This is a genomic window from Aeromonas sp. QDB11 (assembly GCF_027705265.1).
In the GTDB taxonomy this organism is placed as follows: Bacteria; Pseudomonadota; Gammaproteobacteria; order Enterobacterales; family Aeromonadaceae; genus Aeromonas; species Aeromonas allosaccharophila.
The window spans coordinates 1-57671 of record NZ_JAPDBM010000011.1 but is presented as its reverse complement, the minus strand read 5'-3'; the positions used below and the strand labels follow the sequence as shown (position 1 = coordinate 57671).

Here is a 57671-nt window from a genome sequence, read left to right as displayed (position 1 = left end):
GGTACGCCCAGCCGCTCGGCCCCCAGCAGATAGGGTTCGGGATCGGGTTTGCCATTGATCACGGCTTCGGCCCCCACCAGCAGGTTGGGCAGCGGCAAACCGGCACAATTCAGGCGATGGCAAGCAACCCGCTCACTGGCGGAGGTCACGATGGCCCAGCTCTGGGGCGGCAAGCGGCGCAACAACTCGCCAGCTCCGGCGATGGCATCGCCGCCGGTATGTTCCATCTCCAGCTCGTCAAGGCGCACCGCCTCCCGCTCCACATCCAGTTGCGGGGCCAGCGCACGGATCACCTCCCGCGAGCGCATGCCGTGGCACATCGCCAGCACCGGCTCGGGGGCCAGCTGATGATGCTGGCACCAGAGCCGCCACACCTTCTCCACATCACCGGTCGAGCAGACCAGGGTACCGTCCATATCGAGCAGCAGGGCGGCGACCACCACGGTTTTTGTGCCGCTCATACAAACGCTCGGTTTGCTACTCATGCCGGTAATCATGCCGATACTCCCGTCAGCTCGGGCGCAGCACCAGAGAGCGCATCGGCAAAGGCCTGCTGCTGGGCGGCACGCTCATAACAGGACAGCGCCTGCTCGGCACTGCCAGCCCACACTTGCATGGGGCCGACCACAAACCCCTGTTGCAACAGGCTGGCGAGCAGCTCCCCCGTCTCCGGGGCCGCCAATGGCTGGGCCAGCACCAGCGTGCCCTTGATCAAAAAGAGATAGCGTTGGGTAGACATGATATGGCTCCTTGTTCCGGTTCTGAGGAGGGAGGCGCCCCCCTTGCCAAGCCATTAGAACAAGGCGATTAGATAATTTATAATCAATAAATCGCCACTTTGGATAACCAATTGGAATGAAATTCGACTTGAGGCAACTGCAGGCGTTTGTGACGCTGGCCGACACCGCCAACTACCGGGAAGCGGCCAGCCGCCTCTTTATCACCCAACCGGCCCTCACCAAGCAGATCCAGGGACTGGAGCAGACGCTGGGCTGCACCCTGTTCAAGCGGGGCCGCCACGGTGCCGAGCTGACGGCGCTCGGCGCCCAGCTGCTCACCCAGGCAAGCGCACTGGTCAAACACGGCAGGGAATTTGAACGTCACGCACTGGCGGTGGCGAGCGGCGTGGCCGGTCGGCTCAAGATCGGCTTCGGGCTGTCCAGCTTTGCGCTGGCTCCTTCGCTGGTCGCCCGCTTCAAGCAGCAGGTACCCGATGTGATGGTACACATGCAGGACATGACCTCAGCCACCCAGCATGAGCGTCTACTGTCGGGTCAGTTGCAACTGGGCTTCATGCGCAGACCACAGGCCCCTCAATTGCAAGAGTACAGATTGCTGACCGACCGGCTGGTGCTGGCCGTTCCCAGCCAGATGACGGGGCCGGATCCGGCCACCTTCGACGTTGAGTGGGCCCTCGCCAACCAGCCCCTGCTGCAAATGGTCGGCCATCGTTGTCCTGGGCTGAGCCAGCAGATCGCCAGCTTCCTTGGCGCCAACCGGCTGACCGCCATAGTCCAGGAAGCAGAGGATATACAGACACTGGTCGCGTTGGTGGCCGCCGGGATCGGCAACGCCATACTGCCACGCAGCGTCAGCTTTATCGCGGGCCAGGGCGTCACCCTCTACCCCTTGTCCGGGCCAAAGTCAGAGTGGGAAATCAGTCTGGTCTGGAATTCCGAGTTTGCCGATCCCATTCGCGATCGATTCCTGCAGCTGGTCATGGCGGCACATCCCGCACCTCAGCAGGCTGAGTCAGAAGGGATAAAGCCTCGCCACGGTCCCATTATCGAATGTGGCCTTCACTCAAGGGTTGGGTAATGAGGGACAAGCCACGCTGTGGCAACGGTTCTTCCCCTCCTTCTTGGCCGTGTAGAGAGCCATGTCGGCTGCGGCCAGCAGCTCATCTTCCGAGATCAGCACCCGCTCCGGGAGCTGGGTAGCAATGCCGATACTGGCGCTGAGCCGGGCATCGCCCAGCTCATTCATACTCAACTCCTTGATCCCGAGGCGAATCGCCTCCCCCATCCTCAAGGCTGCCTCCTTGCCGGTATTGCCGAGGACCACCGCAAATTCATCGCCCCCGAACCGGCTTGGCAGATCCGCAGGCCGCTGGCAAAAGGCGTTGAGCAGGTGACCCACCTGCCGCAAGAGATCATCTCCAACCTGATGGCCGAAGTGATCGTTGCACGCCTTGAAGTTATCGAGATCCAGCATGATGAGGGAGAGCGGGGTATGTTCACGCATGCTGCGGCGCCACTCGTTATGCAGAAAACTGTTGAACAGCCGCCGATTGGCCAGTCCGGTCAGGGGATCATGTTGGGAGAGGCTGGCCACCTCCAGCTCCAGCAGCTTGCGCTCGGTGATATTGGTATGAGCGATGGCATAAAACTCGGTGTCAATGCCGACCACAGGGGCCACCCGCATCATAAACCAGCGCTGGGTATCCGGGCTGTGGCAGGGGTACTCCAGACAGAACTTCTCCTGAATACGGCGCAACACCCGGCGGATCCCCTCCACGGCACTCTGGGCTAACGGCTCATCGGTGCGGTCACAGACCTCCGTATAGTTGACCCCGATCCAGTCATACCCTTTGGGCATGCCGTTTTGCTCGGCAAACAGATCCCAGGCGAGATTGGTGTAATGGATCACCCCATCCCGATCGATCACCGAGATCTGATCCTCCAGCGAATCCAGCAGCGCGGCCAGATAATGGGATCGCTCGGCAAACTGGCTCCGAGGCTTCTCTCTTTCATCCACCATAGTGGCCATCCTGTGGCAAACGTGGCGCATCGCCATCTATTAACAGTTGCATCAGCAGTTAGAGTAAAGCACCCAATAACCACTTGGCCAACTGAGACCATTCATCGATAGGCCCCATCCGGCAAGGTTTCAGGCCAGCGCCCCCGCACCGGATAACAAGAACAGGTTATGAATGTATTTGACTGATAAGTAACATTTAATGCCCACACCACTGATTTTCACAGGGGATGCCATCTCCCTCTCCGTCCATTTTGGTATTCGGGCAGTTTTGCAAAAACCAGGTTGCCTCCTCGCAGGAGGTCATCTGGGAACAATGCTGCCGGCCATCACACTGGTAGCGTTGAGCCGGTTGCGATGAGACTTCACTGAAACTGCTGCCACCGCTGCTAACAGAGGGGGTCGGCAAGGGCGCCATCGACTCGGCCGAGAAGCGGGAATAGATGGAAAAGAGACCGGCGAGCACCAGCAGGGGGATCAGTTTGCCGCGCCAGCTGCTCTTGCGGCGCCGATAGGGGTTACTTCGCTCTCTGGTCGCGGTGGATCGTGGCGGCTGACTTGCCGCCCGCCATGATGGAGTTGCCGATGGTGTTGCTGATGGTGTTGCTGATCTTGCTGCTGATGATGATGCAGAAAATGACGCGGCCGATGGCCCTGCATCCGCCAACGTGAGCGGCCGCTCGGGGAAAAACACCTGTAGCGCCCTCGGCTTGCCATCCTGACCACTGCCGATCAGATAGGTGACGCGCTCCCCCGGCTCGGGCACGCGGCCATCTGATTGCAGCGCCGTGACATGCACAAACAGCCCTGCACTGCGTGATCCATTGGTTGTCTGCTCGGTGCCCTCTTGCTCCGGAGTGATAAATCCAAAGCCGCGCGCCTCGTTCCAGCTCGCGATCCGTCCCTGATAACGCATCTGTCCATCCTTGTTGCTATCCATGTGAGCACTATCTTGCCTGACAATCATGTTGCCCAAAAGCGCTGCGGCCCGACAGGGGGCCGCAGGGTCAATCTCAAAACGGTGATCGAGCGCAGCCTGCGTTAAGGATCAAGCCAGCTGGGACACCTTGATGATCTCGGCGATGCGACCCAGCATCCGCAGCGAGGTGTGATGCTCGATGGCATCTGCGGCGGCGCAAGCATCCTCCAGAATGGTGATGGCGTAGTCGCGATCGTGGCCATCCCGCGTCGCAGCCTGAATGGCCCAGCTGGTGCTCACCCCGCACAAATAGAGGTGGTCGATGTGATTGGCCCGCAGAGCAGGCTCCAGCGCCGTGCCATAGAAGGGGCTGACCCTGGGCTTGGCCAGCACCAGATCACCGGGTTGCACATCCAGATCCGGATGAAAGTCGGTGCCGCTGTCAGCCAAAGAGAGCGCCCCCAACTGGTGAGCGCGACCAAACATGGGAGACCCCTTGGGTTGCAGCAGATAGCCGCCGTCAAAGCCCACCTTGATCAGCACGACCAGCCAGCCGTTGGCGCGGGCATGGGCCAGCGCCTGATTGGCATGCGCAACAGTATCCTGCTCCAGCACATGGGCTGCAGAGGCGGCAATGCGCCCGTCGGGATGGGCAATATCGTTGATAAAATCGATCACCAGCAGTGCCTTGTTCATCACCTTTGCTCCTTCGCGCATTCAGCCCGTGCTATCTGGTTTCTACCTGTCAAACCAGCCCCAGTGCATAGCGCAGTGCCATCTCCTTTAAGGGGCCAGCTTTATCCGCCAGATTGAGAGCCAGATTGCGGGCCAGCTTAAGGGGGCCAATCTCGTTGCTGAACACCCCATAGAAGAGATCCATCCCCGACTGCATCAGCAGGTTGTCGGGACGACGGTGCCGCTCGTAACGGTCGGCCAACGCCAGTTGATGCCAGTCGGCGCCAGCTCCTTGCAGCAGATCGGTCCAGCAGGCCACATCCTTGAAGCCAAGGTTGACCCCCTGCCCCGCCAGCGGGTTGATGGTGTGGGCAGCATCGCCAAGCAGCACCACCCGACCGGCGTGATAGTCGTTGGCGTGGCGGCGCACCAGCGGGAAACTCCCCTTGCCGGTGACGGTGAACCCGCCGAGCCGGCTTGGGAAGTGGCGGCGCACCTCGGCGGCAAGCCCTTCGTTGCTCATGGCTGCCAGCGCCCGGATCCGGGCCGGGCTGTCATACCACACCAGGGAGCCGTGCTGGCCAGGCAGCGGCAGGAAGGCGCGCGGGCCGCTCGGGGTGAACTGCTGCCAGGTGATATCTTCCTGCGCAAAGTCGGTGTCGATATTGATCAGCATGCAGTGCTGGCGGTACTCGAAGCGCGATACGCCAATACCGGCCAACTTGCGGGTGTGGGATTCGGCGCCGTCGCAAGCCAGCACCCAGCGGGCGGCCAGCTCGCTGCCGTCATCCAGAGTCAGCACAGCTTCATCCGAGCTCTGGCGCAGGCTGGTCACCGCCGCCGGGGTGTGGGTCTGGATGGTGGGGAAATCCTCCATCCGCTTGAGCAGGGCGAGCTGTACCAGCCGGTTCTCGATGATGTAGCCGAGCTGGGGCAGGCCGAGATCGGCGGCGTTGAAGCGGGTAGCAAAGCCATCCAGCTCCCAGGTTTCCAGCCGACGGTAGGGGCACAGCCGCATCTGCTGCAGATGGTGCCAGGCACCGGCCTGCTCCAGCAGCGCCACCGAGGCCTGACTGATGGCGGAGACCCGCAGATCCAGCGGCTGCTCCGGCGCGTAATGCTCCGGCAGTTGCGTCTCGATGACCCGTACCGAGAGGCCCTGAGCCGCCAACAGGCAGGCGGTGGCGGCGCCCACCATGCCGGCGCCGACGATGGCGATATCACACTGTTCCATACATGTATTCCTGAAAGGGTGCGTCCGGCGACAGCGCCCGGACGTGAACCGGATGGCTGCATGATAGCGCAAGGTCGCCTGATAAACAGTGAGGCAAATGGGGAATTGCTGCGTCAAATCAAGGAGAAAGCTTATTGAGCTTGCTGGCAACAGGTATCGGGTGAGCACCATTGCCAGCTGGATATTAGCTAGGCAGTATCCAGATTGCGGAGTAAAATGCGCGGTCCTTTGACCATGCCGATTTCAAAACAAGTCAAGAGAAGCAATGAGCAAGAAACTTCACATTAAAACCTGGGGTTGCCAGATGAACGAGTATGACTCGTCCAAAATGGCCGACCTGTTGGATGCCAGCAATGGCTACACGCTTACCGAAGAGCCCGAAGAGGCAGATGTCTTGCTGCTCAATACCTGCTCCATCCGCGAAAAAGCGCAGGAGAAGGTGTTCCACCAGCTGGGACGCTGGAAAAAGCTCAAGGCCAAAAAGCCCGGTCTGGTGATCGGCGTGGGTGGCTGCGTTGCCTCTCAGGAGGGCGATGCGATTCGCCAGCGCGCTCCCTATGTGGATATCGTGTTCGGCCCGCAGACCCTGCATCGCCTGCCCGCCATGATCAAGGAAGTGCAAGAGGGCCGTGGTGCCCAGGTTGATATCGCCTTCCCCGAGATCGAAAAATTCGACAGCCTGCCCGAACCGCGCGCCGAAGGGGCTACAGCGTTCGTCTCCATCATGGAAGGCTGCTCCAAATACTGTACTTACTGCGTGGTGCCCTACACCCGCGGTGAAGAGGTGAGCCGTCCGCTGGACGACGTGCTCTATGAAATCGCCCAGCTCGCCCAGCAGGGCGTGCGCGAAGTGAATCTGCTCGGCCAGAACGTCAACGCCTACCGCGGTCCGACCTTTGATGGCGGCATCTGCACCTTCGCCGAGTTGCTGCGTCTGGTGGCCGCCATCGACGGTATCGATCGCATTCGCTACACCACCAGCCACCCGATCGAATTCACCGACGACATCATCGAAGTCTACAAAGATACCCCGGAAGTGGTCAGCTTCCTGCACCTGCCGGTGCAGAGCGGCTCCGACCGCATCCTGACCATGATGAAGCGCCCGCACACCATCCTGGAGTACAAATCCAAGATCCGTCGCCTGCGTGCCGCCCGTCCCGACATCACCATCAGCTCCGACTTCATCGTTGGCTTCCCGAATGAGACGGACGAAGACTTTGAAGCGACCATGAAGCTGATCGAGGATGTGGGTTTCGACATGAGCTTCAGCTTCATCTTCAGCCCGCGCCCGGGCACCCCGGCCGCCGACATGCCTGACGATGTCGACATGGAAGTGAAGAAAGCCCGTCTGGCTCGCCTGCAGCACGTCATCAACAACCAGGCGATGCAGATTGGCCGCGCCATGCTGGGCACCACCCAGCGCATCCTGGTGGAAGGGCCCTCCAAGCTCGACCCGATGCAGCTGTGTGGTCGCACCGAGAACAACCGGGTGGTCAACTTAGAAGGCCAGCACACCCTGATCGGCGGCTTTGCCGACGTGGAGATCACCGAGGTGCGTCCCAACTCCCTGCGCGGCAAGTTCATCCGCGGCGAGAGCGAGATGAACCTGCGGATCGCCACCGCCCCGAGCGAAATCCTGGCCCGTCGCCCGGATAACGTACCGGACGAACTCGGAGTAGCCGCGTTTACCCCCGCCCAGAGCGAAATCCCGGTTAAATCCAACCGCCCGGATAACGTACCGGACGAGCTGGGCGTGGCCGCCTTCACACCCCATTAATCCCCTCCTCCCCATTCGCCCGGCGGATGGGGAGCGCCTTGAGACGAGGATATTTTGAGCCGACACATCTCGACCCTGAATCTGCATCTGGAGCCCGCCGACAACCAGCGCCTTGCCAGCCTGTGCGGCCCCTTCGATGACAACATCAAGCAGCTGGAGCGCCGCCTCGGCGTCGAGATCAGCTACCGTGACAGCCACTTCCAGCTGGTGGGCAAACCGGCCCAGCTGGATGCCGCCGCCGTCATCCTCAAGCACCTCTATGTGGAAACCCAGCCCCTCAAGGGTGGCAAGGTGACCGACATCACTCCCGACATGGTCCATCTGGCCATTCAGGAGTCGCGGGTGCTGGAGCAGGATGACGAACCGGCGCCGAGCATCCCCTATGGCAAGGAGGTGACGGTCAAGACCAAGCGCGGTCTCATCAAGCCACGCAGCCCAAATCAGGCCCAGTACATTGCCAATATCGTGCGCCACGATATCTGCTTCGGCATCGGCCCGGCCGGTACCGGCAAGACCTATCTGGCGGTCGCGGCAGCAGTGGATGCGCTGGAGCGTCAGGAAATTCGCCGCATTCTGCTGACTCGTCCGGCGGTGGAAGCGGGCGAGAAGCTGGGCTTCCTGCCTGGCGATCTCTCCCAGAAGGTGGATCCTTACCTGCGCCCGCTCTACGACGCCCTGTTCGAGATGCTGGGCTTTGAGCGGGTCGAGAAGCTGATGGAGCGCAACATCATCGAGGTGGCGCCGCTCGCCTATATGCGCGGAAGAACCCTCAATGACGCCTTTATCATTCTCGATGAGGCCCAGAACACCACCACCGAGCAGATGAAAATGTTCCTGACCCGGATCGGCTTCAACTCCAAGGCCGTGGTCACCGGCGACATCACCCAGGTAGACCTGCCGCGCAACGCCAAATCCGGCCTGCGCCACGCGCTGGAAGTGCTGCCAGGGGTCGATGGTCTGTCGTTCAACTTCTTCGAGTCCAAAGACGTGGTGCGCCACCCGGTGGTGGCCCGCATCGTGCAGGCTTACGAGGCATTCGATGCCAAACAGGCAGCGGAAAAAGCAGCCCCCATTTTTGGGAAAGAGAGCATCGGCAAAGAGAGTGAACAATGAGCGTAACCCTGGATCTGCAGCTGGCCAGCGCCAGCACTGACGGCCTGCCCACCGAAGCCCAGTTGCAGGGCTGGCTCGACGGCACCATTCTCGGCTTCCAGCAGGAGGCAGAAGTGACGGTGCGCATCGTCGACGAGGCGGAGAGCAACGAGCTCAACCTTACATATCGCGGCAAGGACAAGCCCACCAACGTGCTCTCCTTCCCGTTCGAGGCGCCACCCGGTCTGGAGCTGCCCCTGCTGGGCGATCTGGTGATCTGCCGTCAGGTGGTAGAGCGCGAGGCCGAGGAGCAGGGCAAGCCCCTGATGGCCCACTGGGCCCACATGGTTGTGCACGGCAGTCTGCATCTGCTAGGTTATGACCATATCGAGGATGAGGAAGCCGAAGAGATGGAAGCGCTTGAGCGCGACATCATGCAAGAGCTAGGTTTTGCCGACCCTTATCTGAACGACGAAGAGTAAAGAACCGGATGGTCATCGTCTTGAAACAGCAGATGGCCATCCTTATATAACCCGAACTATTTCAAGTGTGTTCATACGAGTAACCAAGAGAGAAAATGACCGACGATCACCCTAGTACCGGCTCGCCGAAGAAAACCTGGCTCGACAAACTCAGCCAACTCTTCCAGGGCGAGCCAAAAGACCGCAATGATTTGGTAGACGTGATAGCCGATGCCGAAGAGCGCGACCTCATCGATCAGGACACCAAGGACATGATCGAGGGGGTGCTGGAGATCGCCGATCTTCGCGTGCGCGATATCATGATCCCCCGCTCCCAGATGGTGACCATCGAGAAGTCCCAACCGGTGGATGCAATCCTGCCGGTGATCATCGAGTCCGGCCACTCCCGCTTCCCGGTGATCAACGAGGACAAGGATCATGTGGAGGGCATTCTGCTCGCCAAGGATCTGCTCCCCTTCGGGTTTGGCGGCCATCACGCCAGCGAGCCGCTGCAGCTCGAGAAAATCTTGCGCCCCACGGTGATCGTGCCGGAAAGCAAACGGGTTGACCGTCTGCTCAAGGAGTTCCGTGAAGAGCGCTACCACATGGCCATTGTGGTCGACGAATTTGGTGGCGTCTCCGGTCTGGTGACCATCGAAGACATACTGGAACTGATCGTTGGCGAGATCGACGACGAGTTTGACGACATCGAGGATGAGCCGGACGAAATCCGCCGCCTCAGCAAGCGGGTCTTCTCCATCAGCGCCCTGACCGAGATCGAGGATTTCAACGACTTCTTCGGCACCAAATTCAGCGATGAAGAGGTGGATACGGTGGGTGGTCTGGTAATGCACGCCTTCAGCCACCTGCCCAAGAAGGGCGAGGAGATCGAGCTGGACGGCTACCTGTTCAAGGTGATGCATGCCGACCGGCGCCGTCTGCAGCAACTGCAGGTGAAGATCCCCGAGCACCACGCGGCGGCGCAATCCGAGCCGCAATAAGCAGATCCGCTCGATGTGTGAAACAACGCCCCGACCTCGGGGCGTTGTGCTCTCTGCCACCGGCATCGAGGCTCGCCGTTGCCCCGCTTACAGGTTAAGATACCGGCCATTCGACCCCAGTTGCACACCAAGACGAGCACCATCGCCCGTGAGATTATCCCCTATTACTTCCAAAATTCTGTTAAGCCTCAGTGCATTGGCCTCTGGTGCCATCGCCGTGCTGGCCTTCTCCCCCTTCGGCTACTGGCCGCTGGTGATCCCCTCCCTGCTTGGCCTCTACGCCCTGATGGACAAAGCCACGCCGAAACAGGCTGCCTGGCGCGGTTTTGGCTACGCCATGGGACTCTTTTTGCCGGGGCTGTGGTGGATCCATGTCAGCATGACCGAGTTTGGCGGCATCCCGCTGCCGGTCGCCTTCGTCCTGCTGGCCGGGCTCTCCGCCTATCTGGCACTCTACCCGACGCTCGCCTGCTGGGTCTTTGCCCGCTTCTTTGGCGGCCGTCACTGGAGCCGCTGGCTGCTCGCCTTCCCGGCCCTCTGGTTGGTCGCTGACTGGCTGCGCGGCTGGGTGATGACCGGCTTCCCCTGGCTCTGGTTTGGTTACAGCCAGATCGACGGCCCCCTCAAGGGCTTTGCCCCCATTCTCGGGGTGCAGGGCATCACCCTCGCCCTGTTGCTGTCCGCCTCCGCTATCTGGCTGGTGTGGAAGTCCCGCTCCCCGCTCTGGCTGGCGGTGCCTGCCCTGCTGGTGGCCGGTGCCCACGGTCTGATGCAGCTCAACTGGGTGACCCGTGGCGAGCCGGTCAAGGTGGCACTGGTGCAGGGCAATATCGCCCAATCCCTCAAATGGGATCCGGAGGCGCTGGCCCCCACGGTGCGCACCTATCAGGACTTGAGCCGCGAGAATCAGGATGCTGACATCATCATCTGGCCGGAGTCGGCGATCCCGGCCATCGAGAAGGCGATGGGCCCCTATCTGGAGAATCTGGACAAGGCGATGAAGGTGAACGATACCGGCCTGCTGGCCGGGATCATTCACTACGACGAGCAGCAACAGCGCTTCTACAATACCGTGCTCGGCATGGGGGTGCAGGATGCGGATGGCAAGGAGTCCTACTTCTACAACCACTCCAACCGCTACAACAAGTACCACCTGCTGCCCATCGGCGAGTTCGTGCCGTTTGAAGATCTGTTGCGCCCCATCGCCCCCTTCTTCAACCTGCCGATGTCCTCTTTCAGCCGGGGTGACGAAGTACAGACAAACCTGATCGCCAAGGGGCTCAAGTTTGCCGCCGCCATCTGCTACGAGATCATCTTCCCGGAAGAGGTGCGCCGCAACGTCAATACCGATACCGACTTCCTGCTGACCGTCTCCAACGACGCCTGGTTCGGCACCAGCATCGGCCCTTGGCAACATATGGAGATCGCCCGGATGCGCGCGCTGGAGCTAGCTCGTCCGCTGCTACGGGATACCAATACCGGCATCACCATCGTTACCGACATCGACGGCAGCATCATCGGCCAGATCCCGCAGTTTGAAGCGGGCGTGCTGCGCAGCGAGGTGCGTCCCGCCCACGGCGAGACCCCCTACATGCGCTTTGGCAGCTGGCCCCTCTACGGTCTGACCGTGCTGCTGCTGGGTCTGGCGCTGGCGCTGCGCCCCAAGGCTCACCCCTGGGCCCGCGAGCTGTAACGCCAATCCGCAATCCCCGATAAACAACGAGGCGCCCGCAGGCGCCTCGTTTTTTATCATGTACAGGGACGTGGCTTAACCACCAGCGGCTTCCAGATGCTCCACCAGCAGTTGCACGCTGCGGTTGCCGCGCCACTCGTTGACATCGAGCCGATAGACCAGCCGCACCCGCTTGACCGAGGCATCGGGCCAGCGCTTGAGATCGACCCCGAAGGCGATGGCATCCACCGCATAGCCGGAATCGGTAGTCAGCATCATCTTGAGGTGCTTCTCCCCCACCAGCCGCTGCTGCACCAGCACGAATTCGCCGTCAAATAGCGGCTCGGGGAAGGCCTGACCCCAAGGGCCGGAGGCGCGAATCAACTCCGCCAGCTCGAGATTTAGCTCGTCCGGCAGCAGCTCGCCGTCGGTGAGCAGCACCCCGGTCAAGAGCTCAGGGGTCACCAGCTCGCTGATGACCGCCTCAAACGCCCGACCAAAGGCCTCGATATTGGCCTTGGGCAGGGTCAGCCCCGCCGCCATGGCGTGGCCGCCAAACTTGCCCATCAAACCGGGGTGGCGGGTATCGAGCAGTTCCAGCGCATCGCGCAGGTGCACCCCGGGGATGGAGCGGCCGGAGCCCTTGAGCTCGGTCTCGCTGCTCTCGGCAAAGGCGATGACCGGGCGGTAGTACTTCTCCTTCACCTTGGAGGCCACCAGCCCCACCACCCCCTGATGCCATTCGTTGCGGTGCAGCACTATGCCCGACGGCACCTCGCCATCGCGAAAACGGATCTGCTCCAGAGTGGCGAGCGCCTCCTGCTGCATCCCCTGCTCGATCTCCTTGCGCTCCTGATTGAGGCTGTCCATCTCGGAGGCGAGCTGGCGCGCCAGATTGAGATCATCGCTCAGCAAACAGGCGACCCCGAGCGACATGTCATCGAGGCGGCCCACCGCGTTGAGGCGCGGCCCCAGCGCAAAACCGAGGTCAGCGGCGGTGAGGCGGCGACCATCGCGGCCCGACACATCCACCAGCGCCTGAATGCCCGGGCGACAGCGACCGGCCCGGATCCGCTGCAAGCCCTGATGGACCAGAATGCGGTTGTTGCCATCGAGCGCCACCACGTCAGCCACCGAGCCAAGCGCCACCAGATCGAGATAATCCGCCACATTGGGGGCGCGCAGCCCTTGCCGCTCATACCAACCGAGCTGGCGCAGGTGGGTGTTGAGAGCCGCCATCAGATAGAAGGCCACCCCCACCCCGGCCAGCGACTTGGAGGGGAAATCGCAGCCATGCTGGTTCGGGTTGACGATGGCATCGGCGTCAGGCAGCTCCTGACCCGGCAAATGGTGATCGGTAACCAGTACCTGCATGCCCGCCGCCTTGGCCGCCGCCACCCCGGCGATGCTGGAGATACCGTTATCCACCGTGATCAGGAACTCGGCGCCACGGGCCACCGCCAGCTCGACAATTTCGGGGGTGAGGCCGTAGCCGAACTCGAAGCGGTTGGGCACCAGAAAATCGATGTGGCGACCGCCCATGGCGCGCAGCGCCAGCACGCACAGGGCCGAGCTGGTGGCGCCGTCGCAATCGAAGTCACCGACGATGAGGATCCGTTTCTGGGCAGTCAGGGCATCCGCCAGCAGCGGCACCGCCTGCTCCATGCCATAGAGGCGCTGGGGCGGCAACAGCTGGCTGGCGCTGCGCTCCAGCAGGGCGGGATCATCTACGCCACGGCTGGCGAAGATTTGGCGAAGCAGGGGATGCAGGGTGGCAGGCAGATGGGAATCATCAACTCGCGGACGACGACGGATTTGCAGGGACATCAATATGATCCAGTATCTTGAGCAGCTGTTCGGGGCTCTGATACCCGCGCACCAGATCCCCGTCAGAGGAGACCCAGGCCGGCAGTACCTTGACCCCCAACCATTGGCTCAGGCCAATATTTTGGATAAGGGTCTCACTACATGCCGTTTGAGGCAAATAGGCTTTTAACGGATCATTTTGCAGCAGGGGGTCGCTGCACCAGTCCGCCGCCCGTTCGGCATGATCAATGACGGGATAGAGCTCGACGCTCACACCGGATGCCTGCAACTGTTGCAGTGTGGCGGAGAGCTGACGGCGTGCCGCATCCTGTTCGCCGAGAAACAGCGCCACCCGGTGACGCTCATCCCGGGCCTTGAGCACAATGGGTGTATGGGCCACCTGAGCCAGGCCCAGTCGGCGCTGCTCACGCATGCCAGAGATGGTCAGGTTCTTCATGTCACGGGTCATATCCAGCATGATCCCCTGCACCACATAGTCCCCTTTGGCATCGCTGTAGAGCACCCCCTGGGAGGTGCCCAGCATATACAACCCCGCAATCGGGGTCGGTTCAACCAGATAGACGGGCACCCCCAGTCGGGCCGTGATGGTCTGTTTCAAGGCTTGGGTATCCATCCCCGCTCTGGCAGCAAATGTGCACAAAAGCATCATTCCCAGTAGTAAATACTTCACTTGTTTACTCACGTGGTATGAATGAATCGACCAAGCAAACTACAGCAGCACAGCTCATTATTCAACCTGCTACTTACCAAAAAATTAATATCACTTTGTACCAAAAAAATGATTCCCTCCGATTGCCAAGGACTCATAACGCCCGCAAGCTAGTCAGGACGACAGGAATAACGCGGCTTCGCCTCTGTTTTCCTGACAAGAGTTCGCCCTTTGGCAAGGGGCATCAACGCGCTATCTTGTTTAATTTCGGAGGAAATAATGAGTCTGATTCAAGAGTTCAAAGCCTTTGCCGCCCGCGGCAACGTCATCGACATGGCGGTCGGTATCATCATCGGTGCTGCCTTCGGCAAAATTGTCTCCTCCTTTGTCGGTGACGTGATCATGCCGCCCATCGGCCTGATCCTCGGTGGCGTGGACTTCAGCGACCTGGCGGTCACCCTGAAGGCTGCAGAGGGCAGCACCCCGGCCGTGGTCATCGCTTATGGCAAATTCATCCAGACCATCATCGACTTTCTGATCATCTCCTTCGCCATCTTCATGGGGCTCAAAGCCATCAACACCCTCAAGAAGAAGCAGGAAGAGGAAGCCGCCGCACCGGCAGGCCCGACCAAGGATCAGGAGCTGCTGACCGAGATCCGCGATCTGCTCAAATCCCAACAGGGGAAATAAACGCCACCTCCTGTCGTGTAATGCCAAAAAAACCGCCTGCTGGCGGTTTTTTGTTTTTGGGAGGCCAAGCACTCAGGCTCTGGGGTGGTGCTCACCGTGCAGTACCTTGAGTCGCTCGTTGGCCACATGGGTGTAGATCTGGGTGGTGGAGAGATCCGCATGGCCCAGCAGCATCTGCACCACTCGCAAGTCGGCGCCGTGGTTAAGCAGATGGGTGGCAAAGGCGTGGCGCAAGGTATGGGGGGATAGCTCGCCGTTGATCCCGGCCCGCTGCGCGTAGAGCTTGATGCGGTGCCAGAAGGTCTGGCGGGTCATCATACGGGCCTGTTTGGAGGGAAACACCACGTCCGAACTGGTGCCCCCCAGCAGCAGGGTGCGAGCCTCCCGGTAGTAACGCTCCAGCCAGTGCATCGCCTCCTCGCCCATCGGCACCAGCCGCTCCTTGTTCCCCTTGCCTACCACCCGCACCAGCCCCTGACGCAGGCTGACATGCTCGGCGGTGAGCCCCACCAGCTCGGAAACCCGCAGCCCGGTGGCATAGAGCAACTCCAGCATCGCCTTGTCCCGCAGCTCCAGCGGGTCATCCACCAGCGGCGCACTCAGCAGGGCATCCACTTCCGCTTCGCTTAAATCGGAGGGGAGTTTTTTCGGCAGCTTGGGCCCCTCCAGCAGCACGGTCGGATCATCGCTGCGCAGCTTCTCGCGGTTGAGATACTGGTAAAAACGGCGCAGCGCCGACAGGAAACGGGCGGTGCTGCTCGCCGCAAACTGGTGATCGACCCGCCAGGCAAGGTAGTGCTGGATCTCGTCCATCCCCGCCAGCAGCAGCGAGCTACCCTGCTCATCGAGCCAGAGGGAGAACTTCTCCAGATCGCTGCGATAGGAGCTGACCGTGTTGTCAGACAATCCCCGCTCCAGCCAGAGGGCGTCGAGGAAGGGTTCAATCAGGGGATGGGGGTCGGGCTTGCTCATGGTGCGCTGCAATCAGTGGATCGATGGCCCATTGTAACGCGCCAACTCCTTGGAAAGACAAGGCACTTTCATTGGAAAGATAAGCCACTTTTGCCAGGCCCCTTGTCGGGCGGTGAAGGTCGAATGGCAATCTGCTAGACTGGCCCCCTCCCCTTACGTTACCCATCGTGTTGCCCACATGGCGTCGTCCACACGAGCAAGCGAGAAGGCGCCAAAAGCAAGCGAGAAAGCGCCAACAGAGAGAAGAGCGATGAAGATTGGTCTGTTTTACGGTTCCACCACCTGTTACACCGAGATGGCTGCCGAGAAGATCCGCGCCCTCATCGGCCCCGAGCTGGTGGATATTCACAATATCAAGGATGTCTCCCTGCGCCGGATGGAGGATTACGAGATCCTGATCCTCGGCATCTCTACCTGGGATTTCGGCGAGCTGCAGGAGGACTGGGAGTCCCGCTGGGAAGATATCGGCGATCTCCATCTGGAGGGACGTATCGTGGCCCTGTTTGGCCTCGGCGATCAGCTCGGTTATGGCGAATGGTTCCAGGATGCCCTCGGCATGCTGCACGATCAGCTGGTGCCCAAAGGGGTCAAGCTGGTGGGCTACTGGCCCAACGAAGGGTACGAATTCGATGCCTCCAAGGCACTGATCGACGATGGCCGTCACTTCGTCGGGCTGGCGCTGGACGATGCAAATCAATATGACCAGACCGATCCGCGCATCGAGCAGTGGGTCGAGCAGATCCTGAGCGAAATCCACGCCCTGCTCTGATCTTTACCCCTTCTCCCAAGGTGGCCACTCACCCGCTGATGTGGCCGCCCGGGCGCAGTTATCGCACCGATTTTCTCAATCGGTATCATCGCGTGACGCTATAGCGACTTTTTTGTGCTGGTCTGCAACAATGGACTCGACATCCCATAACAATCAGAGCCGGATGTCGGAAGCAAACGGACAGACCAGAAAAGGATATTCTATGACTCCATTCTCCCTGTTGGCCCCCGCCATTGCCCGTGACGTGCTCGATCACGCGCTGGCGCTGGGTGCCGATTTCGCCGAGCTGTTTGTCGAGCGCAAGCGCCGCAGCCAGCTCAGCCTGCTCTCCAGCCAGATAGAGAACATCAGCGGCGGCCTCGATTTCGGCATCGGCGTGCGCCTCTGTTACGGCCACAAAGTGCTCTACGGCTACACCAATCTGGCCAGCCGCGACGAGCTGCTGCGTATCGTCACCTTGCTGGCGGCCAAAGACCGCCGTGACCCGGTAGTGACCGCCACCGCCTTCGATTTCACCCGTCTGAGCGATCGCAACCCGGTGGCGCTGCCGCTGTCGGCAGACAAGCAGCTGGAGCAGAAGATCGCCTATCTGCACGCCATGGATGCGGCCGCCCGCGCCGAGAGCGGCAAGGTGAGCCAGTTCTCCGGCAACGTGCTGGGCTGGGAGCAGGAGGTGGAGATCTTCAACAGCGAAGGAGTGCAAGTGGCCGATCGCCGCCACTACAACCGCATCATGGCCCAGACCATCGCAATGGAAGGAAGCGAGCAGAGCGTCGGTTACGAGGCCCCCGGCGCCCTGATGGGCTGGGAACATGCCGAGCGCATCGATCCGCGCGAGCTGGCCCTCACCGCCACTCGTCAGGCACTGGTGAAGCTGGGCGCGGCTCCCTGCCCGAGCGGCACCCTGCCGGTCATCATGGAGAACGGCTTTGGCGGCGTCATCTTCCACGAGGCGTGCGGCCACCTGCTGGAGACCACCTCGGTAGCCAAAAAGGCCTCGGTGTTCCACGACAAGATGGGCCAGCTGATCGCCAATCCGGTGGTCAATGCGGTGGACGAGGGACTGCAAGGCAATGCCTGGGGCTCCATCAACGTCGATGACGAAGGGATGGCGACCCAGCACACCCAACTCATCAAGGACGGCGTGCTAGCCGGTTTTCTGGTGGACAGAATGGGCGCTCTCAAGACGGGCTACGCCCGCACCGGCTCGGGTCGGCGCGAATCCTACAAGTACGCCCCCACCTCGCGCATGCGCAACACCTATATCGAACCGGGCAACCACAGCCTCGACGATATGCTGGCCACGGTAGAGCACGGCATCTACGCCAAAAAGATGGGGGGCGGCTCGGTACAGCCCGGCACCGGTGAATTCAACTTCAACGTGCAGGAGGCCTACCTCATCGAGCACGGCAAAATAACCAAACCGCTCAAGTCGGCCACCCTGATCGGCACCGGCCCGCAGGTGCTGAAAGAGATCTCCATGGTGGGCAGCAATCTGGCGCTGGCCGCCGGTATGTGCGGCTCGGTCTCGGGCTCGGTCCCCACCTCGGTGGGCCAGCCGGCTCTCAAAGTGGACAATATCCTGGTGGGAGGGAACGCCTGATGAGCCAACTCGATATGAACCAACTGCTCACCCGCCTGCTGGATAAGGTGGCCGACCTCGGTGCCGAGGCAGACATCATCGCCAACCAGGATAAAGCCTTCTCCCTCAAGGCTGACAAGGGCGAGCTGGGTGAATACAAGGTCACCAGCAGCCAGCAGCTCGGTATTCGCCTGATCAAAGAGGGTCGAGTCGGCATCGCCTACTCGGAATCTCTCGATGAGCTGGCGCTGGATGCCATGCTGCAGGATGCGCTCGATGCCAGCCGCTTTGCCAAGGTGGATCCGGATCAGCGCATCTCGGTGGCCAATAGCCGGATCACCACAGATTGTGCCGAGATCAACCAGCCCGATACCACGCTGGTAGAGGAGAAGATCGCCCTGGCCCTGCGTCTGGAGTCTGACATGCTGGCCATGCCCGATGTGAGCGGCGCCCCCTACAACAGCGTCTTCGAAGGTGAGAGCCAGCTCTGGCTCGCCAACAGTCAGGGCACCCTCTGCCACCACGGCGAGTTCAGCGTCGGTTGCTACACCTCGGCGCTGGTGGAGCGGGATGGCCGCCAGTCGATGCACTCGCAGGGGCAGTATGGCCGTCGCTTCGACGAGCTGGATAGCCAGCGGCTCATCGAGCAGATCTACGCCATCGCCGATGGCCTGCTGCCCGGTGAAGCGGTGCCGAGCGGTCGCTACAGCGTTATCTTCAGCACCAACTGCTTCGCCAGCCTGTTTGGCAGCTTTCAGGGTGTGCTGTCGGGCAAGTGGGCCCAGCAAGGGGTCAACCCCTGGCGCAGCAAGGTCGGCCAGAGCGTGGCGTCACGCTGGCTCACTCTGGAGAGCCGGGTCTATATGCCGGGTGGCATGAACATCAAGGCGTTTGATGGCGAGGGGGCAGCCAGCTCGGATCTGCTGCTGATTGGCGAAGGGGAGCTGAAGACCCTGCTCCATAACAGTGCCACCGCCCGCCACTTTGGCGTCGCCAGCAACGGCTCGGCCGCTCGCGGTGCCCGCAGCGCCCTCGATGTGACCGCTCGCCATCTGGTGTTTGGCGCAGGTCCCCATAGCGAAGCGGAAGTGCAGAGCGGCGACTATCTGGAACTGGTCAAGCTCGATGGCCTGCATTCCGGTGCCGATGCGGTGAGCGGCGACTTCTCCTTTGGTGCGTCAGGGTTCCTCTGTCGCGATGGCGTGCGACTCCAGCCGGTGCGCGGCATCACGGTGGCGGGCAACTTCTACCGCCTGCTCGGCGAGCTGGAAGCGGTCGGTGACACCCTGCATCACAACGATGGCAAGGGCTTCTACGCCCCGCTGATCCGTTTTGGCGGCCTCTCCGTTGCGGGCAAGTAATCCCGCCCATCCATAGAGAGAGGCGCCTGATGGCGCCTCTCTCTTATTGGCAAGCAAATTCGCAAGCAGGGTGTCGATACCTCTGGCTAAATGGACGATTACGCTTCGCTAATCGTCCCTACAGGTCTCGTTATCTCATCCGCATTGATGGCATGGTTCAGGGCGCGAGCGGCTCGCGGTGATACTCGGCGCAGCCGCATTCTGGGCAAGTATCGAGCTGCTGGGGATGCAGCACGGTATGACGCCAGCCGCACTGGTCGCACACCATGACCCCGAGCCCTACCCAGTCACCCGCTTCGTAAGCCCCCTTGTGCTCCAGCTCGTCGGCCAGCTCCCGCCACTCCACCTGGGCGCGGTCGGTCACATCCGCCAACCAGGACCAGGCGGTGTCTTTCAGGGCCAGCATAAAGGCAGACTCTTCCACCTGCGCACTATCGTCATGGCGCCCCTCGTCATAGTTGCCCAGATCCCGCTTCACGTACTCGGCGATGAGCGCCAGCTCGTCCTGGGTCAGGTCACTGGCGGCCTCCAGATAGGCCTGCACCTTGGCGATCATCCGGTTGAGGCGCTCCCCCTGGAACTCTTCAGTCTCTTGCCACTGTTTTTGCAGCTCGGCAATGAAGGCTTCGTACCCTTTTTGACGTTTGTCCATGGCTCTAACTCCTCTACTAAACCCTGATCTGGCCCGGCTTAAGGCCCAAGGGACGCTGGCGGTTGTTGCCGCCGCAGGATATGGGTATTCTATTGCGATTTCCCAGCTGATTTATCTATTCATTTCACAGATCCGGATGTCACCAATGCAAGAGCAATACGTTCCCCAATCAATCGAACCAGCAGTGCAAAAGCACTGGGATGCCAAGAAAACCTTCAAGGCCGTGGAGAAAGTAGACAAGGAGAAGTTCTACTGCCTGTCCATGTTCCCCTATCCGTCTGGTCGACTACACATGGGGCACGTTCGTAACTACACCATAGGTGATGTGATCTCCCGTTATCAACGGCTCAATGGCAAGAACGTGCTGCAACCCATAGGTTGGGATGCATTCGGTCTGCCAGCGGAGAACGCCGCAGTCAAAAACAACACTGCCCCGGCGCCCTGGACCTACGAAAACATCGAATACATGAAGAATCAGCTGAAGATGCTGGGTCTGGGTTATGACTGGGATCGTGAAGTCGCCACCTGCAAGCCGGATTACTACCGCTGGGAGCAGTGGTTCTTCACCAAGCTCTACGAGAAGGGTCTGGTCTACAAGAAGACCTCCTCCGTCAACTGGTGCCCGAACGACATGACAGTGCTGGCCAACGAGCAGGTGGTCGACAACTGCTGCTGGCGCTGTGACACCCCGGTGGAACAGAAAGAGATCCCCCAGTGGTTCATCAAGATCACCGACTACGCCGAAGAGCTGCTGAACGACATCGACAATCTGGAAGGCTGGCCGGAGATGGTCAAGACCATGCAGCGCAACTGGATTGGCCGCTCCGAAGGGGTCAACATCAGCTTCGCCATTGAGGGTCAGGCTGAGCAGCTGGAGGTCTACACCACCCGTCCGGACACCTTCATGGGCGTCACCTATGTCGGTATCGCCGCCGGTCACCCGCTGGCGCTGCAGGCTGCTGCCAGCAACCCGGAACTGGCCGCCTTTATCGAAGAGTGCAAGAACACCAAGGTAGCCGAAGCCGAACTGGCCACCATGGAGAAGAAAGGCATGGCCACCGGCCTCTATGCCATTCACCCGCTGGATGGCCGCAAGGTACCGGTCTGGGTCGCCAACTTCGTACTGATGAACTACGGCACCGGCGCCGTGATGGCAGTTCCGGCTCACGACCAGCGTGACTTCGAGTTCGCCACCAAATATGGCCTCGACATCAAGGCGGTGATCAAGCCGGTTGATGGCGACGTCGATGTGAGCGAAGCGGCTTATACCGAGAAGGGCGTACTGTTCAACTCCGGCGAGTTTGACGGTCTCGACTTCCAGGGCGCTTTTGACGCCATCGCCAACAAGCTGGAAGCGCTAGGCCACGGCAAGCGCACCGTCAACTTCCGTCTGCGTGACTGGGGTGTCTCCCGTCAGCGTTACTGGGGTGCCCCCATCCCGATGCTGACCCTGGCTGACGGCACCGTGGTGCCGACGCCGGAAGATCAACTGCCGGTACTGTTACCGGAAGATGTGGTGATGGATGGTATCCAGAGCCCGATCAAGGCCGACGCCGAGTGGGCCAAGACCACTTACAACGGTCAGGAAGCGTTCCGCGAGACCGATACCTTCGACACCTTTATGGAGTCTTCCTGGTACTACGCGCGCTACTGCTCTCCGGACTACGACAAGGGCATGCTGGACCCGGCTGCTGCCAACCACTGGCTGCCGGTGGATCAGTACATCGGCGGTATCGAGCACGCCTGTATGCACCTGCTCTACGCCCGCTTCTTCCACAAGCTGCTGCGTGACGCAGGTCTGGTCAACAGCGACGAGCCCTTCAAGCGTCTGCTCTGCCAGGGCATGGTGCTGGCCGACGCCTTCTACTACAAAGACGAGAAGGGCGGCAACGTCTGGGTCAGCCCGACCGACGTCAAGGTGGAGCGTGACGAGAAGGGTCGCATCACCAAGGCCATCGACAACGAAGGCCGTGAGGTAATGCACTCCGGCATGACCAAGATGTCCAAGTCCAAGAACAACGGCATCGACCCGCAGCTGATGGTCGAGCGTTACGGCGCCGATACCGTCCGTCTGTTCATGATGTTCGCCTCCCCGGCCGAGATGACTCTTGAGTGGTCCGACTCCGGCGTAGAGGGTGCCCAGCGCTTCCTGCGCCGCCTGTGGCGCACCACCTTCGAGCACGTCTCCGGTGGCGCCGTTGCCGCACTGGATGTGGCGGCGCTCACCAACGAGCAGAAAGCGGTACGCCGTGAACTGCACAAAACCATCGCCAAGGTGAGCGATGACGTGGGTCGCCGTCAGACCTTCAACACCGCCATCGCCGCCATCATGGAGCTGATGAACAATCTGGCCAAGCTGGGCAGCGACGAGCAGGACCGCGCCCTGATGCAGGAAGCGCTGGAAGCTGTCGTGGTCATGCTCTACCCCATCACCCCGCACATCGGCTTCGAACTGTGGAAGATGCTGGGCAAGGGTGACGACGTGGATCACGCTGCATGGCCGGTGGCCGATGAAGCGGCCATGGTCGAGACCGAGAAGCTGGTCGTGGTACAGATCAACGGCAAGATGCGCGGCAAGCTGACCGTACCGGCCGAGATCAGCCAGGCTGATGTCGAGAAGCTGGCGATGGCCGATGCCTCCGTGCAGAAGTTCACCGACGGTCTGACCGTGCGCAAGGTGATCTATGTACCTGGCAAGCTGCTCAACATTGTCGCTAACTGATTGGCTACCAACTGATCATTGCCAATCTGTGACAGCAAACGGATGATAACGGCGGGCCTTGCGCCCGCCGCTTTCCCTTAATGCAAAGAGGATTTTCTATGGGCACCATCTTCACCCGCTGGATGGCCATCGTGCTGGCTGGTCTGCTGCTGCAAGGCTGCGGCTTTCACATGCGCGGCAACGGCATTCCGAGCGAGCTGATGACCATGAAGGTCGTGGGCGACAACAAGAGCGACTTCTACCGGATGGTTACCACCCGCCTGAAGGCCTCTGGCGTGACCCTGGCCGACAAGGAGGGCATTCCGGTGCTCACTCTGGGCGGCGTAGGCAGCACCAGTCAGGTCGCCTCGGTCAACGCACTGGGGACGGACACCGAATATGTGTTGGGCTTTGGTACCCAATTCACCATCTCGGTGCCGGGCAAGCCGACTCAGGTCTTCCCCATCAACTTCAACCGCAGCTTCCTCAACAAGCCGGATGCAGCGCTCGCCTCCTCCCGTGAGCAGGAGCAGCTCAACCGCGAGATGCAGGAGCAGGCGGCCAATCAGGTGATCCGGCAGTTGAGTCAGGTCAGCTTCTGATGCGGATTTATCCTGAACAATTTGGTGACGAGTCGCAGTTCAAGCAGCCAAAGCAGGCCGCGAATCTTGTGCGCCTTCATTTCAGTCAGGCAAGCTTCTGATGCGAATTTATCCGGAACAATTTGGTGACCACCTCAAAGCAGGGCTTCGGCCCTGCTATCTCGTTTTTGGCGACGAGCCCCTGTTGCGACTGGAGGCCATCGATGCCATCCGTCAGGTCGCCCGCAAGCAGGGTTTCGATGAGCGCCACACCTTCGTGGTGGAGCAGGGGCTGGACTGGAATCAGGTCTACGATGCCTGTCAGGCCATGAGTCTCTTTTCCGCCCGTCAGATCATCGAGCTGGAGCTGCCCGCCAAGGTGGACAAGGATCTGGCCGCCCGCATCAGCGAAATCGGCAAGCAGCTCCATCCCGACCTGCTGCTGGTGCTGAGCGGCGCTCGCCTCAATCAGACCCAGATGAAGGCAGCCTGGTTCGACAAGCTCTACCAGATTGGCACCTATGTGCCGGTCAACCATCCGGAGCCCAAATTTTTCCCGCGCTGGATGAGTGCCCGTTTTCAACGTTTCGGCCTCAAGGCGCTGCCGGATGCCATCAACTTCATGTGCCACTCCTACGAGGGTAACCTGCTGGCCGCCAGTCAGGAGATCGAGAAGCTGACCCTGCTCTCGCCGCCCCAGCCCATCAGCGTCACTTATCTGCAAGAGACCATTATCCGCCACGCCCACTTCACCCCGTTCCAGCTGGTCGATACCCTGCTGGAGGGCAAGGTGAACCGGGCCCAGCGCATTCTGGCCGCCCTGCGGGCCGAAGGCACCGAGCCGGGGATGCTGGCCTGGACCCTCTGCCGCGAGCTGGAGCAGCTGACCGAGCTGTCGCTGGCCATGCGCAACGGCCAGCCGCTGGGGGAGCACTTCAGCCGCCTGCGCATCTGGCAGAGCCGCCAGCAGCTCATTCAGCAAGCGCTGACCCGACTGCCGTTTGCCAAGTTGCAGCAGCTGTGGCAACTGATGGCCCAGCTGGACGATGCCCAGCGCCGCTTCGATACCGAACAGGCCTGGCTGATGTTGCAGACTATTGCCCTCGGCTTTCGTGATGGCACCCCGCTGCCGCTGGTGATGGAGAGCAGCCCGTGCTGAAGGCACCTGTCGGTTTGCTTGGTGGCACCTTCGACCCCATCCATATCGGCCATCTGCGCCCGGCCATCGAGGCGCGCGATGCCCTCGGGCTGGCCGAGATGCGGCTAATCCCGAACCATATCCCGCCCCACCGCGCCAATCCGTTCTGCTCCAGCGAACAGCGCCTCGCCATGGTCAGACTGGCGGCGGCGGAGAACCGCAACTTTGTGGTGGATGAGCGGGAACTGCGACGGGATAAACCCTCTTACACCATCGATACCCTTATCGAGCTGCGTCATGAACTGCCCGATACGCCGCTCTGTTTTCTGATGGGGATGGATTCCCTGCTGAGCCTGCCAAGCTGGCACCGCTGGCAGGAGCTGCTCGACTATGCCCATCTGGTGGTGAGCGTGCGGCCGGGCTGGCAACCGGAGTATCCGGCCGAAGTAGCGCAGCTGCTGGCGCGCCATCACACCACTGACGCCAGCGCGCTGCACCAACGGCTGGCCGGTCATATCTGGCTGGCGGACAACCAGCCCATCGAACTGTCAGCCACCCGGCTGCGGGCCCTGCTGGATGCGGGGCAAGACACCCGCTACCTCTTGCCCGAGTCGGTTGCACACTATATTGATCAACAGGGGCTCTACCGCGCCAATCGCCGCTAGCCCCTGTCGTAATCCCGCCCCGCCCGATGGGAAACGGGAGTGACCATGATATAATCCGCCGCCCTGACGCAAACGCTGCGCGCCGGAACAGAGGAGAGACTCATTGCAAGGCCAAGAACTGCATGCCTTTATCATCGACAAGATCGATGACATGAAAGGCCGCGACATCATCACCCTCGATGTACGCGGCAAATCCAGCATTACTGACACCATGATCGTCTGTTCCGGCAACTCCAGTCGTCACGTCAGCGCCATTGCCCACCATCTGGCCAGCGAGGCCCGCCACGCGGGTCTGGATCTGCTGAGCGTGGAAGGGCAGCTGAGCGGTGAATGGGTGCTGGTAGATATGGGCTCGGTGATCGTGCATGTGATGCAGGATGAACATCGTGACTTCTACCAACTGGAAAAGCTGTGGAGCGGTGCCGCTCAAGTGAATACGCAATAAGAGCACAAGTGTAACGACCATGAAGATCCAGTTGATTGCGGTGGGCACCAAGATGCCCGCCTGGGTAGAGCATGGCTTCGAAGAGTATCGTCGCCGCTTCCCGAAAGACATGCCGTTTGAACTCGTCGAGATCGGCGCAGGCAAACGGGGCAAAAATGCCGACATTCCCCGCATCCTGCAGAAGGAAGGGGAAGCCATGCTGGCGGCCGCAGGCCGCTCGCGTATCGTCACCCTCGATATTCCGGGCAAACCCTGGACCACCGAGCAGCTGGCTACCCAGCTGGAAGCGTGGAAACTTGATGGCCGCGATGTCGCCCTGCTGGTCGGCGGGCCGGAAGGCTTGTCCCCCGAGTGCAAGGCTGCCGCCGAACAGAGCTGGTCGCTGTCACCGCTCACCCTGCCCCATCCGCTGGTGCGGGTACTGGTGGCCGAGAGCCTCTATCGGGCCTGGAGCATCACCACCAATCATCCGTATCATAGAGAGTGAGCCATGCGTCTCTGGAGTCTCACCTCTCATATTCACCCGTATCACAGAGAGTGAACAATGCAGTTCCTGCTGTTATTGCCCCCAAGGGTCTTGAGGTAAAGGCATGCTGAAACAACGCATCGAAATGCGCGATCACAGTGCCGAGGGCAATCTGTTCTTCCGGCGCACCCTGGTAGCCTACATCGGCATCGTCGTGCTGATGCTGGTGCTGCTGGGCAATCTCTATTATCTGCAGGTCGAGTCCTACGACACCTACCAGACTCGCTCCAACTCCAACCGTATCCGCGTGGTGCCGGTGGCGCCGCCACGGGGGCTGATCTATGACGCCAACGGCGTGCTGCTGGCGGAAAACCGCCCGGTCTACAGTCTGGAAATCGTGCCGGAAGAGACCACGGATCTCGAAAAAACCGCCGACCAGCTGATCACCCTGCTGGGGCTGCCGGAAGGCACCAAGGAGAAGTTCCTCGCCGAAGTGAAGCGCCAGCGCCGCTTCAAGCCGGTCGCCCTCTACGAGAAGCTGACCGAGTATCAGGTCGCCCTCTTCTCGGTCAACCAGCACAACTACCCTGGCGCCAGCATCGAGGCTTACCTGAAGCGCTACTACCCGTTTGGTGACACCCTCACCCACGCTTTGGGCTATGTGGCCAAGATCAACACCCGTGACGTGGAGCGCCTCGACAAGGAAGAAAAACTCGCCAACTACGCGGCCACCAAGGATATCGGCAAGCAGGGGGTGGAGAAGTATTACGAGGATCAGCTGCACGGTGTGGCGGGCTATCAGGAGGTCGAGGTGAACAACCGCGGCCGGATTGTCCGCACCCTCAAGTTCCAGCCGCCCATTCCCGGTCAGGATATCTACCTCAATATCGACGTCCGGATGCAGCTCAAGGCCCAGCAACTGCTAGCCGGCCAGCGCGGTGCCATCGTGATGATGGATCCGAGAACCGGCGCCATCCTGGCCCTGGAGTCGAGCCCGAGCTACGACCCCAACCTGTTCGTGACCGGCATCTCCAGCGCCAACTACTCGGCGCTGCTCAACGATCCGGCGCGGCCGCTGGTGAACCGCACCACTCAGGGCATCTATGCCCCCGCCTCCACCGTCAAACCCATGATGTCCATCATGGGCCTCAACGAGGGGGCCATCACCCCGGGCTACCGCTATTTCGGCGGCCCGAGCTTCTCCATTCCCGGCACCACCAAGAAGTTTCGCGACTGGCGCCGCTGGGGCCACGGCTGGCTCGATGTCTATCGCGCCATCGAGGTCTCGGCCGATACCTACTTCTACGATCTCGCCTATCGGGTCGGCATCGACAAGATCCACAGCTACATGACCAAGTTCGGCTTCGGTCAGTACACCGGCGTCGATCTCTATGAAGAGACCAAGGGCGTCATGCCGTCTCGCGACTGGAAGATGGCACGCTGGCGCCAGCCCTGGTATCAGGGTGACACCATCTCTGTCGGTATCGGTCAGGGCTACTGGAGCGCCACCCCGCTCCAGCTGGCCAAGGCGATCAGCATCCTGACCCAGAACGGTCACGACGTGACCCCGCACCTGCTCAAGAGCACCGCCTCACAGGCGGGGGTGGTCGATGCCCCCATCAACCCCAATATCGCCCTCAAGCTCAAGAACGACAGCTTCTGGAAAGTAGCGCAGGAGGGGATGTGGCGCGTCAACCATGGCAGTGAAGGCAGTGGCCGTCACTCGTTCGCCAAGGCGCCTTACTCCTCGGGTGGCAAATCGGGCACCGCTCAGGTGGTCGGTCTGAAGGAAAATCAGGTTTACAACATCAAGACCGTCAAGGCGGAGCATCGCGATAACGCCCTGTTCGTCGCTTACGCCCCCTTTGAGGCGCCCAAAGCGGTAGTGGCACTGGTGCTGGAAAACTCCATCGGTGGTGGTGGTGGGCGAGCTGCATCGCCCATTGCACGCCAGATGCTGGATGCCTATCTGCTGCCCCCTGATCCGCAACTGCCACCGGCACCGGAAAAGCCGTCCCAACCGAGTGAGGTCGCCCCCCATGAGTAATTCAGCTCGCCAGCAGAGTATCTGGTACAAGCTGCATATCGACTTGCCCCTGCTGCTCGGTCTGCTGGCCGTGATGACCCTCTCCATGGTGGTGCTCTACTCCGCCTCCGGTCAGGATATCGACTCCATCGTGCGCCAGCTGGTGCGCGGCGGCCTCGCCTTTGCCCTGATGATCGGCATGGCCCAGCTGCCCCCCTCCCTCTACGCCCGCTGGTCGGTGCCGCTGTTCGCCGTGGTGGTGCTGATGCTGATTGCGGTGGACGTGTTCGGCCACATCGGCAAGGGGGCCCAGCGCTGGCTCGATCTCGGCTTTATGAAGTTCCAGCCCTCCGAGGTGATGAAGCTCTCCATGCCGATCATGGTGGCCGCCTGGCTCAGTCGCCACTCGCTGCCCCCCAAGTTCAGCCATGTGGTGATCGCCCTCATCATGGTGCTGCTGCCCACCCTGCTGATCGCCGCCCAGCCCGACCTTGGCACCTCCATTCTGGTGGCCGCCTCCGGCTTCTTCGTCATCTTCCTGGCGGGACTCAGCTGGTGGCTGATCGGGCTGGCGGTCATGTTGATGGTCGCCTTTATGCCGGTGCTCTGGTTCTTCCTGATGCACGACTACCAGCGCCAGCGGGTGCTGATGCTGCTCGACCCGGAAAAAGACCCGCTCGGGCGCGGCTATCACATCATCCAGTCCAAGATTGCCATCGGCTCCGGCGGCGTCTTTGGCAAGGGGTGGCTGCAAGGGACCCAGTCCCAGCTGGAGTTCCTGCCCGAGCGCCACACCGACTTCATCTTCGCGGTATTTAGCGAGGAGTTCGGTCTGGTGGGGGTTGCCCTGCTGCTGGTGCTCTACCTCTACGTCATCAGCCGCTGCCTGTTTATCTCGATGCAGGCCCAGAACAGCTTCGAGCGACTGCTGGGTGGCGCCATCACCCTCACCTTCTTCGTCTATGTGTTCGTCAACATGGGCATGGTGAGCGGCATCTTGCCAGTGGTGGGGGTTCCCCTGCCACTGGTGAGTTATGGTGGTACCTCCATGGTGACCCTGATGGCCGGCTTTGGCATACTGATGTCCATCCAGACTCATAGAAGACTGCTCGCCTGATGAGACGGGTTGGACTGCTGCTCTCTCTCGCCACAACGATGGCAACCGCCGCCGTGGCGCCGGATCGCTTGGCCCTGCTCGCCGAACAGCAGCAGGTGCCGCTGGCGGAGTTGCAGGCCGCGGTCGCCCGCGCCCAGCTGCGCCAGGAGGTGCTCGACACCATCAGCAAGCCGTGGGAGGCCAAACCCTGGCATCGCTACCGGCCGCTGTTCGTTACCCCTGATCGGATCCGTGACGGCCAGCAGTTCTGGCAGCAACATGCAGAGGCGCTGGCCCGCGCGGAGCAGACCTATCGGGTGCCCGCCTCACTCATCGTGGCCATCATCGGGGTCGAGACCTTCTACGGTCGCCAGATGGGTCGTCATCCGGTGCTCGATAGCCTCTACACCCTGGGGTTTCACTACCCCGAGCGCAGCGACTTCTTTGCCAAGGAGTTTGCCCAGCTGGTGTTGCTGGCAAGGGAAGAGGGCTGGTCGCTGGAGCGCCTCAAGGGCTCCTATGCCGGCGCCATGGGAATGGGGCAGTTCATGCCCTCCAGCTATCGCCACTACGCTGTCGATTTTGACGGGGATGGCAAACGGGATCTGTTTGCCAACCCGGTCGATGCCATCGGCAGCGTGGCCAACTATTTTGCCAGCCACCAGTGGCGCTGGGGCGAATCCGTGGTCGAGCCTGCCCAGATCGGGCTGATGGCGGTCGAACCTCTACTCAGGCCTGAGCCCGAGCTCACACAACAGTGGTCAGAACTGGCGGCGGAAGGGATTGAGCTCGCCACGCCGCTGGCCCCACAGACGCCGGTCAAGTCACTGGCGTTTGCCCAAGCCGATGGACCGGAATACTGGGTCGCACGGCATAACTTTTATGTGATCACCCGCTACAATCGCAGCCCACTCTATGCGATGGCGGTGTATCAACTTAGCCAAGCCATTCAGGAAGCGTATGCATCTTCGTCACAAACTCCTCCCGCTCAGCCTGAGCTTGTTGCTGGCCGCCTGTAGCAGCCAGCCGGAACAGTCCACCCCCGTCGAGCAGCAAGCACCGGTCAGCAAGCCACCCGTTATCGAGATCCCGCAAGCCACCGGCGCCATTCCGCGCCCCGAGCCCCTGAGTGCCAGCGGCAACCGGGACTACTGGATCGGCAAGCAGAAAAACGAGGTGTGGCGCGATATCAAGCACTACAGCGAAGAGGGCACCGCCAGCTGGCTGTCGCCGGATCTGGATGGCCAGAAGACCGCCAACGGCGATGTGCTGGACAGCAAGCTGTTCAGCGCCGCCCACCGCAACCTGCCGATCCCGAGCTATGTGCGGGTCACCAATCTGGACAACGGGCTGGAGACCATAGTGCGGGTCAACGATCGCGGCCCGTTCAACAGCCCCCACCTGATCGACCTCTCCTACGCGGCCGCCAAGCAGCTGGAGATGGTCGATAGCGGTGAAGCGCGAGTAAGGCTGGAGCTGATCAACGACACCCCGGATCAGATGGTGATCATGGAGCCGATGAAGCCCATCGAAATGACCCCGACCACCCCGGCCGCTGCGGCCTCCAACACAATGTCACAAGATGGCTTCCTGGGTGAACCGACCGCGCTGGCGATGGCCACTCCCGCCGCCGACCCTGCGCCTGTGCCCGTCAAGGCGCCAACGGCCAAGCCCGCCCAAGCGGCACCTGTCAAAGCGGCGCCAGCCAAGGCCGCAGCGCCCGCCAGCAGCGGTGATGGCAAGATGATCCAGGTATTGGCCAGCGGCTCCCGGGAGCGGGCCGAGGCGATGGGCAAGGTGATGACCCAGCGTTACGGCGTGCCCTACCGAATCGATGCCCATGGCGCCATTTTCCGGGTGCTGATTGGCCCGGTCGCCGCCGACCAGCAGGCAAGTGTGCTGGAAAAAGTTCGTCAGGGCGGGCTGGAACAGGCCTTTATCGTGCCCTGATCGCCCCCTTTTGCCGCGGATGTGACTAACCGCTTACTCACTGTCATCACGTCGTTTTATGGCGTGATGACAGGGAGTGATGGATAAAAAACCAGTTCTGATCGCCATGTCGGGCTATAACCTGCGGGCGCATCTGGTATAGTTAGGCCCGCATTTTATCCCCATCTGGCTCGCAGGAATTTCAAGATGTCCAAATTTGCCCGTTCAGTTCTTCTGGCCTCACTGATCAGCGTAACCGCCCAGGCCAATACGCCGGGGCCGACACCAACCCCGAATGCCATGCCCATGGTGGTGCCCGCCGCGCCGGAGATCTCCGCCAAGGCCCATATTCTGATCGACTACTACTCCGGTCAGGTGCTGGCCGAGCAGAACGCCGAAGAGCGTCTGCCGCCCGCCAGTCTGACCAAGATGATGACCTCCTACATCATCGGCCAGGAGCTGCTGAAGGGGAACATCAAGCGCACCGACATGGTGACCATCAGCCAGAATGCCTGGTCCAAGAACTACTCTGACTCCTCCAAGATGTTTATCGAGGTGGGCAAGCAGGTCTCCGTCGATGACCTGAACAAGGGCATCATCATCCAGTCCGGCAACGATGCCTGCGTCGCCATGGCCGAATTCCTGGCGGGCAGCACCGACTCCTTCGCCAGCCTGATGAACAGCTGGGCCGCCAAGCTCGGCATGAACGACAGCCACTTCATGAACCCGCACGGTCTGGATGCGGAAGGTCACTACAGTACCGCTCACGACATGGCCCGTCTGGGTCAGGCGCTGATCCGCGACCTGCCGGAGGAGTACAAGATCTACTCCCAGAAATCCTTCGTGTTCAACGGCATCACCCAGCACAACCGCAACCGCCTGCTGTGGGATCAATCCCTGCAAGTGGATGGCATCAAGACCGGCCACGTCAGCCAGGTCGGCTATAACCTGGTCTCCTCTGCCACCAACAACGAAGGCATGCGCCTGATCGCCGTGGTGCTGGGCGCCAGTAGCGAAGGTTCCCGCGCCGCCGAGAGCAAAAAACTGCTCACCTACGGCTTCCGCTTCTTCCAGAGCCTGACCCCGTACAAGGCGGGCACCGAGCTGGTCACCCAGAAGATCTGGATGGGCGACAAGTCTGAAGTGAAACTGGGCGTCGACAAAGATGTCTCCGTGCTGGTCACCCGCGGTCAGGGCAACAACCTGAAGGCTGACTTCCAGCTCGACAGCGAGCTGAAAGCGCCGCTGGCCAAGGGTCAGCGCGTCGGTACCGTGTTCCTAAAGCAGGGCGACAAAGAGATCAAGCAGGTGCCGCTGGTTGCCCTGGAAGAGGTGCAGGAAGGTGGCTTGATGAGCCGTCTGTGGGACTACCTGGTACTGCTGGTCACCAGCTGGTTCAAGTAATCCGACGCACAATCCTCACCAAACAGCGGCGCCAACAGGCGCCGCTGCTGTCTGTGACCGGCAAAGGCAGTGAATAACCCTGTAAACTGCAGGTTCCGCCTTACCCTGATTTGTGGTAAAAAGCAGCACTTCCATCCATGTCTGACCGATCCTGGCCTTGATCCCGGTCCGGGCAGCGCCCATATAGTTATGAGCCGTGCCCATATAGACTTGAAATGGCGGCCTCCACGGGCCATCGGCCACTAGCCATCCAAGATGAAGTCATCCCGTTGATGACGCAAAAGGTGAGTAAATGAATACCAAGTTTGATGAACTGCTGGAGTTTCCCTGCAAATTCCCGTTCAAGGTGCTCGGCGTTGCCGACCCGGCACTGCCGGAAAGGGTGGTTGAAGTGCTGCAGCAGCACGCCCCCGGCACCTACAGCCCGACAGTCCAGCCCAGTTCCAAGGGCAACTACCACTCGGTCCGCGTGACCGTGACGGCCCAGAGCAAAGAGCACATCGAAGCGATGTACCACGCCCTTGGCAAGATCGAGCTGGTGAAATACGTACTGTAATTTCTCTCTCGCCCCGTTCTGCGGGGCGACTGTTTTTGGCCGCAGCACGCCGCGAGGACGCCATGTCATCCCAGATCCCCGCCCAGTCCAGCCTGATTGTCAGGCAGCTGGGTCGCCGCCCCTACCAGCCGGTATGGGACGCCATGAAAGCCTTCACCGACAACCGCACCCCCGACACCCCGGACGAGTTCTGGGTGGTCGAGCACGATCCCGTCTACACCCAGGGTCAGGCCGGCAAGGCCGAACACCTGCTCAATCCGGGCAATATCCCGGTGGTGCAGAGCGATCGCGGCGGTCAGGTAACCTATCACGGCCCGGGCCAGCTGGTGCTCTACGTACTGGTGGATGTCCGCCGCTGCAAATTCTCGGTACGCGAGCTGGTGACCGCACTGGAGACAGCCATCATCAACACCCTCGCCAAGAGCGATATCCAGGCCTATGCCAAGGCCGATGCCCCCGGGGTCTATGTGAAAAATGATCTCGGCATGGAGGCCAAACTGGCCTCGCTGGGGCTGCGCATCCGCAAGGGGTGCTCGTTCCACGGGCTGGCCCTCAACATCAACATGGACATGACCCCCTTCCTGCACATCAATCCGTGCGGCTATGCGGGCATGGCCATGACCCAGACCAGCGCCTTGGGCGGCCCGCAAAGCGTGGCCGAGGCGCAATCCATTCTGGTGGCCGAACTGGCCAACCTGATTGGCTATCAAACGATCATCAATACCGAAGAAGCAGCATGAGCAACCCCATGCCGTGCAACCATGAGGGCTCCGAGCAGACCCTGATGGCTACCAACCAGACAATAACAAACACCGAGAGTGAATCATGAGCAAACCCGTTCGTATGGAGCCGGGCGTCAAGCTGCGCGATGGCGACAAGATGGCCCTGATCCCGGTGAAATTCATGCCGGATCCCAACGAAGAACTCCTTCGCAAGCCGGACTGGATGCGGATCAAGCTGCCCCCCTCCAGCCAGAAGATCGAACACATCAAGAGCACCTTGCGCAAGAACAAGCTGCACTCTGTCTGTGAAGAGGCCTCCTGCCCCAACCTGGCGGAGTGCTTCAACCACGGCACCGCCACCTTTATGATCATGGGCGCCATATGCACCCGCCGCTGCCCCTTCTGCGACGTGGCCCACGGCCGCCCGCTGGCGCTCGATCCGGAAGAGCCGAAGAAACTGGCACTCACCATCAAGGAGATGGGGCTCAAATACGTGGTGATCACCTCGGTGGACCGCGATGACCTGCGCGACGGCGGTGCCCAGCACTTCGCCGACTGTATCAAGCAGATCCGCGAGCACAGCCCGCAGACCCGCATCGAGATCCTGACCCCGGACTTCCGTGGCCGGATGGAGCAGGCCCTTGAGGTATTCCGCGACACCCCGCCGGACGTCTTCAACCACAACCTGGAAACCGCGCCGCGCATGTATCGCGTCGCCCGCCCGGGTGCCGACTACAAGTGGTCGCTGGAGCTGCTGCGCCGCATCAAGGAGATGCACCCCCATGTACCGACCAAATCCGGTGTCATGATGGGTCTTGGCGAAACCAACGAAGAGATCGTCGAGGTGCTGAAAGATCTGCGCGCCCACGGCGTCAACATGCTGACCCTGGGTCAGTATCTGCAGCCGAGCCGCCACCACCTGCCGGTGAAGCGCTACGTGCCGCCTGCAGAGTTTGACGAGCTGAAAGATGTCGCCATGGCGCTGGGCTTTACCCACGCAGCCTGCGGTCCTTTCGTGCGCTCCTCCTACCATGCGGATCTGCAAGCCAAGGGCGAAGAGGTCAAATAACCTCGCACGACAGAGAGGTCAAGTAACCGCCTCCATTGCAATTAAAAAGAGCGCCTTTTGGCGCTCTTTTTGTTGGTATCACTGACCGTTGCAGCTTGATCTATTCAGTAGCCGTGGTCGAAGATCCCCTGCTGATGCCAGCGTTGCAGCTGGGCCAGCACCCGGGTCTCCCGCGCCGTCCATTGGGGACAGGGCCCCGCCAACTGGGTCTTGTTGGTCTGCAGCGCCTCGTCGAGGGCAAACCAGCCGGGCATGAAGCCGAGGCGGATCTCGTAGGGCTGCGGCTGCGGGGCCACCAGCTGATCGCCAATCCGGCACAAGTAGTAGAGCGAGCGGATGCAGTAGGCATCAAACCCCGGCTCACGAGCGGCGCGGTATTCACGGGTCTCGCCAAGCAGAGCCCCTACTTCCATCAGTTCGGCACCGCACTCCTCCAGCAGCTCGCGGGCCAGCGCCACATGGTGGCTCTCCCCCGCTTCAACGCCGCCACCGGGGAACATCAGATCGCCGTTAACCCGGGAGTGAACCAGCAGCAGCTCGTCGCCACGGGGCACCACGGCACGCACCGTGAGCCGCTCCAGGGTGCGGCCATCGGTGATTACCTCGCCATGAACGAAAGAGAGATCGAACGGATTGGGCCAGCAGCTGGCCGGGGAGAGCGTCGTCATCACTGCATCAGGGCCGGTAGTTGCCATGCTTGAGCTGCTCGACAATCTCGGCAGCCCGCACATCGTAGCCATCCTGCTCGGTCTTGCTCAGGGAGTGATAGATGCCAAAACGCTTGGCAGAGACCTCAGGCGCATCCTGAAACGACTCGCTCACCTTGCCCCACAGATAGGCCAGCCCGTACTGCTTCTGACCCATGTAGAGGGTGCTGAGAGAGGTGAGCATGCGACTGTTGACCTGCTCCCCCTCCCGATAGAGGGAGAGGCCGCGCTGCAGGGTGGCGATGGCCTTCTCGGGGTCGCTCTTGGCGTAGATACCGCCGAGCGCCAGCTGCAGCTCGGGTTCATCCAGCACCTTGGAACCTTCCAGCGCCATAAACTGCTGGCGGGCCAGCTCGTTGGTGTTGTTGGTCCAGTGCCAGAGCAGCAGATAGGGATCCTGCGAATTGCGGGTGGCCACATCGAGCTGGGCCAGCTGATCCCCGGCCGCCAGCATCCCCTCCACCCGCGGGCTCTTCTGCTCGCGGGCATTCTTGTACTCGATGTTGGTAGAGCGCTCGGCACACTTGAGATAGCGCTCAAGGTTGCGCATCAGCTCGTACTTGCGCCGATCCGTCCCCTCCTCCTTGAGGTAGAAGCGACTGCGAATGATGTCGGTACGCTCGTAGCGGCACCAGCCATCGTCCACCAGATCCTGACAGAGCTCGGGATGGTTGCTGCAAATATTGTGGATCCGGTCGTCATTGCAGCCCGCCACCGCAAGGCCGACGGAAAGCATGATGAAAGTCTGTCGCAGGGGGAAATTGGCCATGGCTCACATCTTGTTGATAACGCAGGTTGGTAACAACGGGAGCCTCGAGTGGCCACCTACGGCTAGCAAACCGGTTACATATCCATTACAATGCGCGCGCCATATAAGGCCGCGATTGCAGAATAATATAACGAAATATACACCCCTACACTGATCTGCATTCGACGAATTTTCTATTTACACCAACAACGTGAAATAAAGGATCTGGTCAATGACCCACGAGCACTACTTGCAAGCGTGGCAGGAGAGCCAGGAGCTCGCCGAAGCCATGCAGCCCTTGATTGGTCGCCTCTACCGACAACAAGGGGTCGAGATCACCCTCTACGGCCGCCCGCTGCAAAACGCCTCCACCATCGATATCCTCAAGGCCCACCGGGTCGTCCGCCGCCACCAGGGCGCTCCCCTCCCCATCCAGCAAAGCTTCCCCCTGCTCCAGGCCATCGTTGCCCTGAAACCCACCGCCGCCGAGATCGATCTGGGCAAACTGGCGGTGGGTTACTGGCAGGATCATCAGGATGAGGCGGGGATCGAGGACTATCTGCAAGCCAGGCTGGCACCGGCCCTTGGCCGCAACCAGATGCCGCAAGCCACCGACGTGGTGCTCTACGGTTTTGGCCGTATCGGCCGCCTGCTGGCCCGCCTGCTCATCGAGCGCACCGGCGCCGCCAATCCGCTGCGCCTGCGTGCCATCGTGGTGCGCGGCGGTCGCGACGGGGATCTGGAGAAACGCGCCAGCCTGCTGCGCCGCGACTCGGTACATGGCCCCTTCAACGGCTCCATCGAAGTGGATGTGGAGCGCAGCGCCATCATCGCCAACGGCACCTTCATTCAGGTGATCTACGCAAACAGCCCGGCCGATATCGACTACACAGCCTACGGCATTCACGATGCGCTGATCGTCGACAACACCGGGGTCTGGCGCGATGAGGCGGGTCTCTCCGAGCACCTGAAAGCGCGTGGTGCCGGCAAGGTGCTGCTGACCGCCCCCGGCAAGGGGGAGATGAAGAACGTGGTGTTCGGCGTCAACCACGAGGTGATAGGGGCTGATGACAGGATCATCTCCGCCGCCTCCTGTACCACCAACGCCATCACCCCTGTGCTCAAGGTGATACAGGAGCGGTACGGCATCCGCCACGGCCACGTGGAGACGGTCCACTCCTACACCAACGATCAGAACCTCATCGACAACTATCACAAGGGCGAGCGCCGCGGTCGCAGCGCCGCCCTCAACATGGTGATGACCAGCACCGGTGCCGCCAAGGCGGTGGCCAAGGCGCTGCCCGAGCTCAAGGGCAAGCTGACCGGCAACGCCATCCGGGTGCCGACCCCCAATGTCTCGCTGGCAATTATCAACCTGTCGCTGGAGCAGGCTACCGATCGGGAGAGCCTCAACGCCTATCTGCAACAGATGGCGTTAAGCTCGGCGCTCCATCGCCAGATCGACTTTAGCGCCAGCACCGAGCTGGTCTCCTCCGACATGGTGGGTTCCCGCTATGCGGGCATCGTTGACTCCCAGGCGACCATAGCCGAGGGGGATCACTGCGTGCTCTACGTATGGTATGACAATGAGTTCGGGTACAGTTGTCAGGTCGTGCGGGTGATGGAGCAGATGGCTGGCGTAGTCCGCAAGGATCTACCGGCATAGCCCGATAGGGTCTACCTGCATAGCCCGCCGGGTTCTGCCCGTCAGATCCCGCAGTTTATGGCTCAATAGTTCAAGGAGAAGGCCGGATGTCGTTTCAACAGGGTGAGTTTTTGCAAGCAATCAGGCAGATGCCACAAGAGGTGTACGAGCGGCTCAAAACCGCAGTCGAGCTGGGCAAGTGGCCCGATGGCAAGCCCCTCACCGACGAGCAGAAGGACACGTCGCTACAAGCCGTGATGGCCTGGCAGGCGATGCACCTCGACTACCCCGAGCATATGAACATCGGCCGTGACGGCGAGATCGTGATGAAGAGCAAGAGCGAGCTAAAGCGACTGTTTCGTGATGAGAATCAGCCGGTTGAGGAAGAGATAATGCGGGTCAATCTCAACCACTGAGACCACTCGCCATCCCGTCTCGTGGCGGCCAATCGAATCGCGAGAGAGCGATACATAGTTCGATAAAGAGTGCGATAAATAGCAAAGAGGGGAGCCATCATGGCTCCCCTCTTTTATTCCTCTCTCTGCTGGGTGGGGTGACTCATCCCCCTCATCCCCAGCCCTTCTCCCGCCAGGGGAGAAGGGAGCAGGCTCGCACCTGCGAACAGTGAACGGGCCACCTGCCAACGCTCTTCATGGCAAGCCTCGTGGCCAACAGCACCTCGCTCTATCCCCTCTCCCGCCGGGAGAGGGTTAGGGTGAGGGCCGCATCGCTTAGGGAGTCAGCTCCCCGCGCAGGGACTGCTGCATCAACTCGCGAATGCGGTGGGATGGCAAGCCCTGACTCAGCAGGAAGTGCAGCTTGGTGAGCGCCGCTTCGGCGGTCATGTCAAAGCCCGAGATCACCCCGGCCCGCGACAGGGCATTGCCGGTGGCATAGCCACCCATGTTGACCTTGCCGTGCAGGCACTGGCTCAGGTTGACGATGATGACGCCGCGGGCCGAAGCCTCGGAAAGCAGCGCCAGCATGGCCGGGTTTTGCGGCGCATTGCCGACCCCGAATGACAGCAGGATCAGCGCCTTCACCGGCTGTTGCAGGATATTGGCGATCACCTCACTGGAGATCCCCGGATAGAGGGTTACCACGCCGATGGGCTGGGGGGTAATGTCGTGCAGCACCAGCGGCCGCTCGGAGGGCACACCCAGCTCACCCGCTTCCAGCGAGATGGCGATCCCGGCGTTGAGCAGCGGCGGATAGTTGGGGGAGTCGAAAGCGTGGAAGCCGTCGGCATGCACCTTCTTGCTGCGGTTGCCGCGATAGAGCTGGTTGTTGAAGAACAGCGTCACCTCGTGGATCGGGTAGTTGGCCGCGATATATAGGGCATTGAGCAGGTTCTGCTGACCGTCGGAGCGCAACTCGGCCAATGGGATCTGGGAGCCGGTGATGATGACCGGCTTGTGCAGATCTTCCAGCATGAAGGAGAGTGCCGAGGCGGTGAACGACATGGTGTCGGTGCCATGCAGGATCACGAAGCCATCGTATTTCTCGTAGTTGTCGCGAATGTCCTCGGCGATGCGCTGCCAGTCCGCCGGGGTCATGTCGGAGGAGTCGATGAGGGGCGCATATTCGTGGATATGGTAATCCGGCATCTCGGGGCGGTGGAACTCGGGCATCCGCGCCAGACAGTCTTCCATAAAGCCCGCCATCGGCACGTAGCCGTGATCGGAACGCTGCATCCCAATGGTGCCGCCTGTGTAGGCAATGTAGATAGACTTCTTCACACCCTCTCCTCTTGATGAAGTGAACACCGCCAAAACATGAACCATGTCGGGGTGAACCACAATGTCAACGCCCGCCAGCGCCTCTGCGTGCAGCGGAAACCGGCGAATTATAGAGACTGGCGCCCCAAATGACAGCCGTTCCATGCACCCTTTTCGGCTTTTCTGCCCTCTACCTACATAGTGTTAAATGTCACAATAAACGACTAAAACGAGCATTAATACGACAAAGATGGAATTAAACGATGCTTTTTGCTACAATCCGCCGGATTTTACTAAAATCTCATCTGGATGCCTGAGCATTTCAGGCCCGCACAAGCCCCATCTTTCCTGGGGCGGGGAGATGTTTCCCCTTCTTTGCTGGCACATAAGCCACACTGTTTTCATCCCGGCTGAATCTGTAAGTCTTTTGCTATGAAAGACACAGCCAATCAACATGGGAGTACTGAATGTTACAACTTGATTCCTACGCAACGCTGGTCGCTGCCACTCTGGTATTGCTGCTTGGCCGGGTGTTGGTTACCCGAGTCGGGCTGCTGCGTACCTTCAACATCCCCAAACCGGTAGCCGGCGGCCTGGTGGTCGCGCTGGTACTGCTACTGCTGCGCTCCACCCTGCAGATGGAGCTGCAATTTGATACCAGTCTGCAAACCCCGCTGATGCTGGCCTTCTTCGCCTCCATCGGCCTTTCCGCCGATCTCGCCAGCCTGAAACGCGGCGGCAAGGCGGTGGTTACCTTCCTGATGGTGGTCACCGGCCTGCTGCTGGTACAAAACAGTCTGGGCGTAGGTCTGGCGACCCTGCTCGGTCTGGATCCCCACATGGGGCTGCTGGCCGGCTCCATCACTCTCTCCGGCGGCCACGGCACCGGGGCTGCCTGGAGTGCCACCTTCTCCGAGAAGTACGGCGTGCAATCCGCTGCCGAACTCGCCATCGCCTGTGCCACCTTCGGTCTGGTGCTGGGCGGCCTGATTGGCGGCCCGGTGGCTCGCTATCTGGTGAAGAAAGTGCAAGTGCCCGGTGAGGAGCACAATCAGGATGAGGCCCCCCAGGGCTTCGAAATGCCGGATATGGAGCGCCCCCTCACCACTTTCAGCGTCATCGAGACGCTGGCGCTGATCGCCATCAGCCTCAAGGGAGGCGAGCTGCTCTCCGCCTCGCTCAAAGGGGGCGCCTTCGAGCTGCCGATCTTTGTCTGCGTGCTGTTTGTCGGCGTACTGCTGCGCAACGTCCTGACCCTGCTGAACTGGCATGAGGTGAGCGATCGCGAAGTCTCCCTGCTGGGCAACGTCAGCCTGTCGCTGTTCCTCGCCATGGCACTGATGAGCCTGAAACTGTGGGATCTGGCCAGCCTGGCACTGCCCATCTTCATCCTGCTGGCCGCCCAGACCGTGGCGATGGCGCTCTACGCCATCTTCGTCACCTTCCGGGTGATGGGCAAAAATTACGATGCGGCCGTGCTGGCGGCAGGTCACTGCGGCTTTGGCCTGGGGGCCACCCCGACAGCCATCGCCAACATGCAGGCCATTACCCAGCGCTTCGGTCCCTCCCACCTGGCGTTTCTGGTGGTGCCCATGGTGGGCGCCTTCTTTATCGACATCATCAACGCCATGGTGATCAAGCTGTTTATGGCGATGCCATTCCTGTAATTCCCTTTCCGTCAGACGTATATGATCAGAGCCCACCTTTCGGTGGGCTCTTTGCTTGCTCTCTACTCGCCAGCTGACGCAGGCAGAGCCGGGGCACGTATCCGCCACCAGGGTGACCCGCAAGCAACCCAAACTACCCGCACTCCCCCGAACAACAAAAAGCCCCGCACTCGACAGAGGGCGGGGCTTGTTTATCTCAGCCGGAACAGGCCGAGTGTTGCACTTTACAGGATAAAGGTCGACACCTGCTGGTTCAGGTCAGTGGCACGCCCTTTGAGGCTCTGGGCCTGATCCAGATCGCGCATGGCGGCGGCGGTGATCTCGTCACTCACATCCTTGATGGCGGTGGTGTTCTGGGTGATCTCGCCGGTCACCTGAGTCTGCTCCTCGGCTGCCGTGGCGATCTGGCCCGCCATGTCGGAGATGAGGGAGATGGCGCAGGTGATCTCTTCCAGCGCGCGCACGGCCTGATCCGCATCCTGCACGCTGTTGTCCGCCAGCCCCTGACTGGTCTGCATCAGGCTCACCGCACGGGCGGTGGTCTGCTGCAGGGTCTCGATGGTGGACTGGATCTGCTGGGTGGAGTCCTGGGTACGGCGCGACAGCACCCGCACCTCGTCAGCGACCACCGCAAAACCACGGCCCTGCTCACCGGCGCGGGCCGCTTCGATGGCCGCGTTCAGTGCCAGCAGGTTGGTCTGCTCGGCAATGCCCTGAATGGTAGAGAGGATGCTGGTGATGGCCTGCGCGTGGCGGCTCAGTTCACCGATCACCTCGGTCGCCTGCCCCACCTCTTCGGCCAGGCCATTGATGGACTGACGGGTCTTGTTGACCAGCATCTTGCCCTGCTCGCTGCTCTGGGCAGATTGCTGGGCAGCGGCGGCGGTATTCTCGGCGTTGCCGGCGATCTCCATGGTGGCACTCGCCATCTCGGTGACGGCGGTGGCGACCATGGTCACCTCCTGCTGCTGACGCTGCAGCTCGTCCACCGCGGCCTGGTTGGTCACCAGACTGCGCTCGGCATCGGCGTTCAGCTCGTTGGCCAGCTTGCGGATATTGCCGATCAGCTGGTGCTGACTGCCGACGAAACGGTTGAAGCTGTTGGCCAGTTGGCCCACTTCGTCGTTGGCGTCGATTTTGATGCGCTGGGTCAGATCGCCGTTACCGTCGGCAATGCGGGCCAATGCCTGGGATACCTTGGTGAGCGGGCCAAGCAGCATGCTGACCAGCCAGGAGATGGCGAGGATACTGCCCACCAGCACCAGCAGCGCCATGCCCAGCTGGGTCATCAGCAGGGAGGAGAGCGGCGCTTCCAGCGCGGCCTTGTCCAGCACCAGCACCAATTCCCAGTCGGTATCTGGGATATCGACTGCCCACAGCAGCTTGTCGCGACCTTCGTTGTCAAAATAAGCCGGCACCAGCTCCTTGCTCGACTTGCTCTGCTCGATCAGCGCGTTGGTCAGATCGTTGTCGATCTCGCTGGCCGGTTTCATCGCCTTGGCGGCATCCTTGTAGGCGATGATGGTGCCATCCTTGTGCATCATGATGGCGAAACCGTCGGCAGGCAGCTGCATCTTGGTCACGTCTTCCACCAGCGAGGCAATGGAGAGGTCACCCCCGATCACCCCGCCAGAAACCGGCTGGGCCAGGGTCACCACCATGATGTTGTAGGCCACGTCGAGATAGGGTTTGGTGACAATCAGGCCACCCTTGCTCATCGCCTCCTGATACCAGCCACGGGAGCGCGGGTCGTAGCCATCGCGGTTGATGGAGGGATCGGAGTCATTCATCTTGCCGCTGCTCTCACCGAAATAGGTGAGCTGGAAACGGCCGGAGACTTGTGCCTGTTGCAAGGCATTGAGAGGTTCGGAGCTCGCCTTGTTGCCGAGCGCCTGGATCACGTCACGACGGGCCGAGAGCCAGTCACTGACGCTGGCAGCCTGCTGGGTGCCCAGCCGCTGCAGCTGCTCCTGGCTGCCTTGCAGCAACAGACTCTTCTGGCTGCTATAGCTCTGCCAGGAGAGCAACGAAATCACCAACGAAAGGGCGATCACCACTGACAACAGTATCTTCTGCTTGAGTGACAGGTTTTTCATCATGTGTTCTTCTTATTGAGGTGAGGAGCGGGTTTTTCCCTAACAGTGCACAACACTACGTAGTCATTAGCGGCCGGAACGGCCAAAACTGAACCTGAAAATGGGTCTGCGGGCGATATTTTCTACCGAGGTGAGGAAAAGTGCACCAGAAATTGACTACATAGGGTGCGCAAACCAAGGCAACCCTGTTTATTCCTTCCACAATTGGCTAGAATATCCCGTTTTTAAGTCACATCGACCCTGAGAGTTTTCACGATGTTCGAAGTTAATCCCGTATTAAATAAACTTAAGGAGCTGTCTGAGCGGACCGAGCTTCTTAGGGGGTACCTTTGACTATGACGCCAAGAAAGAGCGTCTAGAAGAGGTCAACGCCGAGCTGGAACAGCCGGACGTATGGAATGAACCCGAGCGCGCACAGGCGCTGGGTAAAGAGCGCGTCACGCTGGAAAACGTGGTCGGCACCATCGACACCCTGACCCAGGGCGTGGATGACGTCGAGATGCTGGTGAGCCTGGCGGTGGAAGGGGAAGACGAAGAGACCTTCAACGAAGCCATTGCCGAATCCGAACAGCTGGAAGCAAAGCTGGTGGATCTCGAGTTCCGCCGCATGTTCTCCGGTCAGCACGACGGCTCCGACTGCTATATCGATATCCAGTCCGGCTCCGGTGGTACCGAAGCGCAGGATTGGGCCAACATGGTACTGCGCATGTACCTGCGCTGGGGCGATGCCCACGGCTACAAGCCCGAGCTGATTGAATGCTCCGACGGCGACGTGGCTGGCATCAAGTCTGCCACCGTCAAATTCAGCGGCGAATATGCGTTCGGCTGGCTGCGTACCGAAACCGGTGTACACCGTCTGGTGCGCAAGTCCCCGTTCGATTCCGGTGGCCGCCGTCACACCTCCTTCTGCTCCGTGTTTGTCTATCCCGAAATCGACGACGATATCGACATCGAGATCAACCCGGCGGATCTGCGTATCGACGTTTACCGCGCCTCCGGTGCCGGTGGTCAGCACGTTAACCGGACCGAATCTGCGGTGCGTATTACCCACGTGCCGACCGGTGTCGTGGTACAGTGCCAGAACGACCGTTCCCAGCACAAAAACAAAGACCAGTGTATGAAGCAACTGAAAGCCAAGCTCTACGAGCTGGAAATTCAGAAGCAGAACGCTGAGAAACAAGCCCTTGAAGAGACCAAGTCCGATATCGGTTGGGGCAGCCAGATCCGTTCCTATGTGCTGGATGACTCCCGTATCAAGGATCTGCGCACCGGCGTCGAAACCCGTAATACCCAATCGGTGCTCGACGGTGACTTGGACAAGTTTATCGAAGCCAGCCTGAAATCAGGTCTGTAAACAAGCAGGAATCACCATGTCTGAACAAACCATCACTCCGGAAGTCGATCATTCACTCGAACTCAACAACGAGATGACTGAGCGTCGTTCCAAGCTGGCCGCCCTGCGCGCCCAGGGTAATCCTTTCCCGAACGACTTCCGTCGCGACAGCCTCTCTGGCGATCTGCACGCAGAGTTTGACGACAAGAGCGCCGAGGAGCTGACGAGCCTGGGTAAACGGGTGAAGATTGCCGGTCGCATCATGACCCGCCGGATCATGGGCAAGGCTTCTTTCGCCACCCTGCAGGACATGGCCGGCAAGATCCAGGTCTACGTCACCCGTGACGACCTGCCGGAAGGTTTCTACAACGAGCAGTTCAAGAAGTGGGATCTGGGCGACATCGTGGGTGTCGAAGGTACCCTGTTCAAGACCCAGACCGGTGAGCTCTCCGTTCACGTTTCCGATATCCGCCTGCTGACCAAGGCGCTGCGTCCGCTGCCCGAGAAGCACAAAGGCCTGACCGACCAGGAAGCTCGCTGCCGCCAGCGCTACCTGGATCTGATCGCCAACGAAGAGTCTCGCAAGACCTTCATGATCCGCACCCAGGTGGTTGCCGGTATCCGCAAGTTCTTCAACGAAAAGCGCTTCATGGAAGTGGAAACCCCGATGATGCAAGTCATCCCGGGTGGTGCCTCCGCGCGTCCGTTCGTCACTCACCACAATGCGCTGGACATCGACATGTACCTGCGTATCGCTCCGGAGCTCTACCTGAAGCGTCTGGTGGTCGGTGGCTTCGAGCGTGTCTACGAGATCAACCGCAACTTCCGTAACGAAGGTATCTCGGTTCGTCACAACCCCGAGTTCACCATGATCGAGTTCTACATGGCCTACGCCGACTACATCGATCTGATGGACCTGACCGAAGAGCTGCTGCGCACCCTGGCGCAGGACATTCTGGGCGACACCAAGATCCGTTACGCCAAAGAGGGCGAAGAGGGCCTGACCATCGATTTCGGTCAGCCGTTCCAGCGCCTCACCATGGTCGAGTCCATCCTGAAGTTCAACCCGGATGTGACCCTAGACGATCTGGCTACCCTCGAGAGCGCCAAGGCCGTTGCCAAGCGTCTGCACATCGAGCTGATGAAGGGTTGGGAGCTGGGCCACGTGATCACCGCGATCTTCGAAGAGACCGTGGAGCACATGCTGCTGCAACCGACCTTCATCACCGAGTACCCGGCTGCCGTTTCTCCGCTGGCTCGTCGCAACGACGTGAACCCGGACGTAACCGACCGCTTCGAATTCTTCATCGGTGGCCGCGAGCTGGCCAACGGCTTCTCCGAGCTGAACGATGCAGAAGACCAGGCCAAGCGCTTCCAGGATCAGGTTGATCAGAAAGAAGCAGGCGACGACGAAGCCATGTTCTACGACGCCGACTTTGTCACCGCACTGGAACACGGCCTGCCGCCGACTGCCGGTCAGGGCATCGGTATCGACCGTCTGGTAATGCTGTTCACCAACAGCCACACCATCCGTGACGTCATTCTGTTCCCGGCTCTGCGTCCGCAGAAGTAAGGCCCACAGAAGTCAGCGGCATCCCTTGGGGCACTCCCGAGCGTGATACGCCAATAAAAACGCCCTGCCACTGCGGGGCGTTTTTCTATCTCCTTTACCGCAAAATCACTTTCAAAATTCAATAATGGAATAAAGAAGATATTTTTATTCTTTGTTGTTAGCCAACACGCCCTTTAATCTGGCCAAAAATCAGACCATGGAAGACGCGTGTGATGCAATTGAAGGATTCCCCATTCAACCTTTCCCCCCTCTCTGACGAACAGCAACGTCAGCTGAGTCAGGTACTCTCGACCCTCAATACCCAGCAACTGGCCTGGGTGAGCGGATATCTCTACGGCCTCTCCCAGACCGGTCACCAGAGCGTTGTCGCCAGCGCCGCCGTGGCTGCGCCCAGTGGCAGCCTGACCATTCTCTACGGCTCCCAGACCGGCAACGCCAAAGGTGTCGCCAGTGCCATCAAGGCGCAGGCCGAGGCCCGTGGCCTGCCCGTCACCCTCGCGTCGATGGCTGACTACAAACCCAAGCAGCTCAAGAAAGAGAGCCACCTGCTGGTAGTAGTGAGCACTTACGGGGAGGGTGAACCGCCGGAGAGCGCCGTCGATCTGTTCGAGCAGCTTAAAAAAGGCAAGATCGGCAAGCTGGACGGGCTCAAATTCGCGGTGCTGGGGCTGGGTGACAGCTCCTATGAATTCTTCTGCCAGACCGGCAAAGATTTTGACAACTTCCTCGCCACCGCTGGAGGCGAGCGGATTTATGAGCTCGCCAGCCTCGATGTGGATTATCAGGATGCAGCCAAGGCGTGGGGCGAACAGGCGCTCAACGCCATTGCCGCGACCCTCTCTACCGGTGCGGCCAGCAGCGTGACCAGCGCGGTGCAGCAGGCGGTTGGCCACAGCCAGTACAGCAAGGAGAACCCCTTCCCTGCCCGCCTGTCTGTCACTCAGAAGATCACCGGCCGGGATTCCACCAAGGATATCCGCCATATCGAGATCAGCCTCGAGTCCTCGGGACTCGCCTATCAGCCGGGGGATGCCCTCGGGATCTGGTTTGACAACGACGCAGCTCTGGTGGGCGAAGTGCTGGCCCTGACCAACCTCTCTGGCGATGAAGCCACAGCCCACGGCACCTTGCACGCCGCCCTGACCGGTCACTTCGAACTGACCCGGCTGCACGGCGGCTTTATCACAGGACTCGCTGATATATCAGACAACGCGGCGCTGAAAGATCTGGCCGGTGACAAGGCCCAGGTCAATGCACTGGTCGCCTCTGCCCAAGTGGTGGATGTACTGAAGCGCTTCCCGACCGCCCTCACCGCCGAGCAGCTGGTCGGGCTGCTGCGCCCCCTCACCCCCCGCCTCTACTCCATCGCCTCCGCCCAGAGCGAGGTAGAGGAAGAGGTGCACCTGACCGTCGGCGTGGTGCGCTACCGCCAAGAAGATGGCACAGTGCGAAGCGGCGGCGCCTCTTCCTATCTGGCGGACCGTCTGGCCGAGGATGCCGAGGTCCGGGTGTTCGTGGAGCACAACGACAACTTCCGTCTGCCCGCCAATCCCGATACCCCCGTCATCATGGTGGGCCCGGGCACCGGCATTGCTCCGTTCCGCGCCTTCCTGCAGGAACGGGAAGCACAGGGGGCAGAGGGCAAGAACTGGCTCTTCTTCGGCAACCCCCACTTCACCCAGGACTTCCTCTATCAGGTGGAGTGGCAGCGTTATGTGAAATCGGGCCTGCTGTCCAAGATCTCCCTGGCCTTCAGCCGGGATCAGGCCAACAAGATTTATGTGCAGGACCGTCTGCGCGAGGCAGGGCTTGAGCTCTACCAGTGGCTGGAAGCAGGCGCTCACTTCTATGTGTGTGGCGACGCCAACCACATGGCGAAGGATGTGCAGGAAGCCCTGCTGGAAGTGATTGCGGAACACGGCCACAAGAGCCGTGAGGAAGCAGAAGAGTATCTGAGCGAATTGCGTCGTGCCAAACGTTATCAAAGGGATGTCTATTGATGAGCAAACAACTTATTCCGGGACCGGTCGAAGGGCCGCTGGCTGACAACGAACGCCTCAAGCGCGAGAGCAACTTCCTGCGCGGCACCATCGCCGAAGATCTGCAGGACCCGCTCACCGGCGGCTTCAACGGCGACAACTTCCAGCTGATCCGCTTCCACGGCATGTATCAGCAGGATGACCGCGACATCCGCCCGGAGCGCGCCGCCCAGAAGCTGGAGCCCCTGCACAACGTCATGCTGCGCGCCCGCCTGCCCGGCGGCATCATCACCCCGGCCCAGTGGCAGGTGATCGACAAGTTCGCCGAAGAACACAGCATGTACGGCAGCATCCGCCTGACCACCCGCCAGACCTTCCAGTTCCACGGGGTACTGAAGCGCGACATCAAGCTGATGCACCAGACCCTCAACAGCACAGGTATCGACTCCATCGCCACCGCGGGGGACGTGAACCGCAACGTGCTCTGCACCAGCAACCCGGTGGAGTCCGAGTTGCACCAGGAGGCCTACGAGTGGGCCAAGAAGATCTCCGAACACTTGCTGCCCAAGACCCGCGCCTACGTGGAGATCTGGCTGGATGGCGAGAAGCTGGGGGGTGACGAGGAGCCGATCCTGGGCTCCAACTACCTGCCGCGCAAATTCAAGACGACCGTGGTGATCCCGCCCCACAACGATGTGGACATCCACGCCAACGATCTCAACTTCGTGGCCATCGCCGAACACGGCAAGCTGGTGGGCTTCAACGTGCTGGTGGGGGGCGGTCTCGCCATGACCCACGGCGACACCACCACCTACCCGCGCAAGGCGAGCGACTTTGGCTTCATTCCGCTCTCCCACGTGCTGGAGGTGGCGGCCGCCGTGGTCAGCACCCAGCGCGACTGGGGCAACCGGGTCAACCGCAAGAACGCCAAGACCAAGTACACCCTTGAACGGGTGGGGGTCGAGGCCTTCAAGGCCGAGGTGGAGAGCCGCGCCGGCATCCAGTTCGGGCCGGTTCACCCCTATGAATTCACCAGCCGTGGCGATCGCTTCGGCTGGGTGGAGGGGATCGACGGCAAGCACCACCTGACCCTGTTTATCGAGAACGGCCGCCTGCTGGACTTCCCGGGCAAGCCCCTCAAGACCGGCATGCTGGAGATCGCCAAGGTGCATCAGGGGGACTTCCGCCTCACCGCCAACCAGAACCTCATCATCGCGGGCGTGCCTGCCGGCGAGAAGGCTCGCATCGAGGCGCTGGCACGCCAGTACGGTCTGCTGGATGACGGCGTGAGCGAGCAGCGCAAGCAGTCCATGGCCTGTGTGGCCCTGCCCACCTGCCCCCTGGCAATGGCCGAGGCCGAGCGCATGCTGCCAGCCTTCGTCACCGACATCGAGGGGCTGCTGGCCAAGCACGGCCTGGCGGATGACGCCATCATCTTCCGGGTCACCGGCTGCCCCAACGGCTGCGGCCGCGCCATGCTGGCGGAAGTGGGTCTGGTGGGCAAGGCGCCGGGTCGCTACAACCTGCACCTGGGGGGCAACCTCGAGGGGACCCGCATCCCGCGCCTCTATCAGGAGAACATCACCGAGCCGCAGATTTTGGCCGAACTCGACGCGCTGATCGGCCGCTGGGCCACCGAGCGCAATCAGGGTGAGTGCTTCGGCGACTTCGTGATCCGGGTTGGGGTGATTGCCCCCGTTATCGACTCCGCGAGGGACTTCTATGCTGCTTAATCTGCCGCTTAATGTCACTGAAGATGGCCGCCTTGACCTGCAGGCACTGCTGACCCTCGGCCGTGAAGAGCAGGCCGAGGCGCTGGCGCCCCTCAACCGGGAGCTGGATACCATGAGCGCCCCCGAGCGGGTGCGCTGGGCTCTGGCCAATCTGCCGGGGGAGCATGTGCTCTCCTCGAGCTTCGGCATTCAGGCGGCGCTGATGCTCCATCTGGTAAGCCGCGAGCGGGCCGATGTGCCAGTGGTGCTGACCGATACCGGTTATCTCTTTCCCGAGACCTACCGCTTTATCGACGAGCTGACCGAGCGCCTCGCGCTCAGCCTGAAGATCTATCGGGCCGAACTCAGTCCGGCCTGGCAGGAGGCCCGATTTGGCCTCTTGTGGGAGCAGGGGGTGGAGGGGATCACCCGCTACAACCAGCTCAACAAGGTGGAGCCGATGGACCGCGCCTTGCGCGAGCTCGGCGCCCAGACCTGGTTCTCCGGTCTGCGCCGCGAGCAGGCGGGCAGCCGTGGCAAGCTGCCGGTGCTGGCCATCCAGCGCGGCCGCTTCAAGTTCCTGCCGGTGATCGACTGGAGCAACAAGGACGTATTCTACTACTTCAAGGAGTTCGACCTCCCCTACCACCCGCTGTGGGAGCAGGGTTACCTGTCGGTGGGCGATGTCCACACCACCACCAAATGGGAGCCGGGCATGAGCGAGGAGCAGACCCGCTTCTTTGGCCTCAAGCGCGAGTGTGGCCTGCACGAGGATAACGGCGAGCACGACGGCTCGGGTATCTGATCCCTCTTCAAGGTTCTGACCATAAAAAGCGCCCGACAACTACTGCCGGGCGTTTTGCTTGGGCTGATATGCAACCCTTCCAAGATGACAAATGGGCCAAGAGGCTTAACCCGCCGCGTTGGCCTGCTCGGCGGCAACCTGCGCCTGAGTCAGCCACTCATTGACCAGCGCCCCGTGCCCCTTGAGCCAGGCATCGGCATGGCGCTCGATATCCGCCGGTTTGTTCTGCCCCCTGTTCATCAACCCGTTCTGGACGTTGATGTCATTGAGCGGCAGCTTGACGATGGAAAACAGCTTGGCCGCCGCCGGGTTGGCATCGGTGAAAGCCTTGTTGGCCACGATATGCATGGTATTGACCGGGAAGCCGTAGTTCTTGCCGTTCGGCAAACGGGTCTTGGCCGCATCAGGGGCGTCGGCGGGTACTTCCAGCCACACGACATCCTTGCCCGGCACCAGCTCGCTGCTGAGCCAGTAGGGGGTCCAGGTGTAATAGAGCACCGGCTTGCCACTCTGGAAGCGAGCACGGGTATCGGCGATCAGCGCCGCATAGTTGCCCTGCTTGTGGGTGACGGTGGGGGTCAGGCCGAACTCGTCCAGATGATGGTTGATCGCCTCTTCACAGCCCCAGCCAGGGTTACAGCCCACCAGATCGGCCTTGCCATCTCCATCGCCGTCAAACAGCGCGGCCAGCGCGGGATCCTTGAGCTGCCCGAGATTGGTGATGCCATATCGGGTCGCGGTCTGCTTGTCGATGAGATAGCCCTGCGCCGCACCGGCCACATAGGTGCCCTGACGGAAGAACACCTTGTCTCCCCCCGCCTGTTCGTACTTGTTGTCCTGCAGCGGGATCCAGTTAAAGGCGAGGAAGGTGCCGTCCCCCTGTGCCACCGAGGCATAAGCCACGTTGTAATCCACCTCCTGAGCAGGCTGGACGTCGTAGCCAAGCCGCGCCATCAGCTTGCTGACCAGCAGGCTCTGGAACGCCTCTTCCGGCAGGGAGCTCTGCAAGGGTTGAACGCGGATCCCCTCCCCCGGCAACTCGGTACTGGCCATGGCCAGCGGGCTCAGCAGCGAGGAGCTCAACAACAGAGTGCTCAGCAGCAAGGCGTGACGGGTGTGCGTTGTGGTAATGAGGCTCATGCCTTTACTCCTTGGTAATCGATGGATTTGCTGCGGCCAGTGAGGCGCAGCAGCAAGGCGACGGGGCCACGCTGATACCAGCGGCCAACCCGGTTGCGATCCGGTTGGCCCATCGCCTGGGTCAGACGGTCGAGCACGATGGCCAGCAGCACGATGCCGAGGCCGCCAATGGAGGCGAGCCCCATATCGAGCCGACCGATGCCGCGCAGCACCATCTGACCCAAACCGCCGACCGCGATCATCGAGGCGATCACCACCATGGAGAGCGCCAGCATCAGGGTCTGGTTGACCCCGGCCATGATGGTGGGCATGGCGAGTGGCAGTTGTACCTTGAACAGCAGCTGGGAGGGGCTGGCGCCAAACGAATGGGCCGCTTCCACCAGATCCGCAGGCACCTGTCTTATCCCCAGCATGGTGAGGCGGATCATCGGCGGCAGGGCGAAGATCACGGTCACCACGACACCGGGCACGTTGCCGATACCGAACAACATGACGATGGGGATGAGGTAGACGAACGCCGGGGTGGTCTGCATCGCATCCAGCAGCGGCCGAGTCCAGGTAGACAACCGCTCGCTACGGGCCAGCAAAATGCCGACCGGCAAGCCAATCAGGATGCAGAAGAAGAGCGAGGTCAACACCAGCGACAGGGTCACCATGGCATCGGACCAGGCTCCGATCAGCCCGATCCCGACCAATGCGGCGAGGGTGCCAACCGCCATCCGGCCGTTGACCAGTTGCCAGGCAATCAGGGTCAACAGCCCGATCATCAGGGTGGATGGCACCGTCTGCAGCAGATGGGTCATGGCGTTCAGAGTCACCTCCACCGGTGCGCGGATCAGCTGAAACACCGGGCGCAGGTTCTCCACCAACCAGCCGATGCCCCCTTCGACCCAGCTGTCCAGCGGCACCAGCGCCTGCTGGAAGGGGTCCAGCCAGTCGACGGCTGCCTCGGTATCCACGGCAGCAATCTGGTTTTGCCAGTCGGCCGCTTCGGAGGCAGTACTGCCCCAGGGATCGGCGGCGGCTGTCGTGGTTACCGCCGCGCCCCAAGGATCGGCATCCACCTCGTCAGCCCTAAGAGAGGGGCTAGCCAGCAGCAAACATGCCAGCAAACCGATCAGTAACGCGTGAGGGTTGTTCAGCTTCATGCCGGGGTACTCCTGTCCAGGGTGTTGAGCAGATTGGCCTTGGAGATGAGCCCCAGATAGGTGCCATCCTCCTCGACCACGGGCACCTGACAGGGTGCGGCAGCCACCTGGCTGATCAGTTCATTGAGGGAGGTGTCGGCCAGAATGGGCTGGATATCCGCCAGCAACGCCTGCTCCAGACTCCCCTTGCCACGCACGGCCTCACTGAGTGACTCGACCGAGACGACGCCGATGAAGCGGCGGCTGCGATCCACCACGTAGCCAAACTCCCGCTCCAGCTCCTTGAGGTGACGCAGGGCGTTGCCCGGCCCGTCGGTGGTGTGTTTCTTGATAAGCGGCATCTGCTTGCGGCTGACGATATCGCGGGCGCTGAAGACATTGGCGAGATCCACGCCACGGAAGAAGGCACGCACATAGTCGTTGGCGGGCTGACTCAGGATCTCGTCGGGGGTACCGACCTGCACCACCTGACCATCCTGCATGATGGCGATGCGATCGCCGATACGCATCGCCTCGTCTAGATCGTGGGAGATAAACACGATGGTGCGCTGCTGGCTCGCCTGCAGCTTGAGCAGCTCGTCCTGCATCTCGGTGCGGATCAGCGGATCCAGCGCGGAGAAGGCCTCGTCCATCAGCAGGATGTCGGGATCGTTGGCGAGCGCCCGGGCCAGACCGACCCGCTGCTTCATGCCACCGGAGAGGGCATCGGGGAAGGCATCAATCCACTGACCCAATCCCACCTGATGGAGCGCCTGACGGGCACTCTGCTGGCGCTCGGCCAGCGGCACACCTGCCAGCTCCAGCCCGAAGGCGGTATTTTCCAGCACGCTCAGGTGCGGCATCAGGGCAAAGGATTGAAACACCATGCTGATCTTCTTGCGCCGCACCTGACGCAGCTCGCTCTCCGAGATAGTGGCGATATCCTCGCCATCGATCAGCACCTGGCCGCGAGTCGGCTCGATCAGCCGGTTGAAGAGACGCACCAGCGTCGATTTTCCCGAGCCGGACAAGCCCATCACCACGAAGATCTCCCCCTCGTGAATAGCCAGATCGACCCCCTGCACACCCAGGGTCTGTCCGCTCTGTTGCAGGATGCTGGCACGGTCATGCCCTTTCGCCAGCAATTTGAATGCTTTTTCCGGCTGATCGCCGAAGATTTTATAGAGTGATTTGACTTCGAGTTTGACTGTCATACTGTCCTTTTTTCATGGTCGACATCTTGGTGATTAACCTGCCGAACGCGAACCAATTACTTTTTACACTAAGCAATCAACAACCAAAACAAAAGAACCAATAGAGTCCCATAAAACCAACATCAAAATAAACCATTGATTTTAATAAGATATTTTTATCAATAAAAACCGAACAAAGTCTGGTTTTATCCATAATGATTTCCATATCAAACGAAGGTGCACTGGGAAAAATCATTCAAAAACAATCAAAAAAGAGCAAACAAAGGCAGATTAATGGCGGCAAAAGCATAGCTCGCCATCCAGATACTCAACAGCGACTAAATAATTACACATCTAACTATTTGTTGGTCGCAATGAGGACAGATTGGGGGACAAGAAAAGGGGCTAAGGAGGGTTAGAGCAGAGGCTGAAGATGCGTTCACACGCCGCGATGAGATCGCCGCAGCCACCTCTGGCTCATCGCCTGCTGGACACGATGCTTCTGGCAAATCACCCGTGCGAAAAAAGCCCCTTGTGCAACACAAGGGGCTTTTTAGTGGCACATGCCATGACTCAGCGGCGCTGCCAGGTCTCGAAGCGGTAGGGGTGCGGGTTCTTCTCATCGGCAGGGTGGCTCTCGCAGTCGATGCGCTGCCACTGGCCGTCATCAAACGCGGGGAAGCGGGTATCCCCCTCCACCACCAGATCGATTTGCGTCAGGTAGAGACGATCCGCACTCGGCAACATCTCGGCATAGAGATGACCGCCACCGATCACCATCAACTCCTCCACCGCGCTGCTCGCCAACAGGGCCAGTGCCGCCTCGACAGAACCCACCACCTCGATACCCTCGGCCTGATAGCCAGGGTTGCGGCTGATCACCAGATTGCGCCGTCCGGGCAGCGGTCGACCGATGGATTCGAAGGTCTTGCGCCCCATCAATACCGGTTTGCCGAGGGTCACCCGTTTGAAGTGGGCCTGGTCAGCAGGCAGATGCCAGGGCATCTGGTTGTCCTTGCCGATCACCCTGTCGTGGGCCATGGCGGCAATCATGGAAATCTTCATGGGGCCTCTCACCGTCTGTCAGATTATGGGGCGGTTACGGTACACGACCAGAGAGGGGATCGCCAAACCGAAACTGAGGGCGCCGACGATAAACAGCGCCTTGAGGCCGTTCTCCACCGCGCTCTGCAGCAGATCCATGGTCACACCGTTGATGTTGAGTTCCACCACCGCAATCATGGTCTTGAACGCATAGCTGCCCGGGATCATTGGGATGATGGAGGCAACGCTGAACACCGGACGCGGCGCCAGCAGACGGCGAGACCAGTAGACGCAGACAAAACCGACCGTGGTCGCCGCCGCCAGCGTCGCCCACTCGATGGGCATGCCGTAGTGAATGAGCAGGGTGCGCAGGCTGTGAGCCAGCGCCCCGCCCATGGCGCAATATTTCAGCATTCGTGGCGGCACGTTGAACAGCATGGCAAAGCCCACCGCCGGGATGGAGGACCAGAAGGCATCCTTGGCCAGTAACCAGAGCAGATCCGTCATACTTTCCACCCCCAGATCCCGGTCAACGACATGGCGAGAATGATGCCGATGGCAGCACTGATGGTGAGCAAGGTGGCGGAGCCCCAACGGGCCAGCCCCATGTTGAAGTAGCCCTTCACCATGTCGGAGACCGCATTGATTAGCGGGAAGCCCGGCACCAGCAGCAGCACGCTGGCCGCCATGGCGAGATAGGGTTGCGCGCCCCAGTTGAAGAAGGTGGCGCTGGATGCCAGCAAGGTGGCGATAAAACCGGTCACAGCAAAGTTGATAAGCGGACTGTGGTGATGACGGGCGATCAACTGACGCACCCGCATCGCCACGGCGGCGGAGCAACAGGTCACCAGGAAGATGGGCCAGTCACCGCCAAACAGCAGGCTGAAGGCGCCACAGGAGAGCCCGACCATGGGCACCACCAGCCAGGGATGATAGTGGAAGGGGACGATGGCTTCGAGCCGCTGACGCACTTCACGGGCACCGATCAGTTCTTTCTCCGCCATGATGCAGATCCGCTGGATCTCGCACACCACCTGCATGTTGATGCCATGCTCGCGCACCCGGCGGGTGGTGGTGACACAGCCCCCCTGATAGAGGCTGGTGAGCACGATGGCACTGGAAGAGATGGCCATTTCGACACTCTCCAGCCCCAGCGCCATCCCCAGCCGCACCGTGGTCTGCTCGATGATCCGGCTCTCCGCCCCGAACTGGGCCAACATTTGACCCACCTTGACGATAATGCGGGTGATCTCTGTCTGTTGCTCCCGCGACAACACCCGTCTTGGTGTGATACTTCTCATAATCCCTTCGAGTCGTAGCAATAAAAATTTCGGCCATATTAGCCTAACTTTTACCGTTATTCATCCACCCCTATCACAACCTGGCCGATGAGTTATTACATGAAGGAAAAAAGAGGCCACATCACAAATACATTACCACTAACATTAAAAACCATAACAATCTGCCCGCCATTACCTCGCCTTATTACCGCCCCTTGATATATGGATTAAATATCAGAAGAGGGGCTGACTGCAGATTATTTACGACGTCGATAGTCAGCCATTCGAATTATTTTGCCAGCGCTATCGTTTTCAGGCAGAAGCTCCCCCTCCTCCCGAAACTGGATCATTTCGCTGCGCATCAAATAAAAGGATTCCCGCATCATGCTGGCAATCCGGATACAACTATCGAGATTGTTTTTAGACAGGCGGCGCTGACTATCAATCTTGAACTGCAACCCGCGCAGACGGCGCTGCTGATCGGGGCTCGCCCGGGCCATCAACTGGTCAATCTGCTGCTCAAGAATCGCATCCAGCCGGGAAGGCTCACTCGCAGCCAACTCTTTCAGGGTGTCAAAATCAGGCAACTCCATATGCCCTCCTTGGCGACTATTGCTGGCAACCCACTGCGGTACCACACCATCACGCCCCAGCCATATAAACCTGTATATACGACGCGGCCAACAAGGGTTCAATCCATCCGCTGGCGGCTGAACCGGACAATGCTCACAACGAGGGTATCTCTCTATTTTAATTGTGTTTGGAAACAAGCGATTATTTTTAATTCAGGCGCGATAAAACACTTATACATTTTAGGCTGTTATTTTATGTTTTTTATTGCAAATAAAATTCAGGGAGAGGTTATTTCGCTTCATTCGACACTTTATTATTCCCTCACCGGCCCGCGTCATCTTATGACGGTTTAACATATCTCGCTGACAGGGTGAGAGCGTGAACATTTTGTTAAATTTCACCCAGTTTTTTGAGACCCGCATTGAGTACCGTTTCCAGATATT

Annotated in this window: 52 protein-coding genes and 1 pseudogene (1 of these 53 running past the window's edge); 32 read left to right on the top strand and 21 right to left on the bottom strand. The window is 60.6% G+C overall.

Annotated features, from left to right (window positions below):
• On the bottom strand, positions 1 to 461 hold the 5' portion of the coding sequence (locus tag OKC40_RS05655; RefSeq protein WP_182938069.1) for an HAD-IA family hydrolase. The gene continues 190 nt to the left of window position 1, outside the view; only the first 461 of its 651 coding nucleotides appear in the window; the start codon lies at positions 459 to 461; the stop codon falls past the left edge of the window.
• A 32-nt stretch (positions 462 to 493) separates the two neighbouring features.
• On the bottom strand, positions 494 to 739 hold the full coding sequence (locus OKC40_RS05650) for a hypothetical protein (RefSeq protein WP_182938070.1): 246 nt from the start codon (positions 737 to 739) through the stop codon (positions 494 to 496).
• Between the two features lie 116 nt (positions 740 to 855).
• Here OKC40_RS05650 and OKC40_RS05645 point away from each other — a divergent pair, with 116 nt between their 5' ends.
• Positions 856 to 1818 carry a LysR family transcriptional regulator gene (locus OKC40_RS05645; RefSeq protein ID WP_182938071.1) on the top strand — a complete coding sequence of 321 codons (963 nt, stop codon included), beginning with the start codon at positions 856 to 858 and terminating at the stop codon, positions 1816 to 1818.
• Here the strand turns inward: OKC40_RS05645 and OKC40_RS05640 are convergent.
• The 4 genes from OKC40_RS05640 to OKC40_RS05625 form a co-directional block, all read right to left on the bottom strand.
• A complete protein-coding gene (locus OKC40_RS05640) occupies positions 1804 to 2760 on the bottom strand; it encodes a sensor domain-containing diguanylate cyclase (RefSeq protein WP_182938072.1) in 957 nt (318 codons plus the stop codon). The two genes, OKC40_RS05645 and OKC40_RS05640, sit on opposite strands and share 15 nt — an antisense overlap.
• A gap of 196 nt (positions 2761 to 2956) precedes the next feature.
• Positions 2957 to 3673, bottom strand: a complete 717-nt coding sequence (locus OKC40_RS05635; protein WP_182939781.1) for an excalibur calcium-binding domain-containing protein — start codon at positions 3671 to 3673, stop codon at positions 2957 to 2959.
• A 132-nt stretch (positions 3674 to 3805) separates the two neighbouring features.
• Positions 3806 to 4372 carry a cysteine hydrolase family protein gene (locus OKC40_RS05630; RefSeq protein ID WP_182938073.1) on the bottom strand — a complete coding sequence of 189 codons (567 nt, stop codon included), beginning with the start codon at positions 4370 to 4372 and terminating at the stop codon, positions 3806 to 3808.
• A 49-nt stretch (positions 4373 to 4421) separates the two neighbouring features.
• Positions 4422 to 5585, bottom strand: a complete 1164-nt coding sequence (locus tag OKC40_RS05625) for an FAD-dependent oxidoreductase (RefSeq protein WP_234605596.1) — start codon at positions 5583 to 5585, stop codon at positions 4422 to 4424.
• 265 nt (positions 5586 to 5850) lie between these two features.
• On the opposite strand from OKC40_RS05625, the pseudogene miaB reads away from it, so the two are divergent.
• The 5 genes and pseudogenes from miaB to lnt form a co-directional block, all read left to right on the top strand.
• Positions 5851 to 7278, top strand: a pseudogene (gene miaB / locus OKC40_RS05620) (tRNA (N6-isopentenyl adenosine(37)-C2)-methylthiotransferase MiaB); the annotation flags it as partial.
• A 138-nt stretch (positions 7279 to 7416) separates the two neighbouring features.
• The gene (locus OKC40_RS05615) at positions 7417 to 8475 is read left to right on the top strand and encodes a PhoH family protein (RefSeq protein WP_047438025.1); all 1059 of its coding nucleotides are present in this window, start codon (positions 7417 to 7419) and stop codon (positions 8473 to 8475) included.
• Positions 8472 to 8936 carry an rRNA maturation RNase YbeY gene (gene ybeY / locus OKC40_RS05610; protein WP_005354089.1) on the top strand — a complete coding sequence of 155 codons (465 nt, stop codon included), beginning with the start codon at positions 8472 to 8474 and terminating at the stop codon, positions 8934 to 8936. Before OKC40_RS05615 ends, ybeY begins: the two co-directional genes overlap by 4 nt.
• Before the next feature lie 95 nt (positions 8937 to 9031).
• A complete protein-coding gene (gene corC / locus OKC40_RS05605) occupies positions 9032 to 9916 on the top strand; it encodes a CNNM family magnesium/cobalt transport protein CorC (RefSeq protein WP_005354092.1) in 885 nt (294 codons plus the stop codon).
• Between the two features lie 148 nt (positions 9917 to 10064).
• Positions 10065 to 11609: an apolipoprotein N-acyltransferase gene (gene lnt / locus OKC40_RS05600; RefSeq protein WP_270794440.1), complete on the top strand. Its 1545-nt coding sequence runs from the start codon at positions 10065 to 10067 to the stop codon at positions 11607 to 11609.
• Positions 11610 to 11684: 75 nt separating this feature from the next.
• Here lnt and recJ read toward each other — a convergent pair whose 3' ends face one another.
• Complete coding sequence (gene recJ, locus OKC40_RS05595; RefSeq protein WP_270794439.1) at positions 11685 to 13415, bottom strand: single-stranded-DNA-specific exonuclease RecJ; 1731 nt, start codon at positions 13413 to 13415, stop codon at positions 11685 to 11687.
• On the bottom strand, positions 13381 to 14028 hold the full coding sequence (locus OKC40_RS05590) for a disulfide isomerase DsbC N-terminal domain-containing protein (RefSeq protein ID WP_234605574.1): 648 nt from the start codon (positions 14026 to 14028) through the stop codon (positions 13381 to 13383). The genes recJ and OKC40_RS05590 overlap by 35 nt, the downstream gene beginning before the upstream one ends.
• A 315-nt stretch (positions 14029 to 14343) precedes the next feature.
• Between OKC40_RS05590 and mscL the strand changes: the two genes are divergently transcribed.
• The gene (mscL, locus tag OKC40_RS05585; protein ID WP_042658573.1) at positions 14344 to 14754 is read left to right on the top strand and encodes a large-conductance mechanosensitive channel protein MscL; all 411 of its coding nucleotides are present in this window, start codon (positions 14344 to 14346) and stop codon (positions 14752 to 14754) included.
• A 72-nt stretch (positions 14755 to 14826) separates the two neighbouring features.
• Here mscL and xerD read toward each other — a convergent pair whose 3' ends face one another.
• Positions 14827 to 15726 carry a site-specific tyrosine recombinase XerD gene (xerD, locus tag OKC40_RS05580; protein WP_139409508.1) on the bottom strand — a complete coding sequence of 300 codons (900 nt, stop codon included), beginning with the start codon at positions 15724 to 15726 and terminating at the stop codon, positions 14827 to 14829.
• A 250-nt stretch (positions 15727 to 15976) separates the two neighbouring features.
• Here xerD and fldB point away from each other — a divergent pair, with 250 nt between their 5' ends.
• The 3 genes from fldB (at position 15977) to OKC40_RS05565 (ending at position 19438) form a co-directional block, all read left to right on the top strand.
• Positions 15977 to 16495: a flavodoxin FldB gene (fldB, locus tag OKC40_RS05575; protein ID WP_075113479.1), complete on the top strand. Its 519-nt coding sequence runs from the start codon at positions 15977 to 15979 to the stop codon at positions 16493 to 16495.
• A gap of 202 nt (positions 16496 to 16697) precedes the next feature.
• Positions 16698 to 18098: a TldD/PmbA family protein gene (locus tag OKC40_RS05570; RefSeq protein WP_270794438.1), complete on the top strand. Its 1401-nt coding sequence runs from the start codon at positions 16698 to 16700 to the stop codon at positions 18096 to 18098.
• The gene (locus tag OKC40_RS05565) at positions 18098 to 19438 is read left to right on the top strand and encodes a TldD/PmbA family protein (RefSeq protein WP_270794437.1); all 1341 of its coding nucleotides are present in this window, start codon (positions 18098 to 18100) and stop codon (positions 19436 to 19438) included. Before OKC40_RS05570 ends, OKC40_RS05565 begins: the two co-directional genes overlap by 1 nt.
• Positions 19439 to 19595: 157 nt before the next feature.
• Here the strand turns inward: OKC40_RS05565 and OKC40_RS05560 are convergent, their stop codons facing one another.
• On the bottom strand, positions 19596 to 20090 hold the full coding sequence (locus tag OKC40_RS05560; protein WP_270794436.1) for a zinc ribbon-containing protein: 495 nt from the start codon (positions 20088 to 20090) through the stop codon (positions 19596 to 19598).
• A 145-nt stretch (positions 20091 to 20235) separates the two neighbouring features.
• On the opposite strand from OKC40_RS05560, the gene leuS reads away from it, so the two are divergent.
• The 14 genes from leuS (at position 20236) to lipA (ending at position 34888) form a co-directional block, all read left to right on the top strand.
• Entirely contained in the window at positions 20236 to 22812 is a 2577-nt protein-coding gene (gene leuS / locus OKC40_RS05555; RefSeq protein WP_139409512.1) for a leucine--tRNA ligase, read from the top strand.
• 98 nt (positions 22813 to 22910) lie between these two features.
• Positions 22911 to 23393: an LPS-assembly lipoprotein LptE gene (locus OKC40_RS05550; protein ID WP_005335160.1), complete on the top strand. Its 483-nt coding sequence runs from the start codon at positions 22911 to 22913 to the stop codon at positions 23391 to 23393.
• A gap of 100 nt (positions 23394 to 23493) precedes the next feature.
• Positions 23494 to 24531, top strand: a complete 1038-nt coding sequence (holA, locus tag OKC40_RS05545; RefSeq protein WP_270794435.1) for a DNA polymerase III subunit delta — start codon at positions 23494 to 23496, stop codon at positions 24529 to 24531.
• Complete coding sequence (nadD, locus tag OKC40_RS05540) at positions 24525 to 25175, top strand: nicotinate-nucleotide adenylyltransferase (protein WP_270794434.1); 651 nt, start codon at positions 24525 to 24527, stop codon at positions 25173 to 25175. Before holA ends, nadD begins: the two co-directional genes overlap by 7 nt.
• A gap of 103 nt (positions 25176 to 25278) precedes the next feature.
• Entirely contained in the window at positions 25279 to 25620 is a 342-nt protein-coding gene (gene rsfS, locus OKC40_RS05535) for a ribosome silencing factor (protein WP_033135359.1), read from the top strand.
• A 19-nt stretch (positions 25621 to 25639) separates the two neighbouring features.
• Positions 25640 to 26107, top strand: a complete 468-nt coding sequence (gene rlmH / locus OKC40_RS05530; RefSeq protein WP_005335166.1) for a 23S rRNA (pseudouridine(1915)-N(3))-methyltransferase RlmH — start codon at positions 25640 to 25642, stop codon at positions 26105 to 26107.
• A 103-nt stretch (positions 26108 to 26210) separates the two neighbouring features.
• Entirely contained in the window at positions 26211 to 28133 is a 1923-nt protein-coding gene (gene mrdA, locus OKC40_RS05525) for a penicillin-binding protein 2 (RefSeq protein ID WP_042061050.1), read from the top strand.
• Positions 28126 to 29229, top strand: coding sequence for a rod shape-determining protein RodA (rodA, locus tag OKC40_RS05520; RefSeq protein WP_042061047.1), 1104 nt, complete (start codon positions 28126 to 28128; stop codon positions 29227 to 29229). Before mrdA ends, rodA begins: the two co-directional genes overlap by 8 nt.
• Positions 29229 to 30227 (top strand): lytic murein transglycosylase B, encoded by a 999-nt coding sequence (gene mltB / locus OKC40_RS05515; RefSeq protein WP_270794433.1) that lies wholly within the window; start codon positions 29229 to 29231, stop codon positions 30225 to 30227. Before rodA ends, mltB begins: the two co-directional genes overlap by 1 nt.
• The gene (locus tag OKC40_RS05510; RefSeq protein WP_270794432.1) at positions 30169 to 31158 is read left to right on the top strand and encodes a septal ring lytic transglycosylase RlpA family protein; all 990 of its coding nucleotides are present in this window, start codon (positions 30169 to 30171) and stop codon (positions 31156 to 31158) included. Before mltB ends, OKC40_RS05510 begins: the two co-directional genes overlap by 59 nt.
• A 186-nt stretch (positions 31159 to 31344) precedes the next feature.
• Entirely contained in the window at positions 31345 to 32541 is a 1197-nt protein-coding gene (locus OKC40_RS05505; RefSeq protein WP_270794431.1) for a D-alanyl-D-alanine carboxypeptidase family protein, read from the top strand.
• 292 nt (positions 32542 to 32833) lie between these two features.
• Entirely contained in the window at positions 32834 to 33097 is a 264-nt protein-coding gene (gene ybeD / locus OKC40_RS05500; RefSeq protein ID WP_042061038.1) for a DUF493 family protein YbeD, read from the top strand.
• 62 nt (positions 33098 to 33159) lie between these two features.
• The gene (gene lipB / locus OKC40_RS05495; protein ID WP_042658563.1) at positions 33160 to 33837 is read left to right on the top strand and encodes a lipoyl(octanoyl) transferase LipB; all 678 of its coding nucleotides are present in this window, start codon (positions 33160 to 33162) and stop codon (positions 33835 to 33837) included.
• 85 nt (positions 33838 to 33922) lie between these two features.
• On the top strand, positions 33923 to 34888 hold the full coding sequence (lipA, locus tag OKC40_RS05490; protein ID WP_042658562.1) for a lipoyl synthase: 966 nt from the start codon (positions 33923 to 33925) through the stop codon (positions 34886 to 34888).
• 104 nt (positions 34889 to 34992) lie between these two features.
• On the opposite strand, the gene OKC40_RS05485 is transcribed toward lipA, so the two are convergent.
• Positions 34993 to 35556 (bottom strand): NUDIX domain-containing protein, encoded by a 564-nt coding sequence (locus OKC40_RS05485; protein ID WP_270794457.1) that lies wholly within the window; start codon positions 35554 to 35556, stop codon positions 34993 to 34995.
• A 7-nt stretch (positions 35557 to 35563) separates the two neighbouring features.
• Positions 35564 to 36364: a DUF2989 domain-containing protein gene (locus OKC40_RS05480; protein WP_058052715.1), complete on the bottom strand. Its 801-nt coding sequence runs from the start codon at positions 36362 to 36364 to the stop codon at positions 35564 to 35566.
• A 211-nt stretch (positions 36365 to 36575) separates the two neighbouring features.
• Here OKC40_RS05480 and OKC40_RS05475 point away from each other — a divergent pair, with 211 nt between their 5' ends.
• Together OKC40_RS05475 and OKC40_RS05470 are read left to right on the top strand one after the other, a co-directional pair.
• Entirely contained in the window at positions 36576 to 38009 is a 1434-nt protein-coding gene (locus OKC40_RS05475; RefSeq protein WP_270794430.1) for a glyceraldehyde-3-phosphate dehydrogenase, read from the top strand.
• 86 nt (positions 38010 to 38095) lie between these two features.
• The gene (locus OKC40_RS05470) at positions 38096 to 38404 is read left to right on the top strand and encodes a YeaC family protein (RefSeq protein ID WP_270794429.1); all 309 of its coding nucleotides are present in this window, start codon (positions 38096 to 38098) and stop codon (positions 38402 to 38404) included.
• Positions 38405 to 38719: 315 nt separating this feature from the next.
• Here the strand turns inward: OKC40_RS05470 and ansA are convergent, their stop codons facing one another.
• Positions 38720 to 39727, bottom strand: coding sequence for an asparaginase (gene ansA, locus OKC40_RS05465; protein ID WP_040066796.1), 1008 nt, complete (start codon positions 39725 to 39727; stop codon positions 38720 to 38722).
• A gap of 446 nt (positions 39728 to 40173) precedes the next feature.
• On the opposite strand from ansA, the gene gltS reads away from it, so the two are divergent.
• The gene (gene gltS, locus OKC40_RS05460) at positions 40174 to 41373 is read left to right on the top strand and encodes a sodium/glutamate symporter (RefSeq protein WP_005348115.1); all 1200 of its coding nucleotides are present in this window, start codon (positions 40174 to 40176) and stop codon (positions 41371 to 41373) included.
• 224 nt (positions 41374 to 41597) lie between these two features.
• Here the strand turns inward: gltS and OKC40_RS05455 are convergent, their stop codons facing one another.
• Positions 41598 to 43469, bottom strand: coding sequence for a methyl-accepting chemotaxis protein (locus OKC40_RS05455; RefSeq protein WP_270794456.1), 1872 nt, complete (start codon positions 43467 to 43469; stop codon positions 41598 to 41600).
• A 255-nt stretch (positions 43470 to 43724) separates the two neighbouring features.
• Here OKC40_RS05455 and prfB point away from each other — a divergent pair.
• The 5 genes from prfB to OKC40_RS05430 all read left to right on the top strand — a co-directional run bounded on the left by prfB (position 43725) and on the right by OKC40_RS05430 (position 50871).
• A protein-coding gene (gene prfB, locus OKC40_RS05450; RefSeq protein ID WP_111805239.1) for a peptide chain release factor 2 occupies positions 43725 to 44823 on the top strand; the annotation gives its coding sequence in 2 pieces (ribosomal slippage) (positions 43725 to 43799 and positions 43801 to 44823; 1098 coding nt in all).
• Between the two features lie 16 nt (positions 44824 to 44839).
• Positions 44840 to 46375 (top strand): lysine--tRNA ligase, encoded by a 1536-nt coding sequence (lysS, locus tag OKC40_RS05445; RefSeq protein WP_139409526.1) that lies wholly within the window; start codon positions 44840 to 44842, stop codon positions 46373 to 46375.
• Positions 46376 to 46587: 212 nt separating this feature from the next.
• A complete protein-coding gene (locus OKC40_RS05440; protein ID WP_270794427.1) occupies positions 46588 to 48375 on the top strand; it encodes an assimilatory sulfite reductase (NADPH) flavoprotein subunit in 1788 nt (595 codons plus the stop codon).
• Positions 48375 to 50087: an assimilatory sulfite reductase (NADPH) hemoprotein subunit gene (gene cysI, locus OKC40_RS05435; RefSeq protein WP_270794425.1), complete on the top strand. Its 1713-nt coding sequence runs from the start codon at positions 48375 to 48377 to the stop codon at positions 50085 to 50087. Before OKC40_RS05440 ends, cysI begins: the two co-directional genes overlap by 1 nt.
• Positions 50077 to 50871, top strand: coding sequence for a phosphoadenylyl-sulfate reductase (locus OKC40_RS05430; protein WP_182938094.1), 795 nt, complete (start codon positions 50077 to 50079; stop codon positions 50869 to 50871). Before cysI ends, OKC40_RS05430 begins: the two co-directional genes overlap by 11 nt.
• 105 nt (positions 50872 to 50976) lie before the next feature.
• On the opposite strand, the gene proX is transcribed toward OKC40_RS05430, so the two are convergent.
• The 7 genes from proX to OKC40_RS05395 all read right to left on the bottom strand — a co-directional run bounded on the left by proX (position 50977) and on the right by OKC40_RS05395 (position 57248).
• Complete coding sequence (gene proX, locus OKC40_RS05425; protein ID WP_182938095.1) at positions 50977 to 52011, bottom strand: glycine betaine/L-proline ABC transporter substrate-binding protein ProX; 1035 nt, start codon at positions 52009 to 52011, stop codon at positions 50977 to 50979.
• The gene (gene proW / locus OKC40_RS05420; protein WP_270694147.1) at positions 52008 to 53159 is read right to left on the bottom strand and encodes a glycine betaine/L-proline ABC transporter permease ProW; all 1152 of its coding nucleotides are present in this window, start codon (positions 53157 to 53159) and stop codon (positions 52008 to 52010) included. Before proW ends, proX begins: the two co-directional genes overlap by 4 nt.
• Positions 53156 to 54352, bottom strand: coding sequence for a glycine betaine/L-proline ABC transporter ATP-binding protein ProV (gene proV, locus OKC40_RS05415; RefSeq protein WP_270794423.1), 1197 nt, complete (start codon positions 54350 to 54352; stop codon positions 53156 to 53158). The genes proW and proV overlap by 4 nt, the downstream gene beginning before the upstream one ends.
• A 552-nt stretch (positions 54353 to 54904) precedes the next feature.
• Positions 54905 to 55396 carry a type 3 dihydrofolate reductase gene (gene folA, locus OKC40_RS05410; protein WP_270794421.1) on the bottom strand — a complete coding sequence of 164 codons (492 nt, stop codon included), beginning with the start codon at positions 55394 to 55396 and terminating at the stop codon, positions 54905 to 54907.
• Between the two features lie 18 nt (positions 55397 to 55414).
• On the bottom strand, positions 55415 to 55882 hold the full coding sequence (locus OKC40_RS05405) for a threonine/serine exporter family protein (protein ID WP_042060992.1): 468 nt from the start codon (positions 55880 to 55882) through the stop codon (positions 55415 to 55417).
• Positions 55879 to 56676, bottom strand: a complete 798-nt coding sequence (locus OKC40_RS05400; RefSeq protein WP_042022773.1) for a threonine/serine exporter family protein — start codon at positions 56674 to 56676, stop codon at positions 55879 to 55881. The genes OKC40_RS05405 and OKC40_RS05400 overlap by 4 nt, the downstream gene beginning before the upstream one ends.
• Before the next feature lie 236 nt (positions 56677 to 56912).
• Positions 56913 to 57248 (bottom strand): DUF3135 domain-containing protein, encoded by a 336-nt coding sequence (locus OKC40_RS05395; protein ID WP_270794419.1) that lies wholly within the window; start codon positions 57246 to 57248, stop codon positions 56913 to 56915.
• Positions 57249 to 57671 lie beyond the last annotated feature (423 nt).

Coding starts and splice junctions, on each gene's coding strand:
- OKC40_RS05650 (WP_182938070.1), bottom strand. CDS start 739: ATGTCTACCCAACGCTATCTCTTTTTGATCAAGGGCACGCTGGTGCTG.
- OKC40_RS05645 (WP_182938071.1), top strand. CDS start 856: ATGAAATTCGACTTGAGGCAACTGCAGGCGTTTGTGACGCTGGCCGAC.
- OKC40_RS05640 (WP_182938072.1), bottom strand. CDS start 2,760: ATGGTGGATGAAAGAGAGAAGCCTCGGAGCCAGTTTGCCGAGCGATCC.
- OKC40_RS05635 (WP_182939781.1), bottom strand. CDS start 3,673: ATGCGTTATCAGGGACGGATCGCGAGCTGGAACGAGGCGCGCGGCTTT.
- OKC40_RS05630 (WP_182938073.1), bottom strand. CDS start 4,372: ATGAACAAGGCACTGCTGGTGATCGATTTTATCAACGATATTGCCCAT.
- OKC40_RS05625 (WP_234605596.1), bottom strand. CDS start 5,585: ATGGAACAGTGTGATATCGCCATCGTCGGCGCCGGCATGGTGGGCGCC.
- ybeY (WP_005354089.1), top strand. CDS start 8,472: ATGAGCGTAACCCTGGATCTGCAGCTGGCCAGCGCCAGCACTGACGGC.
- corC (WP_005354092.1), top strand. CDS start 9,032: ATGACCGACGATCACCCTAGTACCGGCTCGCCGAAGAAAACCTGGCTC.
- recJ (WP_270794439.1), bottom strand. CDS start 13,415: ATGTCCCTGCAAATCCGTCGTCGTCCGCGAGTTGATGATTCCCATCTG.
- OKC40_RS05590 (WP_234605574.1), bottom strand. CDS start 14,028: ATGGATACCCAAGCCTTGAAACAGACCATCACGGCCCGACTGGGGGTG.
- mscL (WP_042658573.1), top strand. CDS start 14,344: ATGAGTCTGATTCAAGAGTTCAAAGCCTTTGCCGCCCGCGGCAACGTC.
- xerD (WP_139409508.1), bottom strand. CDS start 15,726: ATGAGCAAGCCCGACCCCCATCCCCTGATTGAACCCTTCCTCGACGCC.
- fldB (WP_075113479.1), top strand. CDS start 15,977: ATGAAGATTGGTCTGTTTTACGGTTCCACCACCTGTTACACCGAGATG.
- OKC40_RS05570 (WP_270794438.1), top strand. CDS start 16,698: ATGACTCCATTCTCCCTGTTGGCCCCCGCCATTGCCCGTGACGTGCTC.
- OKC40_RS05565 (WP_270794437.1), top strand. CDS start 18,098: ATGAGCCAACTCGATATGAACCAACTGCTCACCCGCCTGCTGGATAAG.
- OKC40_RS05560 (WP_270794436.1), bottom strand. CDS start 20,090: ATGGACAAACGTCAAAAAGGGTACGAAGCCTTCATTGCCGAGCTGCAA.
- leuS (WP_139409512.1), top strand. CDS start 20,236: ATGCAAGAGCAATACGTTCCCCAATCAATCGAACCAGCAGTGCAAAAG.
- OKC40_RS05550 (WP_005335160.1), top strand. CDS start 22,911: ATGGGCACCATCTTCACCCGCTGGATGGCCATCGTGCTGGCTGGTCTG.
- holA (WP_270794435.1), top strand. CDS start 23,494: ATGCGAATTTATCCGGAACAATTTGGTGACCACCTCAAAGCAGGGCTT.
- rlmH (WP_005335166.1), top strand. CDS start 25,640: ATGAAGATCCAGTTGATTGCGGTGGGCACCAAGATGCCCGCCTGGGTA.
- mrdA (WP_042061050.1), top strand. CDS start 26,211: ATGCTGAAACAACGCATCGAAATGCGCGATCACAGTGCCGAGGGCAAT.
- rodA (WP_042061047.1), top strand. CDS start 28,126: ATGAGTAATTCAGCTCGCCAGCAGAGTATCTGGTACAAGCTGCATATC.
- mltB (WP_270794433.1), top strand. CDS start 29,229: ATGAGACGGGTTGGACTGCTGCTCTCTCTCGCCACAACGATGGCAACC.
- OKC40_RS05510 (WP_270794432.1), top strand. CDS start 30,169: ATGCATCTTCGTCACAAACTCCTCCCGCTCAGCCTGAGCTTGTTGCTG.
- OKC40_RS05505 (WP_270794431.1), top strand. CDS start 31,345: ATGTCCAAATTTGCCCGTTCAGTTCTTCTGGCCTCACTGATCAGCGTA.
- ybeD (WP_042061038.1), top strand. CDS start 32,834: ATGAATACCAAGTTTGATGAACTGCTGGAGTTTCCCTGCAAATTCCCG.
- lipB (WP_042658563.1), top strand. CDS start 33,160: ATGTCATCCCAGATCCCCGCCCAGTCCAGCCTGATTGTCAGGCAGCTG.
- lipA (WP_042658562.1), top strand. CDS start 33,923: ATGAGCAAACCCGTTCGTATGGAGCCGGGCGTCAAGCTGCGCGATGGC.
- OKC40_RS05485 (WP_270794457.1), bottom strand. CDS start 35,556: ATGACGACGCTCTCCCCGGCCAGCTGCTGGCCCAATCCGTTCGATCTC.
- OKC40_RS05480 (WP_058052715.1), bottom strand. CDS start 36,364: ATGGCCAATTTCCCCCTGCGACAGACTTTCATCATGCTTTCCGTCGGC.
- OKC40_RS05475 (WP_270794430.1), top strand. CDS start 36,576: ATGACCCACGAGCACTACTTGCAAGCGTGGCAGGAGAGCCAGGAGCTC.
- OKC40_RS05470 (WP_270794429.1), top strand. CDS start 38,096: ATGTCGTTTCAACAGGGTGAGTTTTTGCAAGCAATCAGGCAGATGCCA.
- gltS (WP_005348115.1), top strand. CDS start 40,174: ATGTTACAACTTGATTCCTACGCAACGCTGGTCGCTGCCACTCTGGTA.
- OKC40_RS05455 (WP_270794456.1), bottom strand. CDS start 43,469: ATGAAAAACCTGTCACTCAAGCAGAAGATACTGTTGTCAGTGGTGATC.
- lysS (WP_139409526.1), top strand. CDS start 44,840: ATGTCTGAACAAACCATCACTCCGGAAGTCGATCATTCACTCGAACTC.
- OKC40_RS05440 (WP_270794427.1), top strand. CDS start 46,588: ATGCAATTGAAGGATTCCCCATTCAACCTTTCCCCCCTCTCTGACGAA.
- cysI (WP_270794425.1), top strand. CDS start 48,375: ATGAGCAAACAACTTATTCCGGGACCGGTCGAAGGGCCGCTGGCTGAC.
- OKC40_RS05430 (WP_182938094.1), top strand. CDS start 50,077: ATGCTGCTTAATCTGCCGCTTAATGTCACTGAAGATGGCCGCCTTGAC.
- proX (WP_182938095.1), bottom strand. CDS start 52,011: ATGAGCCTCATTACCACAACGCACACCCGTCACGCCTTGCTGCTGAGC.
- proW (WP_270694147.1), bottom strand. CDS start 53,159: ATGAAGCTGAACAACCCTCACGCGTTACTGATCGGTTTGCTGGCATGT.
- proV (WP_270794423.1), bottom strand. CDS start 54,352: ATGACAGTCAAACTCGAAGTCAAATCACTCTATAAAATCTTCGGCGAT.
- folA (WP_270794421.1), bottom strand. CDS start 55,396: ATGAAGATTTCCATGATTGCCGCCATGGCCCACGACAGGGTGATCGGC.
- OKC40_RS05405 (WP_042060992.1), bottom strand. CDS start 55,882: ATGACGGATCTGCTCTGGTTACTGGCCAAGGATGCCTTCTGGTCCTCC.
- OKC40_RS05400 (WP_042022773.1), bottom strand. CDS start 56,676: ATGAGAAGTATCACACCAAGACGGGTGTTGTCGCGGGAGCAACAGACA.
- OKC40_RS05395 (WP_270794419.1), bottom strand. CDS start 57,248: ATGGAGTTGCCTGATTTTGACACCCTGAAAGAGTTGGCTGCGAGTGAG.